The following is a 56,606-nucleotide window of genomic DNA, read 5'->3' on the forward strand; positions in this document are numbered from 1 at the left end:
CGCCGTGATGACGACATTGTTGCCGACCTGGCTGGCGGCGGCGCGGATATCGGCCCAGCTGTCGAAGCGGCCATAGAAGGACAGGTCGATCACGTCGTCGTCATGGTCGAAATCGGTGATCCGGTCGCGCCCGCCGTTCCAGATGAAGACATCCGCGCCTTCCCCGCCGGTCATCGTGTCGTTGCCCCGGCCGCCGTTCAGGGTGTCGTTGCCCTCGCCCGCGATGATGCGGTCGTGGCCTGCCTCGCCGAACAGGCGGTCGTCGCCCTCGCCGCCGCGGATCAGGTCGTTGCCGCCCCCGGCGCGGATGGTGTCGTTGCCCTCGCCGCCGGCGATGGTGTCGCGCCCCCCGCCGCTGACCGAGCGGTCATTGCCCGAGCCGAGCGAGATCGTGTTGTTGCCGCCCCCGGCTTGCACGACATCATTGCCCTCGCCCGCCGTGATCCAGTCGTTGCCGCCCAGCGCCGTGATCACGTCATTGCCCGAGCCGCCGAGGATGCGGTTGTGGCCCGCGCCGGCGTCGATGCGGTCATTGCCCTCTCCGCCGTCCAGCGTGTCGTTGCCCGCGCGGCCCAAGAGCAGGTCATCGCCCGAGAAGCCCCAGATCTGGTCGGCGAACTGGGTGCCGACCAGGCGGTTGTCGTCGTCATTGCCACGAATTCTGGCCATGGTTTCTCTCCGTCACTTGGTTTGGACCGGCATGATCGAACCGTGATCCGCGCCCGGCTGCCGGTTCCTCCGGGGTGCGCGGAATGGGTCGTGCCTCAGGCACGGGCGGCAAGCCGCTGGCCGACCAGCAGCATCCGCATGGTGTTCTCGGCGGCGTTGCGCAGCAGTTTCGCGCCCTCGCCGATGGCCTTTTCCAGCGAGCAGGGCCGCCGCATGATCGAGGCATAGGCGCCGATCCCGTGCTCATAGGTCTGGCGTGCCCCCTTGCCGATGGTGCCCGCCAGCGCGACGGTCGGAATGCCGATCGCCTCGGCGCGGCGGGCGACCTCGCAGGGGACCTTGCCGAAGGGACTTTGCGCGTCCAGCGCACCCTCGGCGGTGATGACCAGATCGGCGCGGCCCAGCAGCCGGTCGAAATCCAGGTAATCCAGCATGACCTGGAAACGCGGATGCAGCACCGCGCCGGCAAAGGCCACCAGCCCGGCGCCAAGCCCGCCCGAGGCCCCGGCGCCCTGCATCGGCGCCACGTCTCGGCCCGTGGCCGCCATGATCGCCTTGGCATAGCGGGCCATGCCGCGGTCGAGCTGCTCGACCTGCTCGGGGGTCGCGCCCTTTTGCGGGCCGAAGACGCGAGCCACGCCGCGCGGTCCCAGCAGCATGTTGTGCCAGTTCACCGCCGCGTCGATCCGGACTCCGGCCAGCCTCGGGTCCAGCCCCGAGACGTCGATCTGCGCCAGATGCTCCAGCGCGCCGCCGCCCTCGGGCAATTCGCGCCCCTCGCCGTCCAGCAGCCGGGCGCCAAGCGCGCGCGCCATGCCCGCACCGCCATCGTTGACGCCGCTGTCGCCGCAGCCGATCAGGATGCGGTCCACGCCGTGGTCCAGCGCCTTCAGGATCAGCTCGCCCACGCCGCGGCTGGTGGTCAGGGTCGGGTCGCGCCGGTCGCGCGGCACCAGCGACAGCCCGGCAGCGGCGGCCATCTCGATCACGGCGGTGCGCGGCCCGTCGCCGCCCATCAGCCCCCAGAAACTGTCCACGGATTGGCCCACCGGGCCGGTCACGCCGGCCTGCATCAGCCGCCCGCCGGTCGCGGCGACCAGCGCCTCGGTGGTGCCCTCGCCGCCATCCACCATAGGCGCGGTCAGGATGGTCGCATGGGGGGCGGCGCGGCGGACGCCCCGCGCGATGGCCTCGGCCACATCCTGGACCGAAAGCGATTCCTTGAAGCCCGAAGGCGCGATCAGGACGGTGAGAGACATTTTCATATCCTTTCCGGTTGTCTGAAGGGGTTACGCCCGCGCCCCCTGCCTTATTCCCGGCAGGGGCGAAAAATTCCGCCCAGGCGCTGAAAAAAGGCGGCCCCGGGGCCGCCCTTTCATCGCATTTGCAGCGCATTACCGGATGACGAACCGGATGCCCGCGGGCCGCAGGACGCGGTTCAACGCCCGCAAACCGGGCTCGGGGCGCGACTGGCGGACCTTGGGCGAGGATTTTTGCGAGGTGGCTTGGACCAGCCGCTGGGGTCGGGGCAAGGGCCGCGCTGCCTCGACCACCGGGGCGGCAGGGGGCGGCAAGGCCACGGCGGGCGCGACCAGCATGGCGGCAGAGATGGTCGGAAGGGCTGGAACGGGCGACGCTTGCGCATCGTCCCGCATCTGCGCCAATTGCGCGGGCCAGACCAGCAGGGCAAAGCCGACCAGCAGCGCCGTCACGACCGGCGCCAGCGGCAGCGCCAGCCGGATCAGGTCGCGCTGGCAGAAGCCCGCTTCCTCGGCCTGGCCGAAGATCGCCACCGGCTTGGCCGAAGCCATCATGCTTTGGCAAAAGCCCGTGCCCATCACCGCGACCATGACCATCAGCGCCGGGTCGTGCCCCATCGCCGCCAGCGGCAGGGCCACCGCCGGGATCAGCACCGCAGCCCGGGCCGAGCGCGAGGCGATCGCCAGATGCGCCAGCACCGCCACCGCCGACAGCAGCACCACCACGGCGGGCAGGCTGCTCGACAGGCCGGGCGGCAAGGCCGCCAGCGCCTGTCCCGCCAGCCAGCGGTCGGCGCCGGTCGCGACCATCGCCTCGGCCATCAGGACCGTCGCGGTCATGTAGAGCAAAAGCTCGGTATCGACAGCGCGGAAGATCTCCTTGGGCTTGCGGCTGGTAAAGGGTGGGGTCAGCAGCACCAGCGCCCCGATCAGCGCGACCAGAGCCATGCCGATCCCGTGCAGCCCGGCCGTCAGCCACAGGCCCACGACCAGCGCCAACACCAGCGCGATGCGGCGCTGGCGGGCGCGGGTGGCCGGGTCGGGCACCGGCGCCACGATGCGGGGCAACGGCGCCAGCAGCGCCTCGCGCGGGACGAACAGGCCCAGGATCAGGCCCGCGCCGGCAAGGCTGGCCAACAGCGAAAACGGCAGGCCGAGCATCGCCCATTCCACATAGCCAAGATGGATGCCGGTCGCGCCCCGGATCGCCTGCGCCGCCAAGAGATGCGCCCCCGCCCCGATCAGCGAGGCCCCGGCCGACAGCAGGATCACCGTCGGGAACAGCAGGGCAAGCGGGCGGCGCAGGCGCGGATCGGGCAAGGCCGCCGCGATGGCGGCAAATACCGGCAGCAGCAGCGCCGCCCGCCCCGAGGTCGAAGGCAGCACGAAGGCCGTGCCGGCGATGGCCAGCGTCAGCCACAGGAAGAAGGGCACGACCCGCATCCCCCGCGCCAGCAGCGGCGCGACCAGCCGTTGCGTCAGCCCCGCCTCTTTCGCGACGGCGGCGATGACGAAGGCCGACAGCAGCAGCCAGATCAACTCGCTGCCCAGGGCCGCGAAAAGCTGCGCCTCGGACAGCACGCCGCCAAGGACCAGCGCCAGCACGGCAGCCAGCGCCACCAGCGATTCCGGCAGACGCGTGCCGACCCAGCCAAGGATCGCGAGGCCCGAGACGGCCAGGGCAACCCGGCCCTCGGCCGAGAGCGTCTGGGGCAGGCCGGCCAGCAGCGGGATGGCAGCGGCCAGGACGGCGACGGCAAGGTGGCGCCGGCTTGGCTGCGGCAGGGCGGCAAGCGGGGACAGGCTGCGGGCGGTCATGGCGTTCTCCTGTGCATTTCCATGACAGGATTACGACAGCCCCGGCGGGTTATTCCCGCAGCATCGCTGCTTCTTCCTCGGGCGTCAGCGGATCGGCGGCGCCGATGGCGGCCAGCGCCGCGTCCATGGACCCCTCGCCCGAGGCCGGGCGATAGTCCGCGCCGCCTTGCTGCGCGGTCGCGGCAAAGCGTTCGTGCCAGCCATCGCCTTCGCGGCAGGCCAGCACGATACGCAGCGCCTCGTCCCGCGCGGTCTCGTATTCGCGGCAAAGCCTGCCGTCCGAGGCGCGGAAGGACGCGATCATGGCCAGTTCGCCGCCCTCCTCCAGCGGCTGGACCTGGCCCGAGGGCAGGCTTTCCAGCGCCGCCAGTTCCGCCGCGCCGATCCCCGGCGCGGGGGCATCCGTCCATTGCCACCAGCCAAGCCCCAGCGCGACGACGGCGGCCGAGGCCGCCGCGGCCAGCCAGGGCCTGCGGTTGAGATTGGCGGGACGCGGCGCGTCCGGCACCGGATGGGGCGCGGGGGCGGCGGCGGCGCGGATCATCGCGGCCAGCGGGTCCTCGCCGGCGGCATCCTTGCGCAAGCCCCCCAGCAGGCGCCGCGTCTCCTCAAAGCGATGCAGGCGGGCCTGCAGGTCGGGATCGCCCGCGACGACACGCCGGATCTCATCCGCGCGGGCGGGGTCCAGCTCGCCATCGGCCAGTGCCATCAGGGTTTCGTCGTCGATCTGCATCGCCCCATCCTTGTCGCGGTCCTGCCCCGAATACGCACCCGGCGTCATCTTATTCCCAATCTTTCCGAAAGGGCCAGCCGCGCGCGCGACAGGCGGCTCATCACCGTGCCCATGGGGATGTCCAGGATCCGCGCCGTCTCGGCATAGCTCATCTCCTCGACGCAGACGAGGTGCAGGATCTCGCGCTGGTCGGGGGGCAGGTCGGCCATCGCCGCCTCGACGCTTTGCAGCATCAGCCGCGCTTCCAGCCCCGGTCCGGGGTCGGTCGGCAGGACCTCGGGGATCTCGTGGATGTCGATCTTGGTGCCTTCCCGGCGTTGGCGGCGGGTCTGGTCGATGAAGGCGTTGCGCATGATGCGGAACAGCCAGGGCTCCAGCCGCTGCGCCCGGTCGAAGCTGGCCGCGTTGGCGATGGCGCGCTCGACCGTTTGCTGCACCAGGTCGTCGGCTTGGTCGCCGCGCCGGGTCAGCGACAGGGCATAGCGCCGCAGGTTGGGCAGCAATGCGATCATGGCCTCGGCGAAGCCTGCGTCCATTCACCCTCTCCACGGCGTCGGAAAATTGACCAGAGCAGGGAATAATGGAATCTGCAATGCGTAGAAAGTCCCGAAGCCGTCTCATAGCAAGGTGATGCCGATGCGCGTGCCGATAGTATTGCTGACCCTGATCCTGGCCGTCCTGCTGGCCGACATGCGCCCGCAGGCGACCGGCTGGGGGATATCCGGCGCATGGGCGGATGACGACGATGACGACGATGACGATGATGACGACGACGACGACGCGCCGGTCCGACGACGCGCGCCACGGGTCCAGCCCGCGCCCCTGCCCACCCGCGCCCCGAACGAGGTCATTGCGCGCGGACTGTCCGAAGCCGACCTGACCGTGCTGGAGGATACGGGCTTTCGCGTGCTGCGAGAGGTCACGCTGGCCGCCGACCGGCCGCTGCACCGGCTGCGCAAGCCCGACGCGATGACGATGGACGCGGCGCGCGAGACGGTGCGCCGGATGGGCTCGGCCGAGGCGGCGGATTTCAACCATTTCTACCGCCCCGGCAACGCCGCCGCGTCCTCGTGCCGCGGTGCGGATTGTCCGGCGCGGCAGATGATCGCCTGGCCCCAGGATACGGCCGGATGCGGCGGGCCGGTGCGCATCGGCATGGTCGATACCGGGCTGAACGCGGATCATGCCGTGCTGAAGGACGCGCGCATCCGGGTCCACCGGCTGGATCCAGGCGACGGGCTGGCCGCCTCGGACGCGCTGCACGGCACTGCCATCGCGGCACTGCTGGTCGGGCGGGCGGACAGCCGCACGCCCGGCCTGGTGCCAGGGGCCGAACTCGTCGCCGTCGATGCCTTCCACAAGCGAGGCGGGGACGAACGCGCCGACGCCTTCGCCCTGATCGAGGCGCTGGATTATCTGGCGGCGCAGGACGTGGACATCGTGAACCTGTCGCTGGCCGGCCCCCGGAACACCGCCCTGGGCCAGCAGATCCGCCGCATGGACCGGCAGGGCATCGTGCTTGTCGCGGCGGCGGGCAATGGCGGCCCGGCGGCCAAGCCGGCTTTCCCGGCGGCCTTCGCGCCCGTGATCGCCGTGACTGCCGTGGACCGCCGCGAACAGGTCTATCGCCGTGCAAACCGGGGCGAGCATATCGACCTGGCGGCCCCGGGGGTGAATGTCTGGACCGCGGCCTCGATCAGCGGCGCGCGGACGAAGACCGGCACCTCCTATGCGACGCCTTTCGTGACCGCCGCAGCAGCGTTGATCCTGCAAGCCCGGCCCGGCCTGACCCCGGCCGAGGTGCAGGCGCAATTACAGGAAACCGCGCGCGACCTGGGCAAGGCCGGCCCCGACGAGATCTTCGGCCACGGCCTTGTCCAACCCGTGGCCGAATGCCGGAACTGAACGCGACGGCCGCCGGGAAATCTTCCGGCAGTCGATTCCGGCAATCGACGGACCTCATCGCCATGCTGCTCTTGCCGGGCGGGGTGGCGGCCTTGCGGACCATGGCGCTCTTCGATCGGGGCCCTTAACCATGGCCCCGCAGGCGCCCGGCGGCGTCAGCGTGAAGGGCCCCGATCGAAGAGCGGCGAGAGCTTGCCTGACCCGGCGGTGCCGCATCGGAACGGGGGCGCCCGGCGCGTCCGTTCCGGCGACCGCGGCTGGCGGACATCCATCCCCCCATGGTCCGGGAGGGGCCGCACGGTCAGCCTGCTGACGGACCGGAGGCGGCGTCGCCCGCCGGCCTGTTCGCGTCGTCGATCAGGCGGCGGTGGCGGCGCGCCTCGGCCAGCACGTCCTCGAACCGGTCCAGCCCCTTGGCCTCCAGCGCCGCGATCAGCCGCAGATAGGCCTCGGCCGTGGCGCGGGCGTCGCCCATGGCGGTGTGGCGCGCCTCGGGCGGGATGACGATGCCCAGCCGCTCGGTCAGCGCATCCAGCGAATGCGGCGCCGACTGGCCCCAGAGCATCGCCGAAAGCAGCACCGTATCCAGCACCTGATTGTCGAAATGCGCCCCGGTCTCGGGCACCGCGCGGCGCAGGAAGCCCATGTCGAAGGGCGCATTATGGGCGACCAGCACCGTATCCTCGGCGAAATGGTGAAAGGCGGTGAGGGCTGCGACCATGTCGGGGGCGTCGGCCACCATCGCATCGGTGATGCCATGCACGGCGGTCGAGGCGGGCGGGATCGGCCGGCCGGGATGGACCAGCGTGTCGAAACGCTCGCCGGTCAGGCGGCCGCGGGCGATGCGCAGCCCGGCGATCTGCACGATGCGGTCGGTAGCGGGGTCAAGGCCGGTCGTCTCGGTGTCGAAGACGACGCAGGTCAGGTCGGCCAGGCGCGTCGAGGCCGCGCCCCGTCGCGACAGGGCGAAATCATAGGTCAGCCCGGTGCTGTCCGGCCGGCCCGGCGCGATGGGCAGCGGCAGGACCAGCCGCGCCTGACCGTCCCGCGCCTCGGCCCAGATGCCAGTGCCATGGGCGGCCAGGATCTCGTGCCCGGTCAGCTCGGGCTGGGCCGGGTCGGGCGGCTCGGCCAGCCAGGCCTCCAGCCGGTCCATGGGCAGCGGCGCCCCGGTCCAGAGCAGCAAGAGCCGCGCCTCGGACGCCTCGGCCCCGGCCTCGGTCTCGGCGGCAAGGCGGGGGGCCGCGCCCTGCTCGCGCAGGCGGCGGTCCAGATGGCGCAGCAGCCCGTTCACCCCGGCCGCGTCGGCCATCAGCACCAGCCGGGGCTGGTCGGGCGCCAGGTCCAGCCCGGCGGCCAGTTCGTTCAGCCCCGCCCCTCCGCGCGGGGCGTCGCCGCTCATCGCCTCGGTCAGTTCGCGCAGGACATTGGCAAGGCCCTGCCCCTCGCTCTGGATCGCCTGGGCCAGCGCGGGCGGGATCGGCCCCTCCAACGCACCCAGCATCGGGACCAGGGTCGCAGCGTGGCGGCGCAGAGTCTCCAGCAGGTCGCGCGGCGCGGGGTGCTGCGGCGGGCGGTCGTTCAGGATCAGCAGCGTGCCGCCATCGACCCGCCGCATGCGCCCCCAAAGCCGCTGCCCGGCCGAGGTCAGGCAGGTCAGGTCCGTCGCCGCCGCCCCCGCCGCCAGACGCGCCGCGCCGGCCTCCAACGCGCCGCCGGGCAGGTGGCGCTCGATGGGGCGGCCCAGCGCGATGCCGGGCAGAAGATGCGCGGCAGAGGCGTTGTAGAACATCACCCGCCCGGCCGGATCGGTCATCACCGCGCCGGCGCCGATATCGGCAAGGATGGATTCCAGCGTCTCCTTCTCGCGTTGCAGGTCGGCGGCATGTTCGGCGACGGCATCGGCCAGCGCCTCGGCCGAACGCGCCCGCGCCTCGGCGGCGTCGCGCGCGGCGGGGCCCAGATCGGCAAGATAGCGGGCCTCCTCGATCTCGGGCGCCTGGCCGGTGCGCAAGCCCCCGGCCAGCAGTTCGATCGGGCGGGCCAGGTTGCGGTCGAACAGGAACCAGATCCAGACGATCATCCCCAGCGCACCGAAGCCCGCGATCAGCGCCGCAAGCGCCAGCGCGTCCAGCATCGCCTGGACCGCGACGCCCCGGCCCGCAAGGCTTGCCCCCGCGACCCACAGCCCCGCCGCCAGGATCGCGAGGACGGCGCCCGCAAGCCCGGCAAAGATCAGCAGAATCCGGGCCCTCAGCGACAGCCGCCTCAGCATCGCCCGCCCAAGAGCCGCGCCAGTTCCGCGCGCAGCTCGGACAGCTCGAAGGGCTTGGCGATGAAGCCGTCCGCCCCCAGCGCCAGCCCCTTGCGCCGTTCCACCACCGAGCCGCGCGCGGTCATCAAAAGCACCCGCACGTCGTTCAGCGCCGGATCGGCGCGCACGTCCTGCACGATCTGGTAGCCCGAGACGTCGGGCAGCATCACGTCCAGCAGCACCAGATCGGGATGGCTGGCGCGGATCTCCTCGACCGCGCCGGCGCCGGTGGCCATGCGGCGGTGCTGATGGCCGTCGCGCGACAGCAGGAAATCCAGGGCGGTGGCGATATTGTCCTCATCCTCGACCACAAGGATCCTTGCCATCAGCCTCCTCCCTCGCAGACGGCGGAATAGGCCGGGTCCGAGGGGCCGGACGCCGACCATGCGCCGCGCGCCGGCCGGACCAGACCCTTCGCGCAATCGAATTCCTGCGGCACGACCAGCGTCGGGCCGCGCCGCTCGACCAGCGTGATCCCGGCCCGGCGGATGCCCTCGGCGGTCTCCGAGATGCCGGCCGGATCAAGGGCGGCAAAGCGGATCACCACCGGCGCCAGATAGGTCCAGGGCGCCCAGGGCTGGCTGTCGCGGCCCACCAGCAGGATCTGCGCATCCGCGGGCAGCCGGGCGACCGCGCGGTCATACCAGGCGTAATCGTTCCAGACCGCATAGGCCACCATCGCAAGGCCGATGCCCGCCGGCAGCAGCCAGCGCGCCGGCGTCCACCCCAGCTTGCGCAGCAGGTGCATCCCGGCATAAAGCAGCGCCGCCGCCCCCACGCCGACCGCGATCACGCCCAGCAGTTCGACCCCGATCCCGGTCATATGCCCCTCATCCCAACATTCCCTTGCCGTGGCCTAGCGCCGATTGCATCCCCCGCACCACCACGAAGGCGTCGCGCAGGTGGCTGCGCTGAAAGTCGGGCAGCGCGGCGGGGGACAGGTGGTTGCCCGGCCGTTCGCCGGCGCGGATCTGCGCGGCCTGGTTTTCCAGCCGCGTGGTCTGGATCAGGTCATAGGCCGCGATCAGGTCGCGCGCGCCGCTGCCCGAGATGATGCCCGCCCCCTGCGCCTCGACCAGCCGGGCGCGGGTATTGACCGGAGTCAGCTGCCCCTGCAACGCATAGATGCGGGCCAGGTCGGACACCGGCACGACGCCGCTAAGCTTCATGTCGATCTGGTTGCGATGCTCGCCGGTGCGTGCGGTCGCGAAGCCCCCGATCAGCCCCAGCGGCGGGCGGTGCTTCAACGCGTTCGAGATCATATGCGCCACGAAGATCGAGTTCTTCGCCGCCATCCGCAGCGCCTCGGCCTGCAGCCCGTCCAGCAGCGCCGCCTCGCCACCGATGGCGCGCAGGTCGAACATGACCGAGGCGAGCATCTGCGCCTCGGGGCTGGGATGGGCGATCCAGTCGCGGAAATAGCCGCGCCAGACCCGGCGCGGCTGACGCCAGCGCGGCGTGACGGCCATCATCTCGCCGGGGCAATAGACATAGCCGCAGGCGTTCAGCCCGTCGCAGACGAGGCGCGCCAGTTCGGCGAACCAGGGATCGTCCGGGTCGCAATCGTCGCCGAGGATCAGGCAATTGTCCTGATCCGACACGCCGGTCTGCTCCTGCCGTCCCTGGCTGCCGCAGGCCGCCCACAGCCAGGGGCCGGGCGGCGGCCCCAGCCGCGCCTCGGCCATGACCAGCAGGCGCCGGGTCACCGCATCGGCGATATCGGTGATCATGCGGGTGACGGTTTCGTGCCGGTGATGGCCATTGACCAGTTGCACCAGCAGTTCGGGGATGCGTGCGGTCGCCGCCGCCATGCCGCCGACATCCTCGGATTGCGCGATGTCGCGGATCAGCGCCGAGGCCGAGATCGCCTGCACCCGCGTCAGGTCGGTCTGGCTGACCATGCCGACGAAACGGCCCTTCTCGACCACCGGCAGATGGCCGATGCGGCGCTCCAGCATGATGTTCAGCACGTCGTAGCCCAGCTCCGAGGGCGAAAGCGTGATCGGATCGGGCGTCATCACCTGCGCGACCGGCACGTTCACGTCGCGCCCCTCGGCGACGATGCGGTTCGAGATGTCGCGGATGGTGACCAGCCCGACCAGCCGCTCTCCGTCCAGCACGCCGATGCTGCTGACGCGGGCGTCGCGCATGGCGCGCGCCGCCTCGATGGCGGGGGTTTCGGGCGTGCAGGCCAGCGGCGCCTGCCGCCCGATCAGGTCCCCGACCTTCAGCAGCCCCAGATCGCTCTCGCGGCCGCCGGGCAGGCCGCTGCGGTCGAAGAAGCGCGCCACCGCGCGATGGCTGCCGATCAGCCGCATCAGCTCGGCGCGGGGCAGCATCAGCACGGTCGCATCCTCGACAGCCGTCGCGGTGGTCACCGCCACCCCGTCGCGCAGCAGCCCCCTTTCGCCGAAGGAATTGCGCGCCACCAGTTCCGAAACGGAATCCCCGGCGGCATCCGAGACCCGGACCAGGCCGCTCTCGATCAGGTAAAGCCCCGCCAGCCGGTCGCCATGGCGATAGATCACGCTGCCGGCCGGATAGGTCCTGCGCCTGAACGACGCTGCCGCCCGCGCCAGCTCGTCCTGCGGCAGGCTGTCATAGGGATGAACCGAGGCGATGAATGCGGCGATGTCGTTCATGTCCTGCCCTGCCGATCGGCGGAAAGGCCGCGCCCCGCAGGGGGCGCGGCCGTTCGTCAGTGGGCCTGCGCCCCGCCGGCGCCGCGCGGGATGCGGATCGACTCGACCAGGTCGCGCACCTCGGCGGGCGGCTCCTTGGTGGCGCTGGACACCAGATAGGCCACCGCGAAGTTGATCACCGCGCCGACCGTGCCGAACGAGGCCGGCGAAATGCCGAACAGCCAGGCATCCGCGGTATCCGGCAGCATGTTGGTCCCCGAGATGAAGAACCAGCCCTTGTAGGTGAAGATGTAGACCAGCGTCGCGATGACGCCGGCCAGCATCCCCGCGATCGCGCCTTCCTTGTTCATGCGCGCCGAGAAGATGCCCATCATCAGCACCGGGAAGATCGAGCTTGCCGCCAGACCGAAGGCCAGCGCCACCGTCTGCGCGGCAAAGCCCGGCGGGTTCAGCCCCAGGATCGTCGCAACCAGGATCGAGACCGCCATCGAGACGCGGGCCGCGAACAGCTCGCCCTTCTCGCTGATGCCGGGGTTGATCGCGCCCTTGATCAGGTCGTGGCTCACCGCGCCCGAGATCGCCAGCAGCAGGCCCGCCGCGGTGGACAGCGCCGCCGCCAGGCCGCCGGCGGCGACGATGGCGATGACCCAGCCCGGCAGGTTGGCGATTTCCGGGTTGGCCAGAACCATGATGTCGTTGTTCACCGTGGTCAGCTCGTTGCCCTGCAGGCCCTGCTCGGCGATCACCGCGGCCAGCTGGTCGTTCGCCGCCCCGGCCTCGTTGTAGTACTGGATCAGGCCGTCGCCGTTCTTGTCCTCCCAGTTCAGCAGGCCCGTCACCTGCCAGTTGCGCATCCAGTGCAGATCCTCGCGGTTCTGGATGTCCTCCAGCGACACGGCGGGCTGGCTGAAGGTCTGGCCCGTCTCGGCGCCCGGCCACATGGTCGCGGTCAGGTTGAAGCGCGCCATCGCACCCACCGCCGGCGCGACGGTATAGAGCAGCGCGATGAAGACCAGCGCCCAGCCCGCCGATTTGCGCGCATCGGCCACCTTCGGCACGGTGAAGAAGCGGATGATGACATGCGGCAGGCCCGCGGTGCCGATCATCAGCGCCATGGTGAACAGCACCATGTCCAGCGTCGACTGGTGATGCCCGGTATAGGAGCGGAAGCCCAGATCGGTGACCACCTGGTCCAGCGTCGCCAGGAACTTGGTGTCCGATGCGTTCAGCGTGCCGAACAGCCCGGTCTGCGGCAGCACATGGCCGGTCAGCTGCAGCGCGATGAACACCGCCGGGATGGTATAGGCGATGATCAGCACGATGTATTGCGCCACCTGCGTATAGGTGATGCCCTTCATCCCGCCCAGCACGGCATAGACGAAGACCAGCGCCGCGCCGATCCACAGCCCGGTCGAGCTGGACACCTCAAGGTAGCGCGAGAAGGTCACGCCGACGCCGGTCATCTGGCCGATCACATAGGTGATCGAGATGATCAGCAGGCAGATCACGCCGATGATCCGCGCCGTGCCGGAATAGAAGCGGTCGCCGATGAATTCCGGCACCGTGAACTTGCCGAACTTGCGCAGATAGGGCGCCAGCAGCATCGCCAGCAGCACATAGCCGCCGGTCCAGCCCATCAGATAGGTCGAGTTGTCATAGCCGGTAAAGGCGATGAGGCCCGCCATCGAGATGAACGAGGCCGCCGACATCCAGTCGGCCGCCGTGGCCATGCCGTTCATGACCGGGCTGACGCCGCGGTTGGCGGCATAGAATTCGGCCGTGGAGCCGGCGCGGGCCCAGATCGCGATGCCGATGTAAAGCGCGAAGGACGCGCCGATGACAAGAAGGTTGAGGGTGAACTGGCTCATCGGATGCTCCTCACTCGTCCACGCCGTGTTCGGCATCAAGCCTGTTCATGCGCCAGGCGTAGAAGAAGATCAGCACGATGAAGACCAGGATCGAGCCTTGCTGCGCGAACCAGAACCCCAGGTCGGTTCCCCCCACCGAGATGCCGGCCACCAACGGCCGCAGGATGATCCCGAAACCATAGGAGACCAGGGCCCAGATGATCATGCACAGCCAGATCAGCCTCAGGTTGGCCTGCCAATAGGCGTTTGACGATTGTCTGTCACTCATGTCCTTGAATCCTCCCTTTTTCAGACATGTCGTTCCGTCTTTTCCGGCGTGGTTGCGCCCCTCCGTTCCCCCGGCGGAAAAGGGCCGGGGGCATCTTCCGTGCCCGGTTCAGTGCCGGTTCATTCTGTTTTCGATGAGTTCGTCGACGACGGCGGGGTCTGCGAGGGTGGAGATGTCGCCGAGGGCGGCGAAATCGTCCTCGGCGATCTTGCGCAGGATGCGGCGCATGATCTTGCCCGAACGCGTCTTCGGAAGACCCGGCGCCCATTGGATCAGGTCCGGCTTGGCGATCGGCCCGATCTCGGTGCGCACCCATTTCTCCAGGTCGGCGCGCAGCTCGTCGCTGGGCTCCACCCCGTTCATCAGCGTCACATAGGCATAGATGCCCTGGCCCTTCAGCGGATGCGGATAGCCCACAACCGCCGCCTCGGCCACCTTCTCATGCGCCACCAGCGCCGATTCCACCTCGGCCGTCCCCATCCGGTGGCCCGAGACGTTGATCACGTCGTCCACCCGCCCGGTGATCCAGTAATAGCCGTCCTCGTCCCGCCGGCAGCCGTCGCCGGTGAAGTAATAGCCCGGATATTGCTGGAAATAGGTCTCCATGAAACGCTGGTGGTCGCCCCAGACCGTGCGCATCTGACCCGGCCAGCTGTCGGCGATGCACAGCACCCCCTCGGCCGGGTCGCCCTCCTGCACCGCCCCGCTCGCGGCATCCAGAACCACCGGCCGGACCCCGAAGAAGGGCAGCGTCGCCGAACCCGGCTTGGTCTCGATGGCGCCCGGCAGCGAGGTGATCATGTGGCCCCCCGTCTCGGTCTGCCACCAGGTGTCCACGATCGGGCAGCGCCCCTTGCCGACATGCCGGTCGTACCAGACCCAGGCCTCGGGGTTGATCGGCTCACCCACCGTGCCCAGCACCCGCAGGCTGGACAGGTCGTATTTCTCGACCCATTCCGGCCCCTGCCCCATCAGCGCCCGGATCGCGGTCGGCGCGGTGTAGAACTGGTTGACCTTGTGCTTCTCGCAGACCGCCCAGAAGCGGCCAGCATCGGGCCAGGTCGGCACCCCCTCGAACATCAGCGTCGTGGCACCGTTGGCCAGCGGGCCGTAGACGATGTAGCTGTGCCCGGTCACCCAGCCCACGTCCGCCGTGCACCAGAACACGTCGCCGTCGCGATAGTCGAAGACGTATCGATGCGTGATCGCCGCGAACAGCAGGTAGCCGCCGGTGGAATGCACCACCCCCTTGGGCTTGCCGGTCGAGCCCGAGGTGTAAAGGATGAACAGCGGATCCTCGGCCCCCATCGGCCGCGGCGGGCAGTCGGGGCTGACCTCCTCCATCAGCTTCAGCACGTCCACGTCGCGCCCCTCGATCCAGGTGGTCTGGTCGCCGGTATGCTTGACCACCAGGCAGCGCACCCGGTCCGAGCAATGCAGAAGCGCCGCGTCGGTGTTCGACTTCAGCGCCGTCTTGCGGCCGCCGCGCGGCGCGGTGTCGGCGGTGATCACCAGCTTGGCGCCGCTGTCGTTGATGCGGTTGGCCAGCGCGTCGGGCGAGAAGCCGGCGAAGACGATGGAATGGATGGCGCCGATGCGCGCGCAGGCCAGCATGGCATAGGCCGCCTCGGGGATCATCGGCAGGTAGATCACCACCCGGTCGCCGCGCATCACCCCCTGCGACAAGAGCACGTTGGCGAAGCGGTTCACCTTGTCGGACAGCTCGGCATAGGTGATGTGGCGCGCCGGCCGGGCCGGGTCGTCCGGCTCGAAGATGATCGCGGTCTGGTTCGCCCGCTCGGGCAGGTGGCGGTCGACGCAGTTCACCGAGGCGTTCAGCACCCCGTCCTCGAACCATTTGATCGAGACCCGGCCCATGGTGAAATCCGTGTCCTTCACCCGGGAATAGGGCTTGATCCAGTCGAGCCGCAGCCCCTCGCGCCCCCAGAACCCCTCGGGATCCGAGAGCGATTCGGCATAGAGCCGCGCATAATCCCCAGGCCCCGCATGCGCAGCAGCAAAGCCAGACGGAACAGGATGTTTCTCAAGCGATTCAATGGACATGGCGCGCCTCCTCTACTCGCGACAGGATCGGTCCGCGACGCTCCCACCCTCCTCAAGGTGCCGCAAGCAAGCGTCCGCATGCCGATTGGCCGTGATGTTAACAGTAATCTCTATTTTCCGTAAACCATTTTTTTAAAAAGGGAATTTTGTAAATTTATTGACGACGATAAGCTTATTTTTGTAAATTATTCACAGGATCGTCAGCAGACCGGGGGTCCGGCCACTGACGCGCCGCGATCTCGGTCGCCCGCCGCAGGCTCGGCGGCGCGGCGGCGACGGCCTTCAGCCCGGTCCTGACCCGGTCCAGCACCTCGCCATCGGCGCGCTCGGCATAGACCATATGCGTCGAATGCGAGAATTCCGGCGCACCGGGCACCAGGGACAGCCGTCCCACGGTCAGGAAGGGCCGGACGATCCCAAGCCGGAAATAGCCGCAGCCGCCCACCGTCAGCAGATAGGTCAGCGCCAGCGGCCCCAGCGAGATCGACACGGGCGGGCTGAGATCGGGAAACGAGGTCTCGAAACTGGCGGCGAAATTCGGCCCCCAGTCGACATGAATGAAATCCTCGGCCGCGAAGCGCCCATCCGCGGCGCTGCTGACCAGCACCAGCTTTTCCTCGGCCAGCAATTCGTTGACGAGGTTCGGCGCATGGGGCGGGTTGTAGAGCACCGCCACATCCATCGAGCCCTCCTGCACCCGCGCCATCAGGCTGGCCGGGCCGTCCACCTCGGCCCGCAGCGCGATGTCCGGGCATTCGCGGCGCATCCAGATCAGCCAGTCGGCCAGCAGCGGATGCCACAGGCTCAGTTCTCCGCCCAGATGGACGCCGGCGCTGCGGCCGGGCGGCAGGGCGACCTGCTGGCGCGCCCGTTCCAACAATTGCAGCATGGCGGTGGCATGGCGCACCAGCCGCTCGCCCGAGGGCGTCAGCCGCGCGCCGGCCTTGTTGCGGATGAACAGCCGCCGGCCCAGGCTGTCCTCGAGCGTGCGGATGCGGGCGCTGACCGCGGTCTGGGTGATGTTCAGCCGGTCGGCGGCGGCGACGAAGCTGCCGGAATGCACGACCTCGAGAAAGGTGCGGGCCTGATTGGTGTCCATGAAATAAGAATAAAATTATTGCTGATAACTGCAATATAATGAATTTGCCTGTGCCATGCCAGAGTGCCATCTTGCCCGGGGAACAGGGCCGCCCCCGCCGCGCTTCGCAGGCGCGGCGGGGCCGACGCCCCTGGACGACGAAGATCGAAAGGACATCACCATGTCACTGCAACTGGGCCAGATCGCGCCCGATTTCGAACAGGACAGCACCGAGGGTCCCATCCGTTTCCACGACTGGCTGGGGGAAGCCTGGGGCGTCCTGTTCAGCCATCCCAAGAACTTCACCCCGGTCTGCACCACCGAGCTGGGCGAGGTCGCCCGGCTGAAGCCCGAATGGGACAAGCGCGGCGTCAAGCCGCTGGGCCTGTCGGTCGATCCGCTCTCGGCGCATGGCGAATGGTCCCGGGACATCGCCGAGACCCAGGGCCATGCGCTGAACTTCCCGCTACTCGCCGATGCGGACGGCCGGGTCGCGCGGCTTTACGGCATGATCCACCCGGAAAGCGATCCGACGCTGACGGTGTGGGCGGTCTATATCATCGATCCGGCGAAAAGGATCCGGCTGGTCCTGACCTATCCGCCAAGCTCGGGCCGCAATTTCGCCGAGATCCTGCGCGCCATCGACAGCCTGCAGCTGACCGATGCCGAAAAGGTCGCGACCCCGGCGAACTGGAATCCGGGCCAGCCCGTCATCATCCCCGCCAGCCTGTCCGATGCCGAGGCCGGGCAGCGTTATCCGCAGGGCTGGCGGACCCTGCGCCCCTATCTGCGCGTCGTCGATCTGGCTGCGCAGGACTGACCTGGAAAGGAGCCCGCGATGGCAGAGGATGAGTTAAGCGACCGCAGCATCGCGGCAGCCCATGGCGTCGGCGGCCGCGACCGTTTCGGCGCCATCGTGCCGCCGATCTATCTCAGCACCAGCTATGCCTTTGCCGGCTTCGACCGGACGCGCGGCTATGACTATACCCGTGCCGGCAATCCCAGCCGCGACCTGCTGGCCGAAACGCTGGCCGGGCTGGAGCATGGCGCGGGGGCGGTGGTCACCTCCTCGGGCATGGCGGCGCTGGACCTGCTCTTGGCGCAGGTGCCGCCGGGCGGGACGATCGTCGCGCCGCATGACTGCTATGGCGGCACGCAGCGCCTGCTGACGGCGCGGCGCGACCGCGGCGCCTTCCGGCTGGCGCTGGTCGATCCCGCCGACCCCGCCGCCATGGAAGCCGCGCTGGCCGAGCGCCCGGCGCTTCTGCTGATCGAAACGCCCAGCAATCCCTTGATGCGGGTGACGGACATCGCCGCGCTGGCCGCGCTGGCGCATGGGGCCGGGGCGAAAGTGGCAGTGGACAACACCTTCCTGTCGCCGGCCTTGCAGCAGCCCTTGCTGCTCGGCGCGGATTTCGTGGTCCATTCCACGACCAAATATCTCAACGGCCATTCCGACGTGCTGGGCGGCGCAGTGGTGGCGGCACGGGCCGAGGATGCCGGCGCGCTGGCGGAATGGGCGAACATCACCGGCAGCGTCGGCTCTCCGTTCGACGCCTTCCTGACCCTGCGCGGCATCCGCACGCTTTTCGCCCGCATTGCCCAGCAGCAGGCCAGCGCCATGGCGGTGGCGGAGTTCCTGCGCGACCGGCCCGAGGTGGCGGCGGTGCATTATCCCGGCCTGCCCGAGCATCCCGGCCATGCGCTTGCCGGCCGCCAGCAGCGCGGCTTCGGCGCCATGCTCAGCTTCGAGCTGCGGGGCGGACTGCCGGCCGTGCGCCGCTTCGTCGAGGCGGTCCGGGTCTTCACGCTGGCGGATTCGCTTGGCGGGGTGGAAAGCCTGATCGCCCATCCGGCGACCATGACCCATGTCAGCATGGGCGCCGAGGCGCGGCGCGGCGCCGGCATCGGCGACGGGCTGCTGCGGCTGTCGGTCGGGCTCGAGGACGAGCGCGACCTGCTCGGCGGGCTCGATGCGGGCTTCGCGGCGCTCGGCGCGTAATCGCGGCTGTGCGGCCCGGTCAAGCGCGGACGCGCCGGGCCCCGCACACATGTCGCGCCAAGATCACCGTCCGGCAGATCCCGACCGGCAGCGGCCTCATCGCCTGCAATTCGCTGCTGCGCGGACCGGATGGATGCGCCGCGCGAAGCCCGGGCCCGGCGGCTGCGGCCCCGCAGGAACAGCAGGCTACAGGCATGTGCGCCGCCGGGGGCGGCCGTGCAGGATGATGTTCATGCATGATGCGGAAAGCTTGCGCGCCGCCCGGCCGTTTCCCTGCCCCGTCAGCCGCGGCCGGTTCCGTGCGGATGCGCAGCTTCGATCCGGGTGCCCGGAACCCCGGCCAGCAGCCTTTCCAGCGCCGGGCGATCCGCGGTCAGGCAGGCAGCCGTGGACAGCGCATCGGCCAGCGCCGCGCCGGGTGCCGAGATGCTGACCGAGCGCCAAGCCGGAGGCGCCGGCATTCCGCTGCGCGGATCGAGGATATGGCCGTCGCGTCCGGCGGCGTCGAAACAGGTGCCCAGCGGCGCCGAGGTCGCCAGCGCCCGGGCGCGCAGGCCCACCGCACCACCCCCGGCCAGCCGCACCGGCCATTCCGTGCCGTCGGGCCGGGCGCCCAGGGCCCGCAACTCGCCGGTATCGATCAGGATGTCGTCCAGCCCCTCGGCCTTAAGCAGCGAGGCGACGCGGTCGGCGACATAGCCCTGCCCGATGCCGTTCAGCGTGATCGCCATCCCCGGCTCCAGCGCGATGCGTGCCGCGTCCAGCCGCAGGCGCCGCCAGCCGGTGCGGGCCAGCGCCTCGCGCCGCGCCTGCGGCGAGGGGCGGCGTCCTGCCGCAGCGGCCTCGGCCCAGAGCGACCAGAGCGGCTGCACGGTCGGATCGAACAGCCCGCCGCTGGCGCGATGCACCGTCCCGGCCAGAGACAGGCATTCAAGCAGTTCGAAGGGCGGCGCATCCAGCGCCCCCTCGCGGTTCAGGCGGGAAAGCGCGCTGTCCGGGCGATAGAGGCTGAGGATGTTTTCCAGCCGGTCGATCTCGGCCAGGCAGCGGGCGGTGATCGCCTCGGCCTCCGGGTGGTCGATGCGGATCGAGGCACGGGCGCCGAGCGCCTGCCCGACCCAATGCCGGCCCGGCTGGGCGCGCGAGGCCGCAGGCAGCAGCGCCATGGCGGCGGTGATGGTCAGAAAGCGACGGCGGGACAAGGTCATGTCGCGGGCTCCTCGGGTTGGCTCAGCGCGCGCAGGCGTTCAAGGAAATCGGCGTCCGAGCCGCTGTCGGCCGCGGTTTCCTCGGGCGTCAGCACCATCTCGTCGGGGATCGCGTCAAGCGTCATCACCTGCCCGCCATGGGCGGCGGCAAAGGCCCCGGCAGCCTCGCGGCTGGAGAAAGGCACCGCCTCGGGCGCGCCCATGCCGCCCATGCGGGCCGAGCCCATGACGTAGAAGGCGTCGCCGGCCGGAATCCAGTTGCCCTCTCCCGGCTCTTCCCAGCTTGCGCCTGCCCTGCCCATGTCGTTGACATGGATGGCCAGGATCGGGTGGCTCTGTTCCGGCATCCTCGCATAGGCGATGGCGTCGCGGACCTGGCTGAAGAACAGGGGCGTGCCCGGCATCCCCTCCAGATGCACCTGCGCCTTGGGGCCGGGATGCTCCAGCAGGTTCATCTGGCAGAAATGGCCCAGCGTCTGGGCGTTCAGCTCGACCGGGCCGGTGTCCTGCGCCACCTCCTCGCGGCAGGCGGCAAGGCCCAGCAGCAGCACCAGCAGAAGCGCATGTCTCATGGCGTGACCTTTCGGAATGCGGCAATGGCAAGGCCAAGCGCGGCCAGCGGCCAGGCCAGGACCGACAGCGCCGATTGCCAGAGCGGGATGGTCGCGGCGGCCCCGCCCACGCCGGCGGCGGCGGCGGTGGCCTCGGCGGCCGAGAGGTTGAACAGGCGGAAGGCATCGGCCGGGTTGGCCAGCAGCGCGACCGGCAGTACCTCGGTGGTGAAGCCGCCGCCGCCATCGGCGACGATCAGCGCCAGCAGGCCCAGGTCGTAAAGCACCACCAGACCCAGCCACAGCCCGACCGCCAGACCCGCCGCACCCGAGGGCCGCCGCGCGATGCTGGACAGCGCATAGCCCGCGCCGAGGAAGGTGGCACCGAGCAGGATCGAGCTCCACATCAGCCGCCACAGCGCCGGGAGGCCGGCGGTCGAGGCCGGATCGGTCCAGACCGCCGCCAGCGCCGCCGCGCCGTAGCCGGCCCCGACCGCCAGCGCCAGGATCGCCATATGCGCGACCAGCTTGCCCGCCAGCACCTCGGCCCGCGCCACCGGATAGGTCAGAAGCAGGGGCAGCGTGCCGCGCTCGACCTCGCCGGCGACGGCGTCGAAACTCATCAGCAGCGCCAGCAGCGGCACCAGATAGACGGCCAGCGAGGTCAGCGAGGCTACGACAACCGACAGCCGGTCGGCGCCGATATCGCCGGTCGGCGCGGCGCCGGCCGCCGCCAGCACCAGCGCGAAGACCACCATCAGCCCGGTGGCGATGGCCACCCAGCGGTTGCGCAGCGCGATGCGGAACTCCAGCGCCGCGGTGGAAAGGATGCGGCGGATCATTGCCCGTCCCTCCGGCTGAAATGGCTGTAGATGTCTTCCAGGCTGGGCGGGATCACGTCCAGATCGGCGACCTGCCCGCCCAGCCCAGCGATGCGGGCCAGCAGGCCCAGCTTTTCGTCCTGGGCGCAGGCCAGGTGCAGCGTGCCGTCGCCCGCCAGCCGCGCCTGCGGCAGCGCATCGGCCAGCGCCCCCGCCGCGCCCTCGGCGGGCGTCACCGTCAGCCCGACCGGCAGGGCGGCGCGGCGGCGCAGCTCCGCCAGCGTGCCCTCGGCCACCAGCCGGCCCTGCGACAGGATCAGGATGCGGTCGGTGCGGGCCTCGACCTCGGTCAGCACATGCGAGGACAGCAGGATCGCCGCCCCCTCGGCCGCCAGCCCGTCGAGCAGCGCATAGAAATCGCGCCGCGACACCGGGTCGAGCCCCGAGGTCGGCTCGTCCAGCACCAGCAGCCGCGGCCGCCCGATCAGGGTCTGGGCCAGGCCGACGCGCTGGCGCATGCCCTTGGAATAGGTGCCGATGCGGCGACGCGCGGCCTTGGCCAGCCCGACCCGCTCCAGCAGTTCCATGGCCCGGCGCGGGCTTTCGCCGCGCAGGGACAGGTAATGGCGGATCTGCTCCTCTCCGGTCAGGGCCGGGTGGAAGGCGGCGTTTTCCGGCAGATAGGCCACCTGCATGCGCGCCTGGGCCGAGCCGGGCGCGGCGCCGCAGACGCGCACCTCGCCGGCATCGAACGGGATCAGGCCCAGGATGATCTTCATCATCGTGGATTTGCCGGCGCCGTTATGGCCCAGCAGCGCGACGCGCATGCCCGGCCCGAGGTCCAGCGAGACCTCGGCCAGGGCCTCGACGCTTTGGAAGCGCTTAGTGAGACGCGAGATCGTCAGGGTCGATGTCATCGTAAGTTCCTTTTGCCCAACGCCCGGCGGCCTCGGCCTCATAGGCCGCGATCTCGGGCGGGACGGGGATGGTCAGGGGCCGCATCAGCGGCGCGCTGTCCTGCACGCCGCCCGGCAGGGTGGCGGGAAAGCTCTGCTGGCTCCAGCGGATCAGCTGCACGGCGGGGGCGCCGGTCAGGAGTGCGGCGGCAGGCTGCGACCACAGGATGTGGTCCATCAGGTCGTTGGGGCGATAGACCCCGTCGGCGATGCCGTCGCCGTTCAGGTCGAAGCCCGGATGGTCGGACCAGAAATTGCCGCGCCCCTCGTGGCTCCATTCGATATGGCGGGTGCCCACGTATTTCACCTGCTCGCGATTGCCGATGAAGGCGTTGCCGCTCAGCACGTTGCGCTCGGACCCGGCGGTGAAATGGATGCCGATGCCGCAATCCTGGAAACGGTTGTTCCAGATCAGGTTCTTGTGCGCGTTATAGATGAACAGGCATTTCCGGGAACCGCCGCGGATCAGGTTGCCGGTCACGTCGGCATTGTTGGCATAGTTCAGCATCAGGCCGTGCTCGCGGTCGCCCAGGCTGCGGTTGTCGCGGATCACCGCCCGGTCCGAGAACATGATGGCGAAGCCCAGATGGTTGCCGATGCTGACATTGCCCGACACCTCGGTGTTGCGGGTATACATGAAATGCACGGCAAAGCGCAGGTCGCGAAACAGGTTGTCGCGATAGAAGCTGTCGGCGCTGGCATTCGAGAAGATGCCGTCCCGGCCGAAGCGGACGCTGTTGCCCTGAACCAGCGCGCCGGGGCTGTTCCAGACATAGATGCCGTTGCCGCGCTCGTTCATGCGGGGGTCGCGGGTGCCGATGATCTCGTTGCCGACGATCCTGGCGTCGCGGCCGCCATGCAGGTCGATGCCGTGCATGTTCCCGGTCAGCCGCAGCCCCAGCACCTGCGCCCGGTCGGCGCCCTTGAGGATCTTGACCCCGGCGTCGAGGTCCTTGTTCGCCATGCCCGAGCCGGTGACCGAAAAGCCCTGCAAGGTGACGTCGGGGGCGTCGATGGTGACGACCGTGCCCTGCCCCTGCCCGTCCACGACGGCGGCGCGGCCGCCGGCGATGGTCAGCGGCCGGTCGATGGTGACGGGGCCGGCATGGACCCCGTCCTGAAGCCGCAGCACATCGCCGGGGGCGGCCCCGGCGATGGCCTTGGCCAGGCTGCCCGGGCCCGGCGCCACGGCATGCTCGGCCGCAAGCGCGGGCCAGGCAATGAGCAGGGCGAGGGCAAGGGTCAGCAGGCCGCGCATCGGGTTCAGGCCTCCCTCGGCTCGACCAGCATGCGGCCGCGCATTTCCATGTGCAGCGCATGGCAGAACCATTGGCAGTAATACCAATAGACGCCGGGATTGGCGGCCGTGAAGGTGACCGAGGCGGTCATCTGCGGCCCGATCTCGATGGCGACGCCGTGATTGCCCATCGTGAAGCCATGCGTCAGGTCGTCGATCTCGTCCAGGTTGGTGACGATCACCGTGACCTCGTCGCCCTCTTTCACGGTAAAGCTCTCGACCGAGAAGCTGGGCGCGACGCTGGACATGTAGACCCGCACCTTGTTGCCGTCGCGGATCACCTCCTCGGTCCAGTTGTCGAGGTCGACGCCATCGGCCTCGGCCTGGGCGCGGGTCTCGGCCCACATCGGGTCGTTGCGGTCCCAGACCGACTTGATGTTCGACAGGATCGAGGGATGCACGGCGATGGCGTCATGCGGCTCGGCAAAGGTCGGGCCGTCATGGACCAGCACCATCTTGTCGCCCGAGATGTCGATCAGCTGGTCGTTCTCCGGCTTCAGCGGCCCGACGTTCAGGAAACGGTCCTTCGAGAACTTGGACAGGCAGACCAGCCAGTCGGTGGTGGCGTCCAGCGTCTCGCCCATCACGGTCTTCAGGTGGCCGGGCTGGTAATGCACGTCCAGCTTGTCCTTGATCGGATCGACCTTTTCGCCGGCATAGGCGCGGATCGCGTCCTCGATGTTCCACTTGACCACCTGGCTGTCGAGGAACAGCGAGGTATAGGCGTTGCCGCGCCCGTCGAAGGCGGTGTGCAGCGGGCCGAGGCCCAGCTCCGGCTCGGCCACCACGGCGCTGCGCGGCTCGGCGTTCTCGTAGAACAGCGCGTCGAACCGGGTCACGTCCAGCACCGTCACCGTGGGCGACAGCTTGCCGGCGACGCACAGGTGCTTGCGGTCCGGCGCCATGTTGCAGCCATGCGGGTTGTTGGCGATCGGAATGTAACGGGTAAAGAGGCTGTTCGCCTCTTTCCGGCCGTCCAGCACCTTGACGCCGTTCACTTCCTGATACTCGCCCGCGGCGACGGCCTTTTCGATCTCGGCGATGTTGAAGACGACGATGTGATCCATCTCGGCCGCCGTCATCTCGGCCAGGGTCAGGCCCTTTTCCGAGTTGTAGGAGGTCGAGAAGGCCCATTTGCCCTCGTAATCGGCATCGCAGTTGTCGAGGTTGCCCGAGACCAGCACCTGCCAGGCGACTTCCCACTTGTCGGCATCGACGGCGGTAAAGACGTTCACATATTGATCGACGTTCTCCATGTTGGTGCCGTCGTTGACCAGCGGCGCCTCGTCCTCGCCGTTGCAGAACACATAGTTGCTGCGCGGCCATTTCTGCGGCCGCAGGCCGTGGATGCCCTTGGCGTTGGGGATCTCGAGGATGGCGTCGCATTTCATCACGTCGCAGCGCACCCGCGCCACGCGGGTATTGGCCTTGTCGTTCATGAACAGGAAGCGGCCGTCATACTTGCCCTCGGTGAAGGACATGTGGACGTGGTGCAGGTCGCCGTTGTCATGGATGCGCTTGCCGTTGGCGGCGAGGTATTTCTTCGTCCGCTCGCTCATCGTGCGCTGGTGGATGCGGATCGATTCGTTGGTCTGGCCCCAGCCGGTGGCCGAGCAGCGGTTGAAGACCGGCACCCGCATCAGCTCGCGCATCGAGGGAATGCCGAGGATGCGCATCTCGCCGCTCTGGCCCGAGGACCAGAAGCCGTAATAGCTGTCGAGCTGGCCGGGCGCCACCGCGCCATCGGCGCCGGCGGCCAGCGCCGCGCCGCTGCCGGCGACGCCCGCCACCCCCGCCGTGCCAAGGCCGAGCGCGGCCGGCCCCAGGGCCAGCCGTCCGCCGAACGCGCCGGCCATGGCCGCGCCCCCGGCCGTCGCACCCAAGAGCGCGCGGCGGCTGAGACCCTTTTCCTGTTTCGATTCCATGATCGAACTCCTTCTGGTTAAGCTTCAATCTTGCGGGCGGCGTTGGGATGGCCGGCCGGCGGCTGGCCCAGCTTGGGCATGCTGCCGGCGGCCACGGCCTCGCGCCGCTTCAATTTCTTGATCACCACCGGGCAGGTGGTCTCGGACTGGTAGAGCACCTGGCAATGCAGGCAGTTGATGCATTCGTTGGGATTGATCTCGCCCGTGGGGTGGATCGACTGCACGGGGCATTGCCGGGCGCAGGTCTGGCAGGGATTGCCGCATTCGTGATAGCGCTTGAGCCAATCGAACATACGCATCCGGGCCGGGATCGCCAGTGCCGCGCCCAAGGGGCACAGATAGCGGCAATAGAACCGCTCGACGAAAAGCCCGGCGATCAGCAGCGCCGCCGCATAGGCCACGAAAGGCCAGGCCCGAACGAAATTCAGGATGATCGCGGTCTTGAAGGGCTCGACCTCGGCCAGATGCTCGGCCTGCTCCACGCTCATCAGCGAGACGCCGAAAAGGCCCAGGAAGATCATGTATTTGACCGGCCAGAGCCGCTCGTGCAGCCCCCATGGCAGGGTCCATTGCGGGATGCGCAGCTTGCGCGCGATCTGGTTCGTCAGCTCTTGCAGCGCGCCGAAGGGACAAAGCCAGCCGCAATAGGCCCCCCGGCCCCAGAAGAGCAGCGCCGCCGCGACCGCGAACCACAGGATGAAGGTCAGCGGATCGAGCAGGAAGGCCTGCCAGCTGAAGCCGTTCACCAGGCTGCCGAACAGCGCCATCAGGTTCACCACCGACAGCTGCGCATTGGCATACCAGCCCAGAAACACCAGCGTCACGGTCAGGAAGCCCATGCGGAAGACATAGAAGGCGCGCTCGTTGCGGGTGGCGAAGCTCTGGAAGAAGAACACCCCGGTCAGCACCAGCAGCATGGCGCCGAGCCCGGCGATCTTGGGCTTGGAATCCAGCCAGATGCGCTTCCACAGCTCGGCCTGGGCCTGGCTCTCGTCGGGCTGGGCCGCGGGCGCCGCGGCCTGGGGCGCGGCCACGCCGCGCAGGTATCTCTGCGGCAGCTGATAACCCAGGTCGAAGGTGTGGAAGACCTTGTCGATCGGCCCGACCTCGCGCTGGACCAGCAACTGGATACGGAAGGGCTTCGTCGGATCGAAACCCGAGGCGGCGGGGATCTTGAACAGGTCCATCTCGGCGAAGTCCGGGGCGCCCTCGGCGGCGATGGCGTTCATGCGCCGGTGGTCGCGGTCGCGGAAGCGGACCGAGATGTCGTCCTGGATCAGCACGATGCGGTCGAAGATGCCGCCGCGCACATAGCCCGAGCCCTTGAAGCTGTAGAGCCCGCGCCCCATCACCGCGATGGCCTGGTCGCCCGGTTCCAGCCAGCTTTTCAGGTTCGCATCCTGCGCAGCGCCCAGCAGCGCCCCGCCGATGGCGGGGACCGAGACCAGCCCGGCCTGCATCTCGATGAAGGTGGTCTCCGGCGGCTGGGCCAGGGCGCGCTCGGCGGCGCGCGGGTCGGGATTGGCGGCGAAGGCGGCGTTCACCTGGCCGACATCCAGCGACAGCCGGCGCAGCGTGCCGTCGCCCTCCATCTCGTGCCAGTCGGCGGGCGGGGCGGCCTCGGGATCGATCTCGAATGTCGGGCCGGTCGCCGCGGCTTCGGGGGCAAGGCCGCCAAGACCCAGCGCGCGCGCGACCTTCAGGCCCGAGCGGACGATGGAATCGTCGATCACCATCACCGTGACCGTGGCGCCCGAGATGATCTCGACCTCATGCGCGGTGCCGCCCGAACGGGCCTCGGCCACCAGGTCGAGGCCCTGATAGCCTTCGACCAGCGCCTTGACCTTGGCTTCGGGGATGCCGATCAGCACGATGGGCTCGGAATGCTTGACCAGCCGGACGCCGGCGATCTTCGCATCCCGGTCCAGCGCCACCAGCGTATGGATGGGCTTGCCGGAATAGCCGGTGGTGCCGACGAAATCCGAGGTGACGAAGGCATGGGCGACGGTTTCGCCGCCCTTCAGCACCGGCGCGACGGCCAGATCCGGGCGGATCGGCCCGAACCCCTCGGCGCCGGGCACCAGATCGGCCGCGTTCTGCTCCGGCAGAAGCTGGGCCAGCACGCTTTCGGCGGCCGCTGGCTGCGCCGGCAGCATCAGCAGCGCAAGGGCGAGGACAAGGCGAAGGATCTTCATGCTCGGGCATCCATGGCAAATGCCCGGGCCCCGCGCTTCGTTAGGCGCGGCTCGGCCGCAACCGGCCGAAGGCTTTCGCCCGCAGGCGACAGGACCGTGACGGTCCGGGCAGAAAGGAAAGACGGCGGGCCGCGCGCCAGCACCATCAGCGGCCGGCCCGCGCCGCGGACCTGCGCCCCCGGCAGCGGCCCGGCCTGGCGCAGCCATTGTCCCGGCCCCGCCGGCAGGCACGGCTCGGGGCCGGCGGCCAGCATGGGGGGATGGCAGACCGGGCAGTCGCGGCATTCCTGCGGCGCAGGATGTTCGTTGCCCTCGGCGTCCAGCCAGACCGTCCGGGCATGGCCCTCGGCGCAAAGCACGACCTCCTGCAGCGGCCCGGTCAGCGCCGCCGCCAGATGCGCCGGCATGGCGGCGCCGGTCCCTGCCCATCCCGCCAGCAACAGCAGCAGGATCGCGGCAAGGGTGATGGGGGATCGGGCCCGGTTATGGTTCGCGCGGCGGCACATGCCCCCCGTCTATGCCCCGGCCCCGCACTCCGCGTTGATTTAGGTCAAGCAATGCGACCCGAGGCCGGAAAAGCGACAGCCGGTCGCAGCTGCGACAATCTGTCAAGCCAAGAGCCCAAGTTTTTCCCTCGGCATTTGACATTGCTCAAGCTGCGGGCCGCGGAAAGGGTCTAGGAAGACGGGCGAAGGGCGGGTTTGCCGCCCGGACCACCCAAGGAGAACACGATGTTCCACAAATCCCTCGCCGCTGCCGCCGGAGCCCTGCTGGCGCTTGGTCTTGCCGCCCCCGCATTCGCCGAAACCCATGACGTGCACATGCTGAACAAGGGCGAAGCCGGCCCCATGGTGTTCGAGCCGGCCTTTGTCCGGGCCGAGCCGGGCGACGTGATCAACTTCATCCCGACCGACAAGAGCCACAATGTCGAAGCCATCAAGGAGATCCTGCCCGAAGGCGTGGAAACCTTCAAAAGCAAGATCAACGAGGCCTATACGCTGACCGTCACCGAGCCCGGCCTGTATGGCGTGAAATGCACGCCGCATTTCGGCATGGGCATGGTGGCGCTGGTGCAGGTCGGCGACGAGCCGGCGAATCTCGACGCGGCCAAGACGGCGAAGATGCCCAAGAAGGCGCGCGAGCGCCTGGATGCCGAACTGGCGCAGGTCAACTGACCCGGCGGCCAGCAGCAGCGGAAGGCGCGGCGCGACTGGGGTCGCCCGCGCCTTGTTTTTGACAAAAGTCAGGCGGAACGCCCCGCCCGGCCATGGCAAAACGCCGCGCGGGTCCCCATATCCCGGCCATGACGATCACGGGGAAGCAGCCATGGACAGGATCGACTTGACCGAAAGCGGTTTCGTGGTCGAGGCGCAGGAACTGGCCTCGGCCTTCGGGCTCGATCCCGGCCGGGTGCCCGAGCTGCTGCGCGAGAACCGCATCACCACCCGCTGCGAGACGGGCGAGGGCGAGGATGCCGGCCGCCACCGCCTGACCTTCTTTTTCCGGGGCCAGGCGCTGCGCCTGACCATCGACGCCGCGGGCACGATCCTGAAGCGCGCCCGCTTCGCCATCCCGACCCGCACCCCCGCGGGGGGCTGAACGCCGGGCAAGCCCCCGGCGCCGCGGCGCCGAGGGGCCGCGCGGCCCGGTCAGGCCGCCAGCACGCGCGGGAACAGCACTTCCTCCTCCAGATGGATATGGGCGACCACGTCGTCGCAAAGCTTGCGCAAGCCGGTATATAGCGCCGTCCACGAGCCGCAGGCGCCGACCGGCAGGGTCAGGCCATGGGTGACATGCTCGATCCGGCGCAGCTGGCTGCCGGTATCCTCGTGCTCGGCCTGCATGATGCGGATCGGCCCGGCCAGCATGGCGCCGGCGCCCTGCAGGATGGCGGGGAACAGCACCGTCTCTTCCTTGGCCATATGCGATTCGAGCTCGTCGCGCAGCGCCAGCAGCGCCTCGGTCAGGCCCAGGGGCGCCTCGTCATGGTCGCCATGCACCGTTTCGACCCGCTGGGCGAGGCCGATCAGCCAGGCCAGCTCCTCGCGATGGGTGTCGTGATAGCGCGTCAGGATGTGGTCGATCAGCGCCGGTGTCTCGGCCGGCGCGTCGCGCCCGGCGCGGTCGATCAGCGCCTGCAGCTCGGCGGTCAGCGCCGGCAGGGCCGCGCCGGCCTTGGCCGCGGCCTCGGCCAGGGGAAGGTTGCCGCCGCAGCAGAAGCTGATGCCGGCGCGGCGAAAGACCTCGGCGGCGCCGGGCAGCCGGGCGGCGATGTCGCCGACGATGCTGTCGGGGGCAAGGGTGATCTCAGTCATGGCGTTCTCCATCGGTTTGGGCAGGGGTCCAGGCCCGGGCGAGCGGCGGGCCGAGGCGCAGCAGATCGACCGCGCGGGCGGCGATCTGGGCGGTGGCTTCGGCCAGGCTCTGCGGACGCAGGTAAAAGGCCGGCACGGGTGGCAGGATCACCGCGCCCATCCGGGTCGCGGCCTGCATGTTTTCCAGATGCGCCAGCGTCAGCGGCGCCTCGCGCGCCAGCAGGACCAGCGGCCGGCGCTCCTTCAGTTGCACCGAGGCGGCGCGCGTCAGCAGCCCGTCGTCGAAACCATGCGCGATGGCGGCAAGGCTGCGCATCGAGCAGGGCGCGACGATCATGCCGGCGACCGGACAGGAGCCCGAGGCGATCCCGGCCCCCAGGTCGCGCTGCGCATGCACGCGCGTGGCCAGCGCCTGCAGGTCGCGCAGCGCGCCGGGGCCGGCCTCTTCGACCAGCGTGCGCTCGGCCATGGCCGAGACGACCAGATCGATCTCGGCCCCGGCGCGGGTCAGCGCGCGGGCGCAATCCAGCGCCAGCACCGCGCCCGAGGCGCCGGAAACGCCCAGCACCACCCTCATGGCAGCACCGTGGCAAGCAGCGCCTCGGCCCGCGCCTCATGGGCGGGGTCAAGCTGCATGACCCGACCCCATTCCCGCCCGGTCTCGGCGCCGATCTTGGTGGTGGCGTCCAGCCCCAGCTTGCCCGCCAGCCCCTCGATGGGCGAGGCGAAGTCGAGGTAATCCATCGGCGTGCGGTCGATCAGCATCGCATCGCGCCCCGGGTCCATCCGGGTCGAGATCGCCCAGGCGATGTCGTCCCAGTTGCGCACGTCGATGTCGCGGTCCACCACGACGACCAGCTTGGTATAGCTGAATTGCGGCAGCATCCCCCACAGCGCCATCATCACCCGCCGCGCCTGGCCGGGATAGCGCTTGTCGATCGCCACCACCGCCATGCGATAGGAACAGGCGGCGGGCGGCAGCCACAGGTCGGTGACCTCGGGGATCTGGGCGCGGATCACCGGCAGGGCGAGTTCGTTGAACAGCTCGCCGATGACCGAGGGCTCGTCGGGCGGCCGGCCGGTGACGGTCGAGAGATAAAGCGGCTCGTCGCGGCAGGTGATGCGGCTGACGCGCATGACCGGGAAGGGTTCGACGGCATTGTAATAGCCGGTATGGTCGCCGAAGGGGCCTTCGGGCGCCGTCTCGCCCAGATGGATCCAGCCCTCGACGATCACTTCCGCCCGGGCGGGCACCATCAGCGGCACGGTCTGCGCCGCGACCAGTTCCGCCCGCGCACCGCGCAGCACGCCGGAAAAGCCAAGCTCGGACACCGTCTCGGGCAAGGGCAGCGCGGCGGCCAGCAGCAGCGCCGGATCGGCGCCAAGCGCGATGGCGACGGGCATCGGCTCGCCCGCCCGCGCCCAGCTGCGGTGATGCGCCGCCCCGCCGCGATGCGCCAGCCAGCGCAGGATCAGCCGGTCCGGCCCCAGCACCTGCGCGCGATAGACGCCCAGGTTGTAGCGCGCCAGGTCCTCGGCCCGGCTGTCCTGCGGCCGCGTCAGCACCACCGGCCAGGTGATCAGCGGCCCGCCATCCCCGGGCCAGGGCGTCTGCACGGGCAGCGAATCGAGGCCGGGCAGCGCGGCCTCCTGCACCGGGCCGTTGCGCATGAGCTTCGGGCGCGTCGCCAGCGCCGCGCGCAGCATCGGCCAGCGCGACATGGCGTCGCGCATGCCCTCGACCGGGGCCGGGCTGCGCAAGGCGGCGAGGAATGCGCCGAAGCCCGCGATCTCGTCGGGCTGCAGCCCCAGCCCGGCCGCGACCCGCGCCCTGGTGCCGAACAGGTTGGCGACGACCGGAATGCGCGATTCCCCGGGCCGGTCGAAGCGCAGCGCCGGCCCGCCGCGGCGCAGGCAGGCCAGCTGCACCGCGGTCATCTCATGGCGGGGCGAGACGGGCTCGGCGATGCGCGCAAGCTCGCCCCGCGCCTCCAGCCAGGCAAGAAAGGCCCGCAGATCGGGGAAGGAGGGAAGGCTGCGCATCGAAGGCTCCGGCAGGCCCGCGGCAAGGCGGGCGGGTCATGGGTGCAAGCTAGGCGAGGAATTCCGGCCGGGGCTTGACGAAGATCAATCACAGCGCCGATTGACCGGCCTAGACCTTGGACATGACCCAGCGCCCCGCCCTGACGCCGCTGCTGATGCGGCTTCCGCCCCCGCCCCTTGCCCGCCGGGCCCTTGGCCTGGCCCTGACGGCATTCCTGCGCCGCATCGCCGCCCGCCGGCCCGCGATCCTGTCGCGGCTCGGCCCGCATGGCCGGGCGCGCTTCCTGCTCGATGTCAGCGACGGGCCCTTCCTGCTGCTCATGGAGCCCGAAGCGCGGCGGCTGGCCGCCCATTCGCGCCGCGCGCCCGAGCCGGCGCATGACGCCGCGATCCGGGGCGGGCTGGCCGCCTTCCTCGCCATGCTGCACGGCGCCGAGGACGGCGATGCGCTGTTCTTTTCCGGCGAGCTGCAGATTTCCGGCGACACTTCGGCGGTGCTGGCGCTGCGCAATGCGCTGGACGATGCCGAACTGGACCTGACCGAGGAGCTGGCGGCGCTTTCCGGCCGGCCGCTGGACCGCTGGCTGCGCCGCGGCTCGGAGCTCGTCGCCCGCAAAAGCGGGCTGGTCCTGTCCCGGCAGGAGGTGACGCCATGATGGAACTGGTCTGCCCCGCCGGGACCCCGGCAGCCTTGCGCGCAGCGGTCGATGCCGGCGCGCACACGATCTATTGCGGCTTTGCCGACGAGACGAACGCCCGCAACTTCCCCGGCCTGAACTTCAGCCGCGAGGAACTGGCCGAGGGCGTGGCCTATGCCCATGCGCGCGGCGCGCATGTGCTGGTGGCGATCAACACCTTCCCGCGCGCCGGCGACCAGGCGCTGTGGCACCGCGCCGTGGCCGACGCCGCCCGGCTGGGCGCCGATGCGGTGATCCTGGCCGATCTGGGCCTGATCGCCCATGCGGCCGAGGCCCATCCCGGCCTGCGGCTGCACCTGTCGGTGCAGGCCGCCGCCGCCAATCCCGACGCGATCAACTTCTATGCCCGGACCTTCGGCATCCGCCGGGTGGTTCTGCCGCGCGTGCTGTCGGTCGAGGAGATCACCGCCATCAACCGCGAGATCGACGTGGAAACCGAGGTCTTCGTCTTCGGCGGGCTCTGCGTGATGGCCGAGGGGCGCTGTTCGCTTTCCTCCTATGCCACCGGGCTGTCGCCGAACATGAACGGCGTCTGCTCGCCCGCCAGCCACGTCGCCTATGCCGATGTCGGCGGCAATCACGAGGCGCGGCTGGGCGATTTCCTGATCCACCGCACGCCCAAGGGCATGCCGGTGCCCTATCCGACGCTGTGCAAGGGCTGCTTCACCTCGCCCGATGGCAAGGGGGACAGCCAGACCGGCCATATCTTCGAGGATCCGGTCAGCCTGGACGCGACCCGGCTGATCCCGGCGCTGCAGAAGGCCGGGGTCCGCGCCTTGAAGATCGAGGGGCGGCAACGCTCGCGCGCCTATGTGGCGCAGGTGGTGCGCGCCTTCCGCGCCGCCGTCGAGGCCGCCGAACAGGGCGCGCCCATGCCCGAGGGACTGCTTGCGCGGCTGACCGAGGGCCAGGCCGCGACCACCGGCGCCTATGCCAAGACCTGGAGATGACCATGGACCTGACCGTCGGCCCCATCGCCTTTTTCTGGAACGCGGACCAGGTCCGCGAATTCTACCGGAGCCTGGCCGAAACCCCCGTCAAGCGGGTGGTGATCGGCGAATGGGTCTGCTCGAAGCGCCTGCCCTTCTGGCAGCACGAGATCCCCGCCGCGGTCGAGGTGCTGCAAGCCGCCGGCAAGGAGGTGGCGCTGTCCACGCTGACGCTGATCACGCTCAAGCGCGAGCGCCGGCAGACGGCCGAGCTGTTCGCCTCGGGCCTGCCGGTCGAGATCGCGGACCTGACCGCGCTCGAACACCTGCCCGAGGGGGCGCCCTTCTGGGTCGGCCCCACGGTCAACGTCTATAACGAGGGCACGCTGGAATGGCTGGCGTCGCGAGGCGCGCGCCGCATCTGCCTGCCGCCCGAGCTGCCGCTGGACTCGGTCGCGCATCTCGCTCGTGCCGGGGCCGATGCGGGCGTCGCGGTCGAGGTCTGGGGCCATGGCCGGGCGCCGCTGGCGATCTCGGGACGCTGCTATCACGCGCGGCTGCACGACCGCGCCAAGGACAGCTGCCAGTTCGTCTGCGCCGAAGACCCCGACGGCCGCACGGTCGAGACGCTGGAGGGCCAGCCCTTCCTGACCGTGAACGGCGTCCAGACGCTGAGCTATACGCATATGAGCGTCGCGGGACAGATCGGCGCCCTGCGCGAGGCCGGCATCGGCGCGCTGCGGCTGTCGCCGCAACCGGGCGATTTCGCGGCCGTGGCCGGGCTTTACGCGCGCCTGCTGGACAGCGGGCTTTCCGCGCGCGATGCCCTGGCCGACCTGCGCCGCATCCAGCCCGGCGCGGTGTTCTCGCAGGGCTTCCTCGAGGCGCGCGCCGGTGCCGCCGCCTGCCCCTGATCCATGTCTGACGGAGACGCGCGATGTCCACCTCGGAACGCATGCGCAATTATCGCGGCCCGGTGCTCTTCAGCTACGGTTTCCGGCCGTTCTTCCTGCTCTCGGCGCTTTGGGCGGCGCTGGCCATGGCGATCTGGGTCGCCATGCTCGGCGGGGCCGAGATCCTGCCGCTGGCCTTCGACCCGTTCAGCTGGCACGCCCATGAATTCCTTTACGGCTACCTGGCCGGGGTCATCGCCGGCTTCCTGCTGACGGCGGTGCCGAACTGGACCGGGCGGCTGCCGGTGATGGGCGCACCCCTGGCCGGGCTGGTCGGGCTGTGGCTTCTGGGCCGGGTCGCGGTCGCGGTCTCGGGGCTGATCGACTGGCGGCTGGTGATGCTGGCCGATCTGGCGCTGGGTCTGGCATTGCTGGCCTTTCTTGCGCGCGAGGTCCTGCGCGGCCGGAACTGGCGCAACCTGCCGGTGCTGGCGCTGCTGGGGCTGTTCACCGCTGGCAACGCGCTGTTTCACATCGAGGCCGCCCGCGGCGGCGCGGCCTTCGAGGGCCTGGGCATGCGCCTTGGACTGGCCGCGGCGCTGATCCTGATCGCGCTGATCGGCGGACGGATCATCCCCAGCTTCACCCGCAACTGGCTGGCGGCGCGCGGCGCCGGGCGCCTGCCGGCCGCCTTCGGTCGCGGCGACGGTGCGGTGCTGGGCCTGACGGCGCTGACGCTGGCCGGCTTCGTCGCCGCGCCCGACGCTTCCGCCATGCCCTGGCTGATGCTGGCCTGCGGCGCGGCGCATCTGTGGCGGCTGGCGCGCTGGCAGGGTGTGCAGACCGGGGCCGAGCCGCTGCTCTGGGTGCTGCACCTGGCCTATGCCCTGCTGGCGCTCGGCTTCTGGGCCGAGGCGGCGGCGGGTTTCGGGCTGCTCGCGGCGGCGCCGGCGCGGCATGTCTGGCTGGCCGGCACCATCGGGCTGATGACCCTGGCGGTGATGAGCCGTGCGAGCCTTGGCCATAGCGGCCGGGCCCTGCATGCCGGGCGCGGCACCACGGCGCTTTATCTGGCGCTTCTCGGTTCGGTGGCGCTGCGGCTGCTGGCCGGGCTGCTTCCGGCGCAGGTCTGGCTGCTGCATCTGTCGGGCACGCTGTGGCTGCTGGCCTTCGGCGGCTTCGCCCTGCTTTACCTGCCGGTGCTGGCGGGACCGAAGATCGCCAGGAAGCCGGTCTCGGGGCCGGGCCGCACCGCCTGACGAGAAAGCCAAAAGGCCCGGTCCGAGGACCGGGCCTTTTCGCCATGGGGGTCTTGCCTCAGGCGGGATGCGGCGCGCAGGCCGCCCGGCACCAGTCCAGCACCATCGCCTCATCGGCGGGAAGCTGCGTGGCAAGCCCGTCGGCGTAGGCCCGGAAGGCCGGCAGGTTCAGCCCGTTCACCCCGGCCAGGACCGGGATGCCGCGCGACAGCGCCTCGGCGATCAGCGGCGCAAAGCCGCGCCCCTCGGATTCCTGCTTGCCGAACTTGTTGACCAGCAGCAGGTCGGCACCGGGCAGCGCCGCGGCGACGCCCAGCACCGCCGCCTCAAGGACCCCCGCATCCAGCCGGCAGCCGCGCGCACCGTCGCCGCGATCCTCGCTGATGCGCAGCACCGGGCCGTCGGGCAGCACCCGCAGGTCCATGTCGCATTTAATGCGCCCCTCGCGCCGCGGGTTGGTGTGCACCGTCCCGGCCAGCCGCAGCCCCGCTGCCTGCGCCCGTCCGGCGATGGCGGCGAGGAAGCGGTCGTTGGCGCCGCGCCCGGGCAGGCTGACATAGGCCAGCCGCATCAGATGCCCCCATCGCGCCGGAAGGAGACGCCGGAGATCCTGGCCCCCGCGACCAGCCGGTCCACATAGGCGCGGCTGGCGCGCAGCCAGGCCGCCTTATCATGCGCCTGGCGCAGCTGCGGCAGCACGGCTGCGAAAGGCAGCACCTCGCCCCGCGCCCGGGCGTCGAGGCGGATGACATGCAGGCCGTAGCGCGTCTCGGCCAGCGCCAGCGTCCCCTCCTCCATGCCGGCCAGCACGGCATCGAACTCGGGGACGGTATCGCCCGAGCTCAGCTGCCCCAGCACCCCGCCGGCGGTCTTCGACGAACAGGCGCTGTGATGCGCGGCCAGTTCGGCAAAGCGGCGCGGCGCGGCGCTCAGCTCGGCCAGCACCGCCTCGGCCCGGGCGCGCGCCTCGGCACGCGCCGGGGCGTCGTCCGGCGCGGCGGCGAACAGGATATGCGCCGCCTCGTAGAGCGAGGGCGCGCGGAACTGTTCGGGATGGGCGGCGTAATGCGCGGCCAGCGCCGCCTCGTCTGCGGGCTCGGGACGGATGGCCCGATCCAGCAGGGCGCGGATCGCCGCCTCCTCCTCGGTCTCCCACTGGCCGGGGGCAAGCTCGGCCGGCTCGGCGGCGATGCCCCGGGCGCGCGCCTCTTGCAACAGAATCTCGCGCACCGCCAGCGCCCGGGCGGCGGCGCGCCAGGCATGGCCGGGCTTGCCCTTGGGCGCAGGATGGTTCTGCGCCTCGGCCGCGATGCGGCCGGGGTCGATGGTCACGCCGTTCACGACGACCGGCGGCAAGAGCGGTTTCATCTGCATCGCCGTCACTCCGCCGGATGACGCCTGGAGCGCACGATCTGATAGCCCGGCCGCCACAGATAGCGCAGCGGGGCCGAGATCATATGCACCAGCCGGGTGAAGGGGAACAGCAGGAAGATGGTCAGGCCCAGCAGGATATGCAGCTTGAAGAGCCAATGCGCATTGGCCAGATGCTCGGCCGCCCCGGCGCGGAAATAGGCGATGCCCTGCGCCCAGGACATCAGCAGCGTCATTTCATGCCCGTCCAGATGCTGCATCGAGACCAGGATGGTCATGAGCCCCAGCACCAGCTGCGCGACCAGCAGCACCAGGATGCCGGTATCGGCCAGGGTGGTATGGGCGCGCACCCGCGGATCGTAAAGCCGGCGATGCAGCAGCATCCCGCCGCCGACCAGCGCCATGACCCCCGCGATGCCGCCTGCGGTCATGGCCAGCACCTGCTTGGCGCCATGGCTGATGCCGATGGCATCGAAGACCGCGATCGGGGTCAGAAGCCCGACCAGATGGCCGAAGAAGATCACCAGCACGCCGACATGGAACAGGACCGAGCCGATGACGAATTGCCGCCGCCGCAGGATCTGGCTGGATTTCGACTTCCAGCTGAACGGGTCCTGATCGTAGCGGATGATCGAGCCGAGGATCATCACCGTGATGGCGATATAGGGGTAGATGCCGAAAAGGAAGTTGTTCATCTGCGCCTCCTGCTCATTGCGCCGGGTTGGGGACGCGCGGGGCGTCCATGCGGGCCAGGATGTCGCGGCTGACCGGGCAGCCGGCATTGGGATCGGGGCCGAAGGTGACCTGCGCCTCCTCCCAGACGGCATCGAGCGCCGCCAGATCCTCGGGATCGTCGTCGGGGACGGCGGCCAGGTCTTCGGGCAGTTCGGCGGGCTCGGTCACCACCAGCGCGACCAGCGCGGCAAGCACGGCGGCATAGGCCGTCTCGCGCCGGGTCAGACGCTCGGCCAGCGCGACGAGGATGGGCGCGGCATCGGCCAGAAGCGCCTCGGCCTCGGGCAGGGGCCGGGTCGACAGGTATTCCAGCAGCACCGGCAGATGGTCGGGCAGTTCCGACCCCGCCAGATCGAAGCCGCCGGCGCGATAGGTCTCGAGCAGGTCCACCATGGCGCCGCCGCGGTCGCGGCCTTCGCCGTGCACATGCTCGAACAGGTTCAGCGACAGGCTGCGCGAGCGGTCGAAGAGCAGCACATAGCGTTCCTGCAGGTCGTAGAGGTCGCCCTGCCGCAGTTCCTGCAGCAGCTGGCCGAGTTCTTCCATGCGCTTGGGGCCAAGCAGCCCCTCGGCATGCAGCACGGCGTCGATTTCGGGCAGCGCGGCGATCAGCTCCTCGCCGGGATAGGAAAGCAGCGCCGAAAGGGCCTTGAAGCTTTTCATGCGATGAACTCCTGCGGGCTGCGGAACTTCTTGCCGCCGAAAAGCGAGGGGCTGTTGCCGGACGAGCAGCCATGCCCGTCGGTAAAGCCGCAGCCGCCGCGCAGGTCATAGGCGTCCTCGACGATCTCGCGATGCGTGGTCGGGATGACGAAGCGGTCCTCGTAATTGGCGATGGCGAGCAGGTGATACATCTCGTCGATCTGCTGCGGGGTCAGGCCGACGCGCTTGGCGACGCCCAGATTCACCACGCCGTCGATGGTCTTCGAGCGCATGTAGCTGCGCATGGCCAGCATCCGCTCCAGCGCCGCCGCCACCGGCGCCTCGTCGCCCGCGGTCAGCATGTTCGCCAGGTAGCGCAGCGGGATGCGCAGGCTGCGCACGTCGGGCATGTCGTCCTGCGCGGCGATCTTGCCCGCCTCGGCGGCGTTCTGGATCGGCGACAGCGGCGGCACATACCAGACCATCGGCAGGGTGCGGTATTCGGGATGCAGCGGGAAGGCGATCTTCCACTCCATCGCCATCTTCCAGATCGGCGATTTCTGCGCGCCCCTGATCCAGTCCTCGGGCACGCCCTCGGCGCGGGCGGCAGCGATCACCTCGGGGTCATTGGGGTCCAGGAAGACGCCGAGCTGCGCGTCGTAAAGGTCCATCTCGCTTTCGGATGCGGCCGCCTCGGCGATCTTGTCGGCATCGTAAAGCATCACGCCCAGATAGCGGATGCGGCCGACGCAGGTTTCCGAACAGACCGTGGGCTGGCCCGATTCAAGGCGCGGATAGCACAGGATGCATTTTTCCGACTTCCCGGTGGACCAGTTGTAATAGATCTTCTTGTAGGGGCAGCCCGAGACGCACATCCGCCAGCCCCGGCACTTGTCCTGGTCGATCAGCACCACGCCGTCCTCCTCGCGCTTGTAGATCGCGCCCGAGGGGCAGGAGGCGACGCAGGCCGGATTGAGGCAATGCTCGCACAGCCTCGGCAGATACATCATGAAGGTGTTTTCATATTCCCCGTAGATGTCCTTCTGCACGCCCTCGAAATTGTAGTCCTTGCTGCGTTTCTCGAACTCGCCGCCCAGGATTTCCTCCCAGTTCGGGCCCCATTCGATCTTCTCCATCCGCTGGCCGCTGATCTTCGAACGCGGCCGGGCGGTCGGGAAGGCCTGCATCTCGGGCGCGGATTTCAGGTGATCGTAGTCGAAATCGAAGGGCTCGTAGAAATCGTCGATCTCGGGCAGGTCGGGATTGGCGAAGATATTCGCCAGGATGCGCCACTTGCCGCCCTGCCTGGGTTGCAGATGGCCGGATTTCGTCCGCACCCAGCCGCCGTTCCAGCGCCTCTGGTTCTCCCAATCCTTGGGATAGCCGATGCCGGGCTTGGTCTCGACATTGTTGAACCAGGCGTATTCGACGCCCTCGCGCGAGGTCCAGACGTTCTTGCAGGTCACCGAGCAGGTATGGCAGCCGATACACTTGTCCAGGTTCAGCACCATGCCGATTTGCGCACGCACTTTCATTCCGCTGCCTCCGTCGCTTGGGTTGCGGGCTGGTCGAGCCAGTCGACCTTGTTCATCTTGCGGACGATGACGAATTCGTCCCGGTTGGCCCCCACCGTGCCGTAATAGTTGAAGCCATAGGCCAGCTGCGCATAGCCGCCGATCATATGGGTCGGCTTCAGCACGATGCGGGTGACCGAGTTGTGGAAGCCGCCGCGCTTGCCGGTGATCTGGCTGCCGGGCGTGTTCACGATCTTTTCCTGCGCGTGATACATGAACATGCTGCCTTCCTTCATGCGCTGGCTGACCACCGCGCGGGCGGCGATGACGCCGTTGCTGTTGAAGACCTCGACCCAGTCGTTATCGACCAGCCCGGCCTTCTGCGCGTCGATCTCCGAGATCCAGACCACCGGGCCGCCCCTGTTCAGCGTCAGCATCAGCAGGTTGTCGGAATAGGTGGAATGGATGCCCCATTTCTGGTGCGGGGTCAGGAAGTTCAGCACCACGTGCTTCTCGCCGGCGGCAAGCGATTTCCGGGCATCCGCGCCGATGGTCTTCAGATCGACCGGCGGCCGCCAGGTGACGAAGGCCTCTCCAAAGGCGCGCATCCATTCGTGGTCCTGATAAAGCTGCTGGCGGCCGGTGACGGTGCGCCACGGGATCAGCTCGTGCACGTTGGTCCAGCCGGCATTGTAGCAGACCTCCTCGCTTTCGATACCCGACCAGGTGGGCGAGGAGATGATCTTCCTCGGCTGGGCGGCGATGTCGCGGAAGCGGATCTTCTCGTCCTCCTTGACCTCGGCCAGGTGCTTGTGGTCGAGCCCGGTGGCGCGGCCAAGCGCCTGCCAGGCCTTGACCGCCACCTCGCCATTGGTCTCGGGGGCCAGCATCAGCACCACCTCGGCGGCGTCGATGGCCGTCTCGATCCGCGCCATGCCCTTGGTCGGGCCCTCTTCGGTCACCCGGCCGTTGAGCGCCTGCAGGTGATGCACCTCGTCCCTGGTGTCCCAGCTGATGCCCTTGCCGCCATTGCCCAGCTTCTCCATCAGCGGCCCCAGCGCGGTGAAGCGCCGGTAGAGGTTCGGATAGTCGCGCGTCACCTCGATATAGGCCGGCGCGGTCTTGCCGGGGATCAGCTCGCATTCGCCCCGCTTCCAGTCCTGCACGAAGGGCTGGGCGATCTCGCCGGGGCTGTCGTGCTGCAGGGGCAGCTGCACCACGTCCGTCTCGACCCCCAGCACCTCGGGCGCGATCTCCGAGAACTTGCGGGCGATGGACTTGAAGATCTCCCAATCGGTCCGCGATTCGTAGGCCGGGTCCACCGCCGCCTGCAGCGGGTGGATGAAGGGATGCATGTCCGAGGTGTTCATGTCGTCCTTTTCGTACCAGCTGGCGGTCGGCAGGACGATGTCGGCATAGACCGCGGTGGTGGACATGCGGAAGTCGATGGTGACCAGCAGGTCCAGCTTGCCCTCGGGCGCCCGGTCGTGCCAGGCGGCCTCGACGGGCTTCACGCCGCCTTCCTCGCCCAGGTCCTTGCCCTGCACGCCGTGATCGGTGCCCAGAAGGTGCTTGAGGAAGTACTCATGCCCCTTGCCCGAGGACCCCAGCAGGTTCGAGCGCCAGACGAACAGGTTCCGCGGCCAGTTCTCGGGCGCGTCCGGGTCCTCGCAGGACATTTCCAGCCGGCCGGATTTCAACTCGCGGGCGACGTAATCCTTGACCGCGATGCCCTCGGCCTTGGCGGCGCGGCCCACCTCCAGCGGGTTCTGGCGCAGCTGCGGCGCCGAGGGCAGCCAGCCCATGCGCTCGGCCCGGATGTTGTAATCGATCAGGCTCAGCCGGTCCCAGTCGCCTGCCGGCGCGGTGGGCGAAAGGATCTCCCTGGCGCTCACCGTCTCGTAGCGCCACTGGTCGGTATGGGCGTAGAAGGCCGAGGTCGAGTTCATGTGCCGCGGCGGCCGCGCCCAGTCCAGCGCGAAGGCCAGCGCCGTCCAGCCGGTCTGCGGGCGCAGCTTTTCCTGGCCGACGTAATGCGCCCAGCCGCCGCCGGACTGGCCGACGCAGCCGCACATCACCAGCATGTTGATGACGGCGCGATAGTTCATGTCCATATGGAACCAGTGGTTCATCGCCGCGCCGATGATGACCATCGACCGCCCGTTGGTCTTTTCGGCATTGGCGGCGAATTCCCGCGCCACCTGGATGATCTTGTCGCGGCGCACGCCGGTGATGCGCTCGGCCCAGGCCGGTGTGAAGGGCACGTCGGCGTCATAGTCGCGCGCGACGTTCCCGCCGCCCAGGCCGCGGTCGAGGCCGTAGTTCGCGCAGATGAGGTCGAAGACCGTGGCGACCAGCGCCTCCTCGCCATTGGCGAGGGTCAGGCGCTTGACCGGAACGTTGCGGGTCAGCACCGCGCCGCGGTCGTCCACCGCGAAGCCGTTGGTCGCGGCACCGCCGAAATAGGGGAAATCGACGCCGGCGACGTCGTCGCGATCCTCGTCGAGCACCAGGCTCATCTTCAGCCGGACCTCGTCCCCGCCCGCCTTCTGCTCCAGGTTCCAGCGCCCCTCCTCGCCCCAGCGGAAGCCCACGGAACCGTTCGGGACCACGATGCGGTCCGTGGTCTCGTCGATGGCGACCGTCTTCCATTCCGGGTTGTTCGCCTGCCCCAGCGCGCCGTCGAAATCGCTGGCGCGCAGCTGGCGGCCGGGGATGAGGCGGCCGTCGCGTTCCTCCAGCCGCACCAGCATCGGCATGTCGGAATAGCGGCGGCAGTAATCCTCGAAATACTCGGCCTGCCGGTCCAGGTGGAATTCGCGCAGGATGACATGGCCGAAGGCCATGCCAAGCGCCGCATCGGTGCCCTGCTTGGCGTTCAGCCAGATGTCGCCGAATTTCGCGGCCTCGGAATAGTCGGGGCAGATCACCGCCGACTTGGTGCCGCGATAGCGCGCCTCGGTATAGAAATGCGCGTCGGGCGTGCGGGTCTGCGGCACGTTCGAGCCCCAGAGCAGCAGGTAGCCCGCGTTGTACCAATCCGCGCTTTCGGGAACGTCGGTCTGCTCGCCCCAGGTCTGGGGCGAGGCAGGCGGCAGGTCGCAATACCAGTCATAGAAGGACATGCAGGTCCCGCCCAGAAGCGACAGGTAGCGCGTGCCGGCTGCATAGGAGACCATCGACATGGCCGGGATCGGCGAGAAGCCGAAGACCCGGTCGGGGCCGTATGTCTTTGCGGTATAGGCATTGGCGGCGGCGACGATCTCGGTCGCCTCGTCCCAGGTCGCGCGCACGAAACCGCCCTTGCCGCGGATGCGGGTATAGCTTTCGCGCGCGGCCGGGTCGGTCTGGATCGCTGTCCAAGCCTGGATGGGCGTCATGGTCTTGCGCTTCTCGCGCCAGAGCCGCATCAGCCGGCCGCGGATCAGCGGCGTCTTCACCCGGTTCGCGGAATAGAGATACCAGCTGTAGGAGGCGCCGCGCGCGCAGCCGCGCGGCTCGTGGTTGGGCAGGTCCGGCCGGGTGCGGGGATAGTCGGTCTGCTGCGTCTCCCAGGTGACGATCCCGGACTTGACGTAGATCTTCCACGAACAGGAACCGGTGCAGTTGACCCCGTGGGTCGAGCGGACGATCTTGTCGTGCCGCCAGCGCGAGCGATAGGTGTCCTCCCAGTCGCGGTTCTCGGTCGTGGTCTGGCCATGCCCTTCCGCGAACACGTCCTTGCGGGCGGGTTTCAGGAAGTTCAGGCGGTCCAGCAGATGGCTCATAGCTGTCTCCTTGGAATTCTCAGGCAGGGGTGGCGGCGCCGGCGGGGGCGCGGCCGCGTTCGATGTCGTGCAGAAGGCCGCCCGGCCGGGTGTAGAAGACCCAGGTCACGGCAAGGCAGAGCACGTAGAAGCCGAGGAAGCCCCAGAGCGCGCCAAGCGCCGATCCGGTCAGCGCGATCGAGCTGCCGTAGGCCTTGGGGATGAAGAAGCCGCCATAGGCCCCGATCGCGCTGGTGAAGTCGATGATCGCGGCGGATTCGCGGTCCGACTGGCGGCGGCGATCCTCGGGCGAAAGCTGCGGCTCCAGCCGGGCGATCTCCTTGCGCATGATCACGGGGATCATCTGGAAGGTCGAGGAATTGCCGACCCCGGTAAAGAAGAACAGCGCCATGAAACCCGCGAAGAAGCCGGCGAAGGACAGCGCCTGCAGCGACAGGATGACCAGCGCGACCGAGGCGATCATGCCGGCAAAGACCCAGAAGGTCACCCGCCCGCCGCCGACCCGGTCCGCCAGCCAGCCGGTGCCGGCCCGGCTGAGCGCGCCGACCAGCGGCCCCAGGAACACGAATTGCAGCGCGTTCACCTCGGGGAAGGCCAGGCCGGTCAGCAGCGGGAAGCCCGCCGAATAGCCGATGAAGCTGCCGAAGGTGCCGATGTAAAGCAGGCACATCACCCAGTTGTGCTTGCGGGTGAAGATCACCGCCTGCTCGCGGAAGCTGGCGCGGGCGTCGGCGATGTCGTTCATGCCCAGCCAGGCCGCCACGGTCGAGGCGATGATGAAGGGCACCCAGACGAATCCGGCGTTCTGCATCCACAGCCGGCCGCCGTCCGAAAGCTCTTGCGGGGCGCCGCCCATGGCACCGAAGACGCCCATGGTGATGACGATGGGCACCAGGAACTGCATCACCGAGACGCCCAGGTTGCCGAGGCCGGCGTTCAGCCCCATGGCGCTGCCCTTTTCCGATTTCGGGAAGAAGAAGCTGATATTGGCCATGGACGAGGCGAAATTGGCCCCGCCGAGCCCGCACAGCAGCGCCAGCGCGACGAAGATCAGATAGGGCGTCGTCGGATCCTGCACCGCATAGCCGATGCCCATGGCCGGGATCAGCAGCGAGGCGGTGGAAAGCGTCGTCCACAGCCGCCCGCCGAAGATCGGCACCATGAAGCTGTAGAAGATGCGCAGCGTGGCCCCGGACAGCGCCGGCAGCGCCGCCAGCCAGAACAGCTGGTCCTGGCTGAAGCCGAAGCCGATCTGCGGCAGCTTGGCCACCACCACCGACCAGACCATCCAGACCGCGAAGGCCAGCAGCAGCGCCGGAATCGAGATCCACAGGTTGCGCCTGGCGATCCGGCGGCCCTTTTCGGACCAGAATGCCGGGTCCTCGGGACGCCAGTCGTCCAGCACGCGCGGCATCACCGTGCGCTCGGGGTCATGCACCTCGGCCAGTTCGGGAAAGTTCGGCAGCCGGTCCAGGGCCCGGCCCTGCGCCTGCCGCTCCATGGCGCGGATCGAGAGGTGCATCCAGCCCATGGACACCACCACGACCAGCAAGAGCAAGGCGAAGCACGAGGTCCAGATGCCGGTCAGGTCCAGCAGCGCGCCGAAGACGATGGGCAGGACGAAGCCGCCAAGGCCGCCGATCATGCCGACCAGCCCGCCCACCGCACCGACATGGTTCGGGTAATAGACCGGGATGTGCTTGAAGATCGCGGCCTTGCCCAGGCTCATGAAGAAGCCCAGTGCAAACAGCGTGACCACGAAGGGCCACAGCCCCATCTCGGTCGAGAACGAGATCGGCCCGTCCATGCCGCGGATGGTGTAGTCGGTCGGCGGATAGGACAGCATGAACAGGAACAGCGCGCTGAAGCCGAAGGTCCAGTACATCACCGTGCGCGCGCCGAAGCGGTCCGACAGGATGCCGCCATAGGCGCGAAAGATGCTGGCCGACAGGCTGAAGGCCGCCGCCGCCATGCCGGCGACCCGCAGATCGACGCCGTAAACCTGCGTCAGGTAATGCGGCAGCCACAGCGCCAGGGCGACGAAGCCGCCGAAGACGAAGAAATAGTAAAACGCGAAGCGCCAGACCTGCAGCCTTTTCAGCGGCGCGAACTGCTCGGCCAAACTGGGCGCGGCGATGCCCTCGGCACGGCGCGCCTCGAAATCGGGGTCGTCGCGCGCGACCAGCAGGAAGACCACGCCCATCAGCGCGATGCCCACCGCCCAGATCTGCGCCACGGCCTGCCAGCCCCAGGCCACCAGGATGAAGGGGGCGATGAACTTGGTCACCGCCGCGCCGACATTGCCCATGCCGAAGATGCCGAGCGCCGTCCCCTGCCGCTGGGCCGGGAACCATTTCGAGACATAGGCGACGCCGATGATGAAGGAACCGCCCGCCAGACCGACGCCAAGCGCGGCCAGCAGGAAGCCCGCATAGCTCTCGGCCCAGGTCAGCGCCCAGGTGGCAAGGCCGGTGAACAGCATCTGCAGCGAAAACACCAGCCGCCCGCCGTAACGCTCGGTCCAGACGCCGAGGATCAGCCGGATCAGCGAGCCGGTCAGGATAGGTGTGGCGATCAGCACGCCATATTCGAACTCGGTCAGGCCGAGCTCGTCCTTGATGGTGATGCCGATGATGGAGAAGATCGTCCAGACGGCGAAGCACAGCGTGAAGGCGGTGGTGCTGAGCCACAGCGCCTTCTGCTGCTGCATCGGGGACGGGGATCGTGGGTCCGACATGGCGGATGCTCCGATTGGGTCTTTCGCGCGCCGTTTCTGCGGCTCACCCATCACGCGGCCGGCGGGGCAGGTTTGATCTGGGTCAACTTCTGCGCTGCGGAGCGGCAAAACCGACCGGATTTCGCTTTTGTGCCGGGACGCCCTGCAAATTATCCAGGCGTGGCTGCGGTTTCATGTCGCGGCCATATGACAAATGCCTGCTCTCTGATTGACGAAAATCAAGATCAATGCCAGACAGGAGGCGATTCCGCAGCCACTCCCAAGGACAGCCCATGCGCGAAGAGGACCGCAACGACATCCGCAACCTGCCGCTGTTCCGCGACATGACCAGCCCGGCCTTCGACGCGCTGCTGCATGCGGCCTATGACCAGGTCTTTCCCGCGCAGCTCGAGCTGATCCGCCAGGGCGAGGGCGCGAATTTCCTGCATGTGGTGCTGGAAGGCGCGGTCGAGCTTTATGCCCACTGGCAGGGACGCGACACCACCATGGCCGTGGTCCAGCCGGTCGCCACCTTCATCCTGGCCGCCTGCATGCGCGACGCGCCCTATCTGATGTCGGCGCGCACCCTGCAACGCTCGCGCATCGTGCTGATCCCGGCGGTGGACGTGCGCGGGGCCTTCGCCCGCGACCCCGGCTTTGCGCTGGCCACGGTGCAAGAGCTGTCCGAGGGCTATCGCAACCTCGTGCGCCATGCCAAGAACCTCAAGCTGCGCAACGCCCGCGAAAGGCTGGGGGCCTATCTGCTGCAGCGGTTCTCGGCCGCCGGGGGCGCGCAGGGTTTCGTTCTGCCGCAGGAAAAGCGGCTGCTGGCCTCGTATCTGGGGATGACGCCGGAAAGCCTCTCGCGCGCCTTCCGGGCGCTGCGCGAGCATGGCGTGCATATCGACGGCATGCGCGTCACCATCACCGACCTGGGCGCGCTGACGGATCTGGTCCGTCCCGACAGCCTGCTGGACACGGCGCTGAACATTCCCTGACCCGCGACGGCGGAATTCGGCCGCAAGCGGCGGAGTGCGGCGGTCCCGCCCGCGCCCTAGATATGATAGCAGGAATGACGCAGCAGAAAGGTTCCTGCCATGGATCACGCCCCGATTCCCACCGAAAGCGATCCGCGCTGGCAGCAGGTGCTGGCGCGCGACGCGGCGGTCGATGGCGCCTTCGTCTATGCCGTGCGCACCACCGGGGTCTATTGCCGCCCCTCCTGCCCGTCCCGGCGGGCCAAGCCGCAGAACGTGACCCTCTATGCCTCGCCCGATCAGGCCGAGGCGGCGGGCTTTCGTCCCTGCCGGCGCTGCAATCCCCGCGGCGCCTCGGTGGCCGAGGCCAATGCGGCGCTGGTCGCCGCCGCCTGCCGGCTGATCGAGGACTCGGACACGCCGCCTAGCCTCGGGGCACTGGCCGAGGCCGCGGGCCTCAGCCCGTTCCATTTTCACCGCCAGTTCAAGGCCGCGACCGGACTGACGCCGCGCGCCTATGCCGCCGCGCATCGCGCCGGCCGGCTGCGCGCCCGGCTGGCCGATAGCGTCAGCGTCACCGGCGCGATCTACGAGGCGGGCTTCAGCTCGAACAGCCGCTTCTATGAGGGCGCCGACGGGATGCTGGGCATGACGGCCTCGGCCTGGCGCAAGGGCGGTGCGGGGGCCGAGATCCGCTTCGCGCTGGGGCAATGCGCGCTTGGCGCCATCCTGGTCGCGCAAAGCCGGCGCGGCATCTGCGCCATCGCGCTTGGCGACGACCCCGAGGCGCTGCTGCGCGACTTCCAGGACCGTTTCCCCGCCGCCACGCTGATCGGCGGCGACCCGGAATTCGAGACCCTCGTCGCCCGCGTCGTCGGCTTCGTCGAGGCACCCGGAATCGGGCTGGACCTGCCGCTGGACATCCGCGGCACCGCCTTCCAGCAGCGGGTCTGGCAGGCCCTGCGCCAGATCCCGCCCGGCGCCACCGCCAGCTATGCCGAGATCGCCCGCCGCATCGGCGCGCCGCAGGCCAGCCGCGCCGTGGCGCAAGCCTGCGCCGCGAACGACATCGCCGTCGCCATCCCCTGCCACCGGGTGGTGCGCAGCGACGGCGCGCTGTCGGGCTATCGCTGGGGCGTGGCGCGCAAGCGCGCCCTGCTCGACCGCGAGGGCGCGGCATAGCTCCGGGACATATTGCCGAGAGTTTTTCTTGGGTATATATCCGTCCCGACCTGCGCCATGCGGAAGGACGCGCCATGTTCCCGATCAGACCCTATCGCAGCACCGGGACGCTCGGCTCGGCCGCGGGCGCGGCCGCCGCCGCGCTGAAGGCTCGCGCCGCCGAATGGGAGATCGAGGCGATCGAGACCGCCGACAGCCTGACGCTGCATCTGTGGGGCTGCGAAATGGCGCTGATCCGCGACGGCGACACGGCGAGGATCGAGCTCAGCGCGCCGGAAAAGCGACTGATCGGCAACCTGCAGGACACCGCTACCACGCTGTTCGACGAACTGGGCCTGTCCATCGGCTGGGACAGGGTCGAGACGGGGGCGCTGGCCCCCGGCCTGTCGCTGATGCGGGTGGTCGACGTCAGCCCGCGCACGCCCGGCTTCCTGCGCGTCCGCGTCGCCGGCGAGGACGCCGCCCGTTTCGGCCAAGGCTCGCTGCATTTCCGCCTGCTGCTGCCGCCGAAGGGACGCATCCCGCTTTGGCCGCGCATCGCCGCCAGCGGCCGCACCGTCTGGCCCGAGGGGCCGGACGCGCCGCATCGCGCCGTCTATACCGTGGCCGCGCAGCGGGACGACTGGGTGGATTTCGACATCTTCCGCCATGCGGCCAGCCCGACCTGCGACTGGGCGGATCGCGCCCGGCCCGGCGATCCGGTCGGGCTGATCGGGCCCGGCGGCGGCGGTTGCCCCGAGGCCGGCCGGCTGTGGCTCTTTGGCGACGAAACCGCCCTGCCCGCCATCGCCCGGATGCTGGAACAGGCGCGGGGCGAGGTTCATGCCTTCCTGCGCGCCGCGCCCGAAGATCTGGCCGAACTGGCCCGCGACCCGCGCGTCATCCGCTGCGACGACCTGCTGGCGGCGCTGGACGCCGCCGGCTTCGATGCGGCGCAGGAGAACCGCCATGTCTGGTTCGCCGGCCCCGCGCATGAGGCGCGCGAGGCGCGGCGGCGGCTTGCCGCGCGCGGACTGGCCAAGCGCGAATTCACCGCCGCCGCCTATTGGGGCTGACGCCTCAGGCCAGGATGCGCAGCCGCGGCAGCGAGGCTGCCGCCGCCCCCCAGGCCAGCGCCGCGCAAAGCGTGATCGCCGGCACCATGGTCGCCGCAGTATTGTCCAGGAAGGGCCCGGTCACCGCGATCATCAGCCCTCCGGTCAGCATCTGCAGCGTGCCGCCCAGCGACGAGGCAAGCCCGGCGATGTCGGGATGCGGGTCCAGCGACATGACCATGGCCGTCGGCATCACCAGCCCCAGGCAGGCATTGGCCAGGAACAGCCCTGCGATCACCACGGGCAGCGCGTCGAAGCCCGCCAGCACCACCAGCGACAGGGCCAGCGACAGCCCGGCAAAGCCGGTGATCGCCAGCGAAATCACCCGCTCCATCCCGAAGCGTTCCGCCAGCCGGCCGGCGAATTGCGAGGCCGAGAAGAAGCCGATGGCATTCACCGCGAAGGCCAGCGAGAACCCGGTCGGGCTAAGCCCGTATTGCCGCGTATAGACGAAGCTCGCCGAGGCCAGGAACACGAAGAAGCTGGCCATGCCGAAGCCGCCGATCATGGTCAGGCCCAGAAAGCGCCGGTCGGCCAGCAGCCGCCGCGCCCCCGCCGCCATGGCCGCAAGGCGCACGGGCCGGCGCCGCTCGGCCGGCAGGGTCTCGGGCAGCGCGAACAGGATCAGCCCCAGACTCAGCAGCGCCGCCGCGGCCAGCACGGCGAAGATCTCGCGCCAGCCGCCGAAGGCCAGCACCGCCGATCCGGTCAGCGGCGCCAGCATCGGCGAGACCGAGATCACGATCATGATCGCCGCCATCATCTTGGCCGCCGCGGGTCCGGTCGCCATGTCGCGGATCACCGCGCGCGGCACCGCCATCAGCGTCGCCGCACCCAGGCCCTGCAGGGCGCGGGCGGCGATCAGCCAGCCGATGGTCGGCGCCAGGCTCGCCGCCACGGTGGCGACCAGAAAGATCGACACGCCGATCACCAGCGGCTTCTTGCGCCCGACCGCATCGGCCATCGGGCCGTAGATCATCTGGGCGAAGCCGAAGACGATGAAATACGAGGTCAGCGTCAGCGCCGCCCCGGCCTCGGTGGTGTGCAGGTCGCTGGCCACTTGCGGCAGCGCCGGCAGATACATGTCGATCGCGAAGGGACCGACGGCGGAAAGCAGGCCCAGAAGCAGGGCCATGCGAAACAGGGGATCGCGCATGGGAAAACCCGTGGATATATCAGATATGAGGATTGCGGACGCAGAATCGCGCCAAGGACCGTTCGCCGCCGCAGGCGCCCTGCCTGCCACAGCGCCGCGCCGGGCGCAACCCCGTCCCGCCGGCCGGAATTGATAAATGTTCAGAATGCCCGGATTCGGGCTTCCCAAGCCCGGCGGCGCCCGGCAGGATGAAATCACGATTTTTCCCGGATTCTGAACGCGGAGCACGCGGATGAGGATCTATCACCTTATCTTCATGGCGCAGGTGGCTGGTCTGCTGGGGCTGCTGGGCGCCGCCGTCCTGTACTGGTAAAAATTGCGGCCTCCGTCGCCATGGCTTGACAGGTGCGCCTGACATGCAACATTGGCGCCATGAACAAGGTGGCTGATTGGTTGTCCCATAAGAGCCCGGTCAGTCGGAAAAACGCCGCCGAGACGGTGTTCGAGGATCTGCGAGGCGCAATATTGGCCGGCCGCTTGCCGGTCGGCATCCGGCTGCCTTCCGAGGCGAAGCTGGCCGAACATTACGGCGTCAGCCGGCCGATCATCCGCGAGGCGATGCGCTCGCTGCAGACGCTGGGGCTGACGCGCAGCCGCAGCGGCAGCGGCAGTTTCGTGATCTCGGACCGGCAGGCGCCGGAACTCGCCTATGGCAATTACTCGGCGCGCGAACTGATCGAGGCGCGGCCCTTCATCGAGATTCCCGCCGCCGGCTGGGCCGCCCTGCGCCGCAACGAAGACGACATGGCCCGGCTTCTGCAGCTGTGCGACAGCATGGAACGGCAGGAGGACGCGCTGAAATGGGTGCGGCTGGATTCGGATTTCCACTGCCTGATCGCCCAGGCCGCCCGCAACCGGCTTTTCGCCCGCATCGTCACCGATTCCCGCGATGCGCTGATGCGCCAGTCCGAGCTAGTGAACCTGATGGCGGACCGGCGCGTGACCTCGAATCACGAACATCGCCGCATCGCCGAGGCGATCGCCGCCGGCTCCGAGGACGAGGCCCGCACCGCGATGCGCGACCACCTGCACGAGGTCGAGCAGGCGATGACCTGGATCATCGGCCAGCAGCCCGCCAATGCGTGATCTTCCGCCCGGCACCCGGCCGGCGCAACAATGCATCGCCCTGACGGCCCCCTGACGCAAGATCACGCATCATGCCGCGACCAAGGTGACTTGACCCCGACGCCCGCTGTGGTAATCGAAGCTGTCAGACAGATTGCGGCGGGCGGGCATGCCCCTGCCCTCGCCGCGGGTCTGCAAGGGGGGATTGCGCGACCATGCGGCTCGACACGTGACCGGAACCGGACAGAAACCGCTGCTGGCAGTGCTTGCCACCGGCGGCACCATTGCCAGCAGCCGCGGCGCGGACGGCGCCGCGCGGCCGCGGCTGGGGGCCGGGGACCTGCTGGCGCTGCTGCCGCCCATGGCGGTCGAGCTGCGCCCGCGCGAGGTGCTGGCCAAGGATTCCGCCAGCCTGACGCTTTCCGACATGCAGCGCATCAGCGACGCGGTGGCGGCCGAGCTGGCCGACCCCCGCATCGCCGGCATCGTGGCGCTGCACGGCACCGATGCGATGGAGGAAACCGCGCTGCTGGTGCAGCTGCAACACGCGCCGCGCAAGCCGGTGGTGTTCACCGGCGCGCAATTCGCCTCGGATCACCCGCGTTCGGACGGGGGGCGCAACCTGGCCGATGCGGTCCGCGCGGCGCTGCGGCCGGCGGCCGGGCCAGGCGTCACCCTGGCCTTCGGCGGCCGGATGTTCCCGGCCTGGGGGCTTTACAAGTTCACCTCGGACGCGCCGGACGCCTTCCGCCGCGTGGCCGAAGAGGGCGCGACCGTCACCCGGCCCCTGCCCGCGCCGGTCGGCGGCTTCCGCGTCGATATCGTCGCCACCCATCCCGGCAGCGACGGTCTGCATCTCGAGGCCAGCCTGGCCGCCGGGGCGCGGGGCATCGTCATTTCGGCGCTGGGTTCGGGCAATGCGACAGCCGAACTGGTCGCGGCCATCGCGCGCGCCAAGGCCCAGGGCGTCGTGGTGGTGGTCTCCAGCCGCGTGCCCGAGGGGCTGCTGTCGCCGATCTATGGCGGCGGTGGCGGCGGTCACGACATGCGGCGCGCGGGCGCCATCCACGCCCGGCTGCTGCGCCCCGGACAGGCGCGCATCCTGCTGGCGGCGATGCTGGCCAATCGCTGCACCGAGACGGAAATCGCCCGCGCCTTCGAATCCGCGCCACAGACGGTATAATATCACGCTATATCAATCTGATGCGATTGATATGGAAAGTATTTTCCAGGCGTGATTCAGGCTCTTTGGGAAGCCCCTGACAATGAGCAGCCCGCCTGTCTGGCCGAGCCGCAGATGGCGGCCACCTCGTCGATCAGCCGGGCATAGCGGGCGATGTCCTCGGGGCTGTTGAAGGCCTGGGAAAAGACGAAATGCAGGTTGCCGTCCAGCGCATGGCCGAAGATCACCGCATCGCCGTAATCCAGCCGGTCGAAGATTTCGCGAATGGCAAGGGCGGCCTCGGCAAGGCTGTCGATGGGAACGGCGATATCCTCGACGATCACCGTCGAGCCGGGCGCGCGCATGCCGCCCACGGCGGGCAGCAGCCCCTTGCGCACGTTCCAGTAAGCCGCATAGGTCCGCGGGTCATGCGAAAAGCGCACCGGTTCAAGCGGCGCGAAGGGCTCGATGGCCGCCGTCACCGATCGCATCTGCGCGGCAAGGGCCTCGGCGTCGTCGGCGCGCAGATCGACCAGCAGCGCGGCGGTGCCCCGCGGCATATGCGCAAAGCTCTCGGGCACGCCGGGCTGGTCAAGGGCCGAGCGCAGCGATGCGTAATCCATCATCTCGACCGCCGAGACCGGCTGCGCCTTGAGCGCGGTGGCCGCCGAACAGGCGATCCGCACATCCGCGAAAAAGACCAGCGCCGCCGATTGCTTCGGGGGCGCGGGCACGGTTTCCAGCGTCACCTCGCAGATGAAGGCCAGCGTGCCCTCGGATCCGACGATCAGGTGCTGGAGTATCTCGAACGGGTCGTCGTAATCGACCAGCGCGTTCAGCGAATAGCCGGTGGTGTTCTTGATCGCGAACTTGCGCCGGATCAGCGCGCCCAGTTCGGCGTCGTCCCGCACCGCGCGGGCAAGCGCGGCCAGTTCGTCCAGCAGCGCGCCATGGCTGACCCGGAAGGCGCGGCGGCTTTCGGGATCGGCAGTGTCCAGCGTTGTCCCGTCCGCCAGCACCAGCCGCATGGAGCGCAGGGTGCGATAGCTGTTCTGTTCCGTCCCGCAGCACATGCCGCTGGAATTGTTGGCGATGATCCCGCCGATCATCGCCGCCGAGATCGAGGCCGGGTCGGGTCCGATCTTGCGCCGGTGCCGCGCCAGCCGCGCATTGGCCTGCGCCCCGATCAGGCCGGGGCCCATGCGCACGCTGGCGGCATCCTCGTCCATCTCGAACCGGCGCCAGCCGTTCGGGCCCATCTTGACCAGCACGCTGTCGGTCACGCCCTGCCCCGACAGGCTGGTGCCCGCCGCGCGGAAGGTGATCGGGACGCCCGTGCGGCTGGCCGCGCGGCAGATGGCGACCACCTCGTCCTCGGTCTCGACCAGGATCACCGCGCGGGGCAGCAGGCTGTAGGGGCTGGCATCGGCGCCGTGAACGGTGCGCGAAAACGCGTCCAGCAGGAATCGCCCGGCAGGCACCACCCGCCGCACGGCCGCCGAAAAGCCGTCGAAACCGGTTTCCGGCAGCATGTCCCTCATTTCCCGGTCGCGACCGGCGTATCGCCCGGCATGCCCCATTCGGCCCAAGAGCCATCATAGACCGCCACATCGTCCTTGCCCGCCAGATGCAGGCCAAAGGCCAGCGCGCAGGCCGTCACGCCCGAGCCGCAGGAGGCGATCACGGGCCGCTCCATGTCCAGCCCGGCCTGCCGGAAGACCTGCGCGATCTCTGACGGCGATTTCATCCTTCCGGTCTCCGGGTCGGTCATGCGGTCGAACGGCACGTTCAGGCTGCCCGGCACATGGCCAGAGCGCAGGCCGGGGCGGGCCTCCTTTTCCTCGGCGGTGAAGCGCGCAGCGGAACGCGCATCGACCAGATCGCAGGCCTTGCTGTCGATATTGGCCAGCACATCGGCCTTGGAGGCGACGGCGGCGGGGTCCAGAACCGCCCGATAGCTGGCGGCGGGCCGCGCCGCCACCTCGGCTGTCACCGGCCGCCCCTCGGCCATCCAGGCCTTCAGCCCGCCGTCAAGGATCGCGATCTTGCGATGGCCAAAGCTGCGGAACATCCACCAGGCGCGCCCCGCCGACATCAGGCCGGGGGTGTCGTAGATCACCACCATGGTATCGTTGGAAATCCCCAAGGCGCCCACGGTGCGGGCGAACGCCGCCTCGGAGGGCATCATGTGGGGCAGCGGGTTGCCGGCATCGGCCACCTTGTCCACGTCGAAGAACTGCGCGGTGGGGATGTGGCGCTCGGCGAATTCCTCGGCCGCGGTCGGCGTCGCGCCAGGCAGCTTGAAGGACGCGTCCAGCAGCACAACCTGCGGATCGTCCAAGTGATCGGCAAGCCAGGCGGTGGTGACGAGCGAAGTCATGAGGGTTCCTTTCCTGTCGGATCGGCGGTGCCTTACAGCGCCACATCCTGCCGGATCATCTGGCGTTCGGCGGCGGCGGTGAAATCCATGCCGAAACCGGGGGCGGTCGGCACCTCGAAGCGGCCATTCACGGGTTGCAGGTCCTGCTCGAACAGCTCGCGGTTGGTGTGCTTCAGGGCGAAGGTGTGATGCTCGTGGATCTCGAAGTTCGGGATTGCCGCTTCCAGTTGCAGCCCGACGGCCGTGGCCAGGGGCGAGCCGCAGATATGCGCCTGCACCCCCACGTCATAGGCATGGGCCAGATGCGCGATCTTGAACGCTTCCGAGATACCGCCGACCAGTCCGACATCGGGCTGGATCATGTCCACGGCCCCGCCTTCCAGATAGGGCATGAAGCCCCAGCGGGTATAGAGCTTTTCGCCCGTCGCGATCGGGATGTCCGAGCGCCGCGCGACCTTCATATGGGCATGGGTGCTGTTGTAATGCGTGGGCTCCTCGATGAACAGGATGCCCAGATCCTTCGCCAGTTCCGAGACCTGCAACGCCCCGGCCGAGGAGCTGAAGGAATGCAGCTCGATGATGATGTCGCAATCCGGGCCGACGCCTTCGCGGATCGCCTCCAGCCGGGCGCGGAACAGCCTGCGCTCCTCGGGCGTGAACAGCCCGCGGACATTGGGGTTCCGGACGCCGGTCGGATCGACCATGATCGGATCGACCTTGACGCAGTCATAGCCCTCGGCCCGCGCCACCTGCGCGACCTCGCGATATTCACCGGGCTGGCCGCGCGGCACCACCGCCACATCGTCCCAGCCGAATTGCAGCTGGCTGGCATAGCAGCGCAGCGGCCCCGGCGTCGCCGCCCCCAGCAGGCGATGGACCGGCTTGCCGAGCGCTCGGCCCTTGATGTCCCACAGCGCGGCGTCCAGCGCGCTCATCGCGCCGAAGATCACCGGCCCGCCGCCCTCGCCCCAGAACGAGCGGCGGAGCATGGTTTCCCAGACGGTCTCAGTGTCGAAAGGATCGCGGCCCAGCACGAAACGCTCGGCCAGGGTCAGGATCATCGGCGCCGCGGCGGGGGCACCGGTGCCGAAGGGCATGCCGACCTCACCCAGCCCGGTGATGCCCTCGTCGGTAT

At 69.3% G+C, this 56,606-nt stretch carries 49 protein-coding genes (1 of these 49 cut by a window edge); 14 read left to right on the forward strand and 35 right to left on the reverse strand.

All coding sequences use genetic code 11. The features are described from left to right. From PARJ55_RS22835 to PARJ55_RS0120680, 5 genes are all read right to left on the reverse strand, one after another. Positions 1-669 (reverse strand): calcium-binding protein (locus tag PARJ55_RS22835; protein WP_051416399.1); only part of this gene is annotated, 669 nt, incomplete at its 3' end. A gap of 95 nt (positions 670-764) precedes the next feature. Beyond that, the gene (locus PARJ55_RS0120665) at positions 765-1,928 is read right to left on the reverse strand and encodes a glycerate kinase (RefSeq protein WP_028714679.1); all 1,164 of its coding nucleotides are present in this window, start codon (positions 1,926-1,928) and stop codon (positions 765-767) included. A gap of 135 nt (positions 1,929-2,063) precedes the next feature. After that, complete coding sequence (locus PARJ55_RS22840; RefSeq protein ID WP_051416400.1) at positions 2,064-3,746, reverse strand: SLC13 family permease; 1,683 nt, start codon at positions 3,744-3,746, stop codon at positions 2,064-2,066. A 49-nt stretch (positions 3,747-3,795) separates the two neighbouring features. Next, entirely contained in the window at positions 3,796-4,479 is a 684-nt protein-coding gene (locus tag PARJ55_RS0120675; protein WP_028714680.1) for an anti-sigma factor, read from the reverse strand. Between the two features lie 44 nt (positions 4,480-4,523). Next, positions 4,524-5,015, reverse strand: coding sequence for an RNA polymerase sigma factor (locus PARJ55_RS0120680; RefSeq protein ID WP_028714681.1), 492 nt, complete (start codon positions 5,013-5,015; stop codon positions 4,524-4,526). A gap of 100 nt (positions 5,016-5,115) precedes the next feature. Between PARJ55_RS0120680 and PARJ55_RS24840 the strand changes: the two genes are divergently transcribed. Next, the gene (locus PARJ55_RS24840) at positions 5,116-6,384 is read left to right on the forward strand and encodes a S8 family serine peptidase (RefSeq protein ID WP_084637949.1); all 1,269 of its coding nucleotides are present in this window, start codon (positions 5,116-5,118) and stop codon (positions 6,382-6,384) included. Positions 6,385-6,685: 301 nt separating this feature from the next. On the opposite strand, the gene PARJ55_RS0120695 is transcribed toward PARJ55_RS24840, so the two are convergent. The 8 genes from PARJ55_RS0120695 to PARJ55_RS22845 all read right to left on the reverse strand — a co-directional run bounded on the left by PARJ55_RS0120695 (position 6,686) and on the right by PARJ55_RS22845 (position 16,639). Beyond that, positions 6,686-8,659 carry a 3'-5' exonuclease gene (locus tag PARJ55_RS0120695; protein ID WP_028714683.1) on the reverse strand — a complete coding sequence of 658 codons (1,974 nt, stop codon included), beginning with the start codon at positions 8,657-8,659 and terminating at the stop codon, positions 6,686-6,688. After that, a complete protein-coding gene (locus tag PARJ55_RS0120700; RefSeq protein WP_028714684.1) occupies positions 8,653-9,024 on the reverse strand; it encodes a response regulator transcription factor in 372 nt (123 codons plus the stop codon). Before PARJ55_RS0120700 ends, PARJ55_RS0120695 begins: the two co-directional genes overlap by 7 nt. Next, complete coding sequence (locus tag PARJ55_RS0120705; protein ID WP_028714685.1) at positions 9,024-9,521, reverse strand: hypothetical protein; 498 nt, start codon at positions 9,519-9,521, stop codon at positions 9,024-9,026. Before PARJ55_RS0120705 ends, PARJ55_RS0120700 begins: the two co-directional genes overlap by 1 nt. 7 nt (positions 9,522-9,528) lie before the next feature. Next, positions 9,529-11,340, reverse strand: a complete 1,812-nt coding sequence (locus PARJ55_RS0120710; protein ID WP_028714686.1) for a DUF294 nucleotidyltransferase-like domain-containing protein — start codon at positions 11,338-11,340, stop codon at positions 9,529-9,531. Positions 11,341-11,396: 56 nt separating this feature from the next. Then, entirely contained in the window at positions 11,397-13,208 is a 1,812-nt protein-coding gene (locus tag PARJ55_RS0120715; RefSeq protein WP_028714687.1) for a sodium:solute symporter family protein, read from the reverse strand. Between the two features lie 10 nt (positions 13,209-13,218). Next, the gene (locus PARJ55_RS0120720) at positions 13,219-13,476 is read right to left on the reverse strand and encodes a DUF4212 domain-containing protein (RefSeq protein ID WP_028714688.1); all 258 of its coding nucleotides are present in this window, start codon (positions 13,474-13,476) and stop codon (positions 13,219-13,221) included. 108 nt (positions 13,477-13,584) lie between these two features. After that, positions 13,585-15,540 carry an acetate--CoA ligase gene (gene acs, locus PARJ55_RS0120725; RefSeq protein WP_028714689.1) on the reverse strand — a complete coding sequence of 652 codons (1,956 nt, stop codon included), beginning with the start codon at positions 15,538-15,540 and terminating at the stop codon, positions 13,585-13,587. A gap of 172 nt (positions 15,541-15,712) precedes the next feature. Beyond that, entirely contained in the window at positions 15,713-16,639 is a 927-nt protein-coding gene (locus PARJ55_RS22845) for a LysR family transcriptional regulator (protein WP_084637950.1), read from the reverse strand. Between the two features lie 160 nt (positions 16,640-16,799). Here PARJ55_RS22845 and PARJ55_RS0120735 point away from each other — a divergent pair, with 160 nt between their 5' ends. Beyond that, entirely contained in the window at positions 16,800-17,438 is a 639-nt protein-coding gene (locus PARJ55_RS0120735; protein WP_028714690.1) for a peroxiredoxin, read from the forward strand. Positions 17,439-17,456: 18 nt separating this feature from the next. Continuing rightward, a complete protein-coding gene (gene metB / locus PARJ55_RS0120740; RefSeq protein ID WP_028714691.1) occupies positions 17,457-18,620 on the forward strand; it encodes a cystathionine gamma-synthase in 1,164 nt (387 codons plus the stop codon). 281 nt (positions 18,621-18,901) lie between these two features. On the opposite strand, the gene PARJ55_RS0120745 is transcribed toward metB, so the two are convergent. The 8 genes from PARJ55_RS0120745 to PARJ55_RS0120780 are packed head-to-tail and all read right to left on the reverse strand — an operon-like array spanning position 18,902 to position 28,079. Further along, positions 18,902-19,828: an FAD:protein FMN transferase gene (locus tag PARJ55_RS0120745; protein WP_028714692.1), complete on the reverse strand. Its 927-nt coding sequence runs from the start codon at positions 19,826-19,828 to the stop codon at positions 18,902-18,904. Further along, positions 19,825-20,400, reverse strand: coding sequence for a nitrous oxide reductase accessory protein NosL (locus tag PARJ55_RS0120750; RefSeq protein WP_028714693.1), 576 nt, complete (start codon positions 20,398-20,400; stop codon positions 19,825-19,827). The genes PARJ55_RS0120745 and PARJ55_RS0120750 overlap by 4 nt, the downstream gene beginning before the upstream one ends. Further along, on the reverse strand, positions 20,397-21,221 hold the full coding sequence (locus tag PARJ55_RS0120755) for an ABC transporter permease (protein ID WP_036714785.1): 825 nt from the start codon (positions 21,219-21,221) through the stop codon (positions 20,397-20,399). Before PARJ55_RS0120755 ends, PARJ55_RS0120750 begins: the two co-directional genes overlap by 4 nt. Beyond that, complete coding sequence (locus PARJ55_RS0120760) at positions 21,218-22,117, reverse strand: ABC transporter ATP-binding protein (protein ID WP_028714695.1); 900 nt, start codon at positions 22,115-22,117, stop codon at positions 21,218-21,220. The genes PARJ55_RS0120755 and PARJ55_RS0120760 overlap by 4 nt, the downstream gene beginning before the upstream one ends. Next, positions 22,083-23,414, reverse strand: a complete 1,332-nt coding sequence (locus PARJ55_RS0120765) for a nitrous oxide reductase family maturation protein NosD (protein WP_028714696.1) — start codon at positions 23,412-23,414, stop codon at positions 22,083-22,085. The genes PARJ55_RS0120760 and PARJ55_RS0120765 overlap by 35 nt, the downstream gene beginning before the upstream one ends. A 5-nt stretch (positions 23,415-23,419) precedes the next feature. Next, positions 23,420-25,378 (reverse strand): TAT-dependent nitrous-oxide reductase, encoded by a 1,959-nt coding sequence (gene nosZ, locus PARJ55_RS0120770; RefSeq protein ID WP_028714697.1) that lies wholly within the window; start codon positions 25,376-25,378, stop codon positions 23,420-23,422. A gap of 17 nt (positions 25,379-25,395) precedes the next feature. After that, a complete protein-coding gene (locus PARJ55_RS0120775) occupies positions 25,396-27,573 on the reverse strand; it encodes a NosR/NirI family protein (protein ID WP_028714698.1) in 2,178 nt (725 codons plus the stop codon). Further along, the gene (locus PARJ55_RS0120780) at positions 27,570-28,079 is read right to left on the reverse strand and encodes a hypothetical protein (RefSeq protein ID WP_028714699.1); all 510 of its coding nucleotides are present in this window, start codon (positions 28,077-28,079) and stop codon (positions 27,570-27,572) included. Before PARJ55_RS0120780 ends, PARJ55_RS0120775 begins: the two co-directional genes overlap by 4 nt. A 225-nt stretch (positions 28,080-28,304) precedes the next feature. On the opposite strand from PARJ55_RS0120780, the gene PARJ55_RS0120785 reads away from it, so the two are divergent. Further along, entirely contained in the window at positions 28,305-28,748 is a 444-nt protein-coding gene (locus tag PARJ55_RS0120785) for a pseudoazurin (RefSeq protein WP_028714700.1), read from the forward strand. Between the two features lie 151 nt (positions 28,749-28,899). After that, positions 28,900-29,172, forward strand: a complete 273-nt coding sequence (locus tag PARJ55_RS0120790; protein WP_028714701.1) for a DUF6522 family protein — start codon at positions 28,900-28,902, stop codon at positions 29,170-29,172. Positions 29,173-29,222: 50 nt separating this feature from the next. On the opposite strand, the gene ric is transcribed toward PARJ55_RS0120790, so the two are convergent. The 3 genes from ric to PARJ55_RS0120805 are packed head-to-tail and all read right to left on the reverse strand — an operon-like array spanning position 29,223 to position 31,931. Then, the gene (ric, locus tag PARJ55_RS0120795; protein ID WP_028714702.1) at positions 29,223-29,888 is read right to left on the reverse strand and encodes an iron-sulfur cluster repair di-iron protein; all 666 of its coding nucleotides are present in this window, start codon (positions 29,886-29,888) and stop codon (positions 29,223-29,225) included. Next, positions 29,881-30,465 (reverse strand): UbiX family flavin prenyltransferase, encoded by a 585-nt coding sequence (locus PARJ55_RS0120800; protein ID WP_028714703.1) that lies wholly within the window; start codon positions 30,463-30,465, stop codon positions 29,881-29,883. Before PARJ55_RS0120800 ends, ric begins: the two co-directional genes overlap by 8 nt. Continuing rightward, positions 30,462-31,931, reverse strand: coding sequence for a UbiD family decarboxylase (locus PARJ55_RS0120805; RefSeq protein WP_028714704.1), 1,470 nt, complete (start codon positions 31,929-31,931; stop codon positions 30,462-30,464). Before PARJ55_RS0120805 ends, PARJ55_RS0120800 begins: the two co-directional genes overlap by 4 nt. A gap of 122 nt (positions 31,932-32,053) precedes the next feature. Between PARJ55_RS0120805 and PARJ55_RS0120810 the strand changes: the two genes are divergently transcribed. From PARJ55_RS0120810 to PARJ55_RS0120825, 4 genes are read left to right on the forward strand one after another with little or no spacing between them, the layout of a single operon-like run. Next, entirely contained in the window at positions 32,054-32,587 is a 534-nt protein-coding gene (locus PARJ55_RS0120810; protein ID WP_028714705.1) for an SCP2 domain-containing protein, read from the forward strand. Next, positions 32,587-33,579, forward strand: coding sequence for a peptidase U32 family protein (locus PARJ55_RS0120815; RefSeq protein ID WP_028714706.1), 993 nt, complete (start codon positions 32,587-32,589; stop codon positions 33,577-33,579). The genes PARJ55_RS0120810 and PARJ55_RS0120815 overlap by 1 nt, the downstream gene beginning before the upstream one ends. A 2-nt stretch (positions 33,580-33,581) precedes the next feature. Next, positions 33,582-34,472: a U32 family peptidase gene (locus tag PARJ55_RS0120820; RefSeq protein ID WP_028714707.1), complete on the forward strand. Its 891-nt coding sequence runs from the start codon at positions 33,582-33,584 to the stop codon at positions 34,470-34,472. Positions 34,473-34,495: 23 nt separating this feature from the next. Then, positions 34,496-35,710, forward strand: a complete 1,215-nt coding sequence (locus PARJ55_RS0120825; protein ID WP_028714708.1) for an NnrS family protein — start codon at positions 34,496-34,498, stop codon at positions 35,708-35,710. A 58-nt stretch (positions 35,711-35,768) separates the two neighbouring features. Here PARJ55_RS0120825 and PARJ55_RS0120830 read toward each other — a convergent pair whose 3' ends face one another. Genes PARJ55_RS0120830 through PARJ55_RS0120860 form a run of 7 tightly spaced genes read right to left on the reverse strand, consistent with a single transcriptional unit; the run spans position 35,769 to position 46,449 of the window. After that, complete coding sequence (locus tag PARJ55_RS0120830) at positions 35,769-36,281, reverse strand: DUF2478 domain-containing protein (protein ID WP_028714709.1); 513 nt, start codon at positions 36,279-36,281, stop codon at positions 35,769-35,771. Further along, on the reverse strand, positions 36,281-37,078 hold the full coding sequence (locus tag PARJ55_RS0120835; protein ID WP_232215767.1) for a peptidyl-prolyl cis-trans isomerase: 798 nt from the start codon (positions 37,076-37,078) through the stop codon (positions 36,281-36,283). Before PARJ55_RS0120835 ends, PARJ55_RS0120830 begins: the two co-directional genes overlap by 1 nt. A gap of 11 nt (positions 37,079-37,089) precedes the next feature. After that, the gene (narI, locus tag PARJ55_RS0120840; protein WP_028714711.1) at positions 37,090-37,776 is read right to left on the reverse strand and encodes a respiratory nitrate reductase subunit gamma; all 687 of its coding nucleotides are present in this window, start codon (positions 37,774-37,776) and stop codon (positions 37,090-37,092) included. 13 nt (positions 37,777-37,789) lie between these two features. Further along, positions 37,790-38,479: a nitrate reductase molybdenum cofactor assembly chaperone gene (gene narJ / locus PARJ55_RS0120845; RefSeq protein WP_028714712.1), complete on the reverse strand. Its 690-nt coding sequence runs from the start codon at positions 38,477-38,479 to the stop codon at positions 37,790-37,792. Beyond that, positions 38,476-39,993: a nitrate reductase subunit beta gene (narH, locus tag PARJ55_RS0120850; RefSeq protein WP_028714713.1), complete on the reverse strand. Its 1,518-nt coding sequence runs from the start codon at positions 39,991-39,993 to the stop codon at positions 38,476-38,478. Before narH ends, narJ begins: the two co-directional genes overlap by 4 nt. After that, positions 39,990-43,739, reverse strand: a complete 3,750-nt coding sequence (locus PARJ55_RS0120855) for a nitrate reductase subunit alpha (protein WP_028714714.1) — start codon at positions 43,737-43,739, stop codon at positions 39,990-39,992. Before PARJ55_RS0120855 ends, narH begins: the two co-directional genes overlap by 4 nt. Before the next feature lie 19 nt (positions 43,740-43,758). Next, a complete protein-coding gene (locus PARJ55_RS0120860) occupies positions 43,759-46,449 on the reverse strand; it encodes an MFS transporter (protein ID WP_232215768.1) in 2,691 nt (896 codons plus the stop codon). Positions 46,450-46,748: 299 nt separating this feature from the next. Here PARJ55_RS0120860 and PARJ55_RS0120865 point away from each other — a divergent pair, with 299 nt between their 5' ends. The 3 genes from PARJ55_RS0120865 to PARJ55_RS0120875 all read left to right on the forward strand — a co-directional run bounded on the left by PARJ55_RS0120865 (position 46,749) and on the right by PARJ55_RS0120875 (position 49,669). Beyond that, on the forward strand, positions 46,749-47,453 hold the full coding sequence (locus PARJ55_RS0120865) for a helix-turn-helix domain-containing protein (protein WP_028714716.1): 705 nt from the start codon (positions 46,749-46,751) through the stop codon (positions 47,451-47,453). Positions 47,454-47,552: 99 nt separating this feature from the next. Continuing rightward, a complete protein-coding gene (gene ada, locus PARJ55_RS0120870) occupies positions 47,553-48,614 on the forward strand; it encodes a bifunctional DNA-binding transcriptional regulator/O6-methylguanine-DNA methyltransferase Ada (protein ID WP_028714717.1) in 1,062 nt (353 codons plus the stop codon). A gap of 74 nt (positions 48,615-48,688) precedes the next feature. Further along, complete coding sequence (locus PARJ55_RS0120875; RefSeq protein WP_028714718.1) at positions 48,689-49,669, forward strand: siderophore-interacting protein; 981 nt, start codon at positions 48,689-48,691, stop codon at positions 49,667-49,669. 4 nt (positions 49,670-49,673) lie between these two features. On the opposite strand, the gene PARJ55_RS0120880 is transcribed toward PARJ55_RS0120875, so the two are convergent. Next, positions 49,674-50,864: a multidrug effflux MFS transporter gene (locus tag PARJ55_RS0120880; protein WP_028714719.1), complete on the reverse strand. Its 1,191-nt coding sequence runs from the start codon at positions 50,862-50,864 to the stop codon at positions 49,674-49,676. 393 nt (positions 50,865-51,257) lie between these two features. Between PARJ55_RS0120880 and PARJ55_RS0120890 the strand changes: the two genes are divergently transcribed. Both PARJ55_RS0120890 and PARJ55_RS0120895 read left to right on the forward strand, forming a co-directional pair. Continuing rightward, positions 51,258-51,950, forward strand: a complete 693-nt coding sequence (locus PARJ55_RS0120890; RefSeq protein ID WP_232215769.1) for a FadR/GntR family transcriptional regulator — start codon at positions 51,258-51,260, stop codon at positions 51,948-51,950. 208 nt (positions 51,951-52,158) lie between these two features. Beyond that, a complete protein-coding gene (locus PARJ55_RS0120895; protein WP_028714721.1) occupies positions 52,159-53,112 on the forward strand; it encodes an asparaginase in 954 nt (317 codons plus the stop codon). A gap of 56 nt (positions 53,113-53,168) precedes the next feature. On the opposite strand, the gene PARJ55_RS22850 is transcribed toward PARJ55_RS0120895, so the two are convergent. The 3 genes in view from PARJ55_RS22850 to PARJ55_RS0120910 are tightly spaced (at most 32 nt apart) and all read right to left on the reverse strand, a layout consistent with a single transcriptional unit that may run on beyond the window. Next, entirely contained in the window at positions 53,169-54,623 is a 1,455-nt protein-coding gene (locus PARJ55_RS22850) for an FAD-binding oxidoreductase (protein ID WP_051416403.1), read from the reverse strand. 5 nt (positions 54,624-54,628) lie between these two features. After that, a complete protein-coding gene (gene sseA, locus PARJ55_RS0120905) occupies positions 54,629-55,471 on the reverse strand; it encodes a 3-mercaptopyruvate sulfurtransferase (protein WP_028714722.1) in 843 nt (280 codons plus the stop codon). A gap of 32 nt (positions 55,472-55,503) precedes the next feature. Next, positions 55,504-56,606, reverse strand: partial view of a mandelate racemase/muconate lactonizing enzyme family protein gene (locus PARJ55_RS0120910; protein ID WP_028714723.1) — the 3' portion only. The gene runs 88 nt beyond the window's last position; the window shows 1,103 of its 1,191 coding nt (coding positions 89-1,191); its start codon lies beyond the right edge, outside the window — the gene reads right to left on this strand; its stop codon occupies positions 55,504-55,506.

It is taken from the genome of Paracoccus sp. J55 (assembly GCF_000513975.1).
Classification (GTDB): domain Bacteria; phylum Pseudomonadota; class Alphaproteobacteria; order Rhodobacterales; family Rhodobacteraceae; genus Paracoccus.

Coding starts and splice junctions, on each gene's coding strand:
- PARJ55_RS0120665 (WP_028714679.1), bottom strand. CDS start 1,928: ATGTCTCTCACCGTCCTGATCGCGCCTTCGGGCTTCAAGGAATCGCTT.
- PARJ55_RS22840 (WP_051416400.1), bottom strand. CDS start 3,746: ATGACCGCCCGCAGCCTGTCCCCGCTTGCCGCCCTGCCGCAGCCAAGC.
- PARJ55_RS0120675 (WP_028714680.1), bottom strand. CDS start 4,479: ATGCAGATCGACGACGAAACCCTGATGGCACTGGCCGATGGCGAGCTG.
- PARJ55_RS0120680 (WP_028714681.1), bottom strand. CDS start 5,015: ATGGACGCAGGCTTCGCCGAGGCCATGATCGCATTGCTGCCCAACCTG.
- PARJ55_RS24840 (WP_084637949.1), top strand. CDS start 5,116: ATGCGCGTGCCGATAGTATTGCTGACCCTGATCCTGGCCGTCCTGCTG.
- PARJ55_RS0120695 (WP_028714683.1), bottom strand. CDS start 8,659: ATGCTGAGGCGGCTGTCGCTGAGGGCCCGGATTCTGCTGATCTTTGCC.
- PARJ55_RS0120700 (WP_028714684.1), bottom strand. CDS start 9,024: ATGGCAAGGATCCTTGTGGTCGAGGATGAGGACAATATCGCCACCGCC.
- PARJ55_RS0120705 (WP_028714685.1), bottom strand. CDS start 9,521: ATGACCGGGATCGGGGTCGAACTGCTGGGCGTGATCGCGGTCGGCGTG.
- PARJ55_RS0120710 (WP_028714686.1), bottom strand. CDS start 11,340: ATGAACGACATCGCCGCATTCATCGCCTCGGTTCATCCCTATGACAGC.
- PARJ55_RS0120715 (WP_028714687.1), bottom strand. CDS start 13,208: ATGAGCCAGTTCACCCTCAACCTTCTTGTCATCGGCGCGTCCTTCGCG.
- PARJ55_RS0120720 (WP_028714688.1), bottom strand. CDS start 13,476: ATGAGTGACAGACAATCGTCAAACGCCTATTGGCAGGCCAACCTGAGG.
- acs (WP_028714689.1), bottom strand. CDS start 15,540: ATGTCCATTGAATCGCTTGAGAAACATCCTGTTCCGTCTGGCTTTGCT.
- PARJ55_RS22845 (WP_084637950.1), bottom strand. CDS start 16,639: ATGGACACCAATCAGGCCCGCACCTTTCTCGAGGTCGTGCATTCCGGC.
- PARJ55_RS0120735 (WP_028714690.1), top strand. CDS start 16,800: ATGTCACTGCAACTGGGCCAGATCGCGCCCGATTTCGAACAGGACAGC.
- metB (WP_028714691.1), top strand. CDS start 17,457: ATGGCAGAGGATGAGTTAAGCGACCGCAGCATCGCGGCAGCCCATGGC.
- PARJ55_RS0120745 (WP_028714692.1), bottom strand. CDS start 19,828: ATGACCTTGTCCCGCCGTCGCTTTCTGACCATCACCGCCGCCATGGCG.
- PARJ55_RS0120750 (WP_028714693.1), bottom strand. CDS start 20,400: ATGAGACATGCGCTTCTGCTGGTGCTGCTGCTGGGCCTTGCCGCCTGC.
- PARJ55_RS0120755 (WP_036714785.1), bottom strand. CDS start 21,221: ATGATCCGCCGCATCCTTTCCACCGCGGCGCTGGAGTTCCGCATCGCG.
- PARJ55_RS0120760 (WP_028714695.1), bottom strand. CDS start 22,117: ATGACATCGACCCTGACGATCTCGCGTCTCACTAAGCGCTTCCAAAGC.
- PARJ55_RS0120765 (WP_028714696.1), bottom strand. CDS start 23,414: ATGCGCGGCCTGCTGACCCTTGCCCTCGCCCTGCTCATTGCCTGGCCC.
- nosZ (WP_028714697.1), bottom strand. CDS start 25,378: ATGGAATCGAAACAGGAAAAGGGTCTCAGCCGCCGCGCGCTCTTGGGT.
- PARJ55_RS0120775 (WP_028714698.1), bottom strand. CDS start 27,573: ATGAAGATCCTTCGCCTTGTCCTCGCCCTTGCGCTGCTGATGCTGCCG.
- PARJ55_RS0120780 (WP_028714699.1), bottom strand. CDS start 28,079: ATGTGCCGCCGCGCGAACCATAACCGGGCCCGATCCCCCATCACCCTT.
- PARJ55_RS0120785 (WP_028714700.1), top strand. CDS start 28,305: ATGTTCCACAAATCCCTCGCCGCTGCCGCCGGAGCCCTGCTGGCGCTT.
- PARJ55_RS0120790 (WP_028714701.1), top strand. CDS start 28,900: ATGGACAGGATCGACTTGACCGAAAGCGGTTTCGTGGTCGAGGCGCAG.
- ric (WP_028714702.1), bottom strand. CDS start 29,888: ATGACTGAGATCACCCTTGCCCCCGACAGCATCGTCGGCGACATCGCC.
- PARJ55_RS0120800 (WP_028714703.1), bottom strand. CDS start 30,465: ATGAGGGTGGTGCTGGGCGTTTCCGGCGCCTCGGGCGCGGTGCTGGCG.
- PARJ55_RS0120805 (WP_028714704.1), bottom strand. CDS start 31,931: ATGCGCAGCCTTCCCTCCTTCCCCGATCTGCGGGCCTTTCTTGCCTGG.
- PARJ55_RS0120810 (WP_028714705.1), top strand. CDS start 32,054: ATGACCCAGCGCCCCGCCCTGACGCCGCTGCTGATGCGGCTTCCGCCC.
- PARJ55_RS0120815 (WP_028714706.1), top strand. CDS start 32,587: ATGGAACTGGTCTGCCCCGCCGGGACCCCGGCAGCCTTGCGCGCAGCG.
- PARJ55_RS0120820 (WP_028714707.1), top strand. CDS start 33,582: ATGGACCTGACCGTCGGCCCCATCGCCTTTTTCTGGAACGCGGACCAG.
- PARJ55_RS0120825 (WP_028714708.1), top strand. CDS start 34,496: ATGTCCACCTCGGAACGCATGCGCAATTATCGCGGCCCGGTGCTCTTC.
- PARJ55_RS0120830 (WP_028714709.1), bottom strand. CDS start 36,281: ATGCGGCTGGCCTATGTCAGCCTGCCCGGGCGCGGCGCCAACGACCGC.
- PARJ55_RS0120835 (WP_232215767.1), bottom strand. CDS start 37,078: ATGAAACCGCTCTTGCCGCCGGTCGTCGTGAACGGCGTGACCATCGAC.
- narI (WP_028714711.1), bottom strand. CDS start 37,776: ATGAACAACTTCCTTTTCGGCATCTACCCCTATATCGCCATCACGGTG.
- narJ (WP_028714712.1), bottom strand. CDS start 38,479: ATGAAAAGCTTCAAGGCCCTTTCGGCGCTGCTTTCCTATCCCGGCGAG.
- narH (WP_028714713.1), bottom strand. CDS start 39,993: ATGAAAGTGCGTGCGCAAATCGGCATGGTGCTGAACCTGGACAAGTGT.
- PARJ55_RS0120855 (WP_028714714.1), bottom strand. CDS start 43,739: ATGAGCCATCTGCTGGACCGCCTGAACTTCCTGAAACCCGCCCGCAAG.
- PARJ55_RS0120860 (WP_232215768.1), bottom strand. CDS start 46,449: ATGCAGCAGCAGAAGGCGCTGTGGCTCAGCACCACCGCCTTCACGCTG.
- PARJ55_RS0120865 (WP_028714716.1), top strand. CDS start 46,749: ATGCGCGAAGAGGACCGCAACGACATCCGCAACCTGCCGCTGTTCCGC.
- ada (WP_028714717.1), top strand. CDS start 47,553: ATGGATCACGCCCCGATTCCCACCGAAAGCGATCCGCGCTGGCAGCAG.
- PARJ55_RS0120875 (WP_028714718.1), top strand. CDS start 48,689: ATGTTCCCGATCAGACCCTATCGCAGCACCGGGACGCTCGGCTCGGCC.
- PARJ55_RS0120880 (WP_028714719.1), bottom strand. CDS start 50,864: ATGCGCGATCCCCTGTTTCGCATGGCCCTGCTTCTGGGCCTGCTTTCC.
- PARJ55_RS22850 (WP_051416403.1), bottom strand. CDS start 54,623: ATGCTGCCGGAAACCGGTTTCGACGGCTTTTCGGCGGCCGTGCGGCGG.
- sseA (WP_028714722.1), bottom strand. CDS start 55,471: ATGACTTCGCTCGTCACCACCGCCTGGCTTGCCGATCACTTGGACGAT.